The organism is Aestuariivita boseongensis, from assembly GCF_001262635.1.
Lineage (GTDB): Bacteria > Pseudomonadota > Alphaproteobacteria > Rhodobacterales > Rhodobacteraceae > Aestuariivita > Aestuariivita boseongensis.
The window spans coordinates 53,793-102,970 of sequence record NZ_JXYH01000008.1 but is presented as its reverse complement, the minus strand read 5'-3'; the positions used below and the strand labels follow the sequence as shown (position 1 = coordinate 102,970).

45 protein-coding genes (1 of these 45 only partly in view) are annotated in these 49,178 nt (G+C 61.4%); 16 read left to right on the top strand and 29 right to left on the bottom strand.

Going from position 1 to position 49,178, the window contains the following annotated elements; genetic code table 11:
• Positions 1 to 263 precede the first annotated feature (263 nt).
• From TR61_RS05360 to TR61_RS05330, 7 genes are read left to right on the top strand one after another with little or no spacing between them, the layout of a single operon-like run.
• The gene (locus tag TR61_RS05360) at positions 264 to 950 is read left to right on the top strand and encodes a peptidoglycan recognition protein family protein (protein ID WP_216595367.1); all 687 of its coding nucleotides are present in this window, start codon (positions 264 to 266) and stop codon (positions 948 to 950) included.
• 52 nt (positions 951 to 1,002) lie between these two features.
• Positions 1,003 to 3,816, top strand: coding sequence for a hypothetical protein (locus TR61_RS05355; RefSeq protein ID WP_172676939.1), 2,814 nt, complete (start codon positions 1,003 to 1,005; stop codon positions 3,814 to 3,816).
• Positions 3,817 to 3,819: 3 nt separating this feature from the next.
• On the top strand, positions 3,820 to 9,135 hold the full coding sequence (locus TR61_RS05350) for a hypothetical protein (protein ID WP_050928765.1): 5,316 nt from the start codon (positions 3,820 to 3,822) through the stop codon (positions 9,133 to 9,135).
• Complete coding sequence (locus TR61_RS05345; RefSeq protein WP_172676938.1) at positions 9,132 to 10,868, top strand: hypothetical protein; 1,737 nt, start codon at positions 9,132 to 9,134, stop codon at positions 10,866 to 10,868. Before TR61_RS05350 ends, TR61_RS05345 begins: the two co-directional genes overlap by 4 nt.
• Entirely contained in the window at positions 10,858 to 14,127 is a 3,270-nt protein-coding gene (locus TR61_RS05340) for a hypothetical protein (RefSeq protein ID WP_050928761.1), read from the top strand. Before TR61_RS05345 ends, TR61_RS05340 begins: the two co-directional genes overlap by 11 nt.
• 1 nt (position 14,128) lies before the next feature.
• Positions 14,129 to 16,411 (top strand): hypothetical protein, encoded by a 2,283-nt coding sequence (locus tag TR61_RS05335; protein ID WP_172676937.1) that lies wholly within the window; start codon positions 14,129 to 14,131, stop codon positions 16,409 to 16,411.
• A gap of 2 nt (positions 16,412 to 16,413) precedes the next feature.
• On the top strand, positions 16,414 to 19,782 hold the full coding sequence (locus tag TR61_RS05330; protein WP_050928757.1) for a DUF6603 domain-containing protein: 3,369 nt from the start codon (positions 16,414 to 16,416) through the stop codon (positions 19,780 to 19,782).
• Between the two features lie 15 nt (positions 19,783 to 19,797).
• Here TR61_RS05330 and TR61_RS05325 read toward each other — a convergent pair whose 3' ends face one another.
• Entirely contained in the window at positions 19,798 to 21,441 is a 1,644-nt protein-coding gene (locus TR61_RS05325; protein ID WP_050928755.1) for a thiamine pyrophosphate-binding protein, read from the bottom strand.
• 102 nt (positions 21,442 to 21,543) lie between these two features.
• Here TR61_RS05325 and TR61_RS05320 point away from each other — a divergent pair, with 102 nt between their 5' ends.
• Positions 21,544 to 22,017 (top strand): CIA30 family protein, encoded by a 474-nt coding sequence (locus TR61_RS05320; RefSeq protein WP_050928753.1) that lies wholly within the window; start codon positions 21,544 to 21,546, stop codon positions 22,015 to 22,017.
• Positions 22,018 to 22,021: 4 nt separating this feature from the next.
• Here TR61_RS05320 and TR61_RS05315 read toward each other — a convergent pair whose 3' ends face one another.
• The 5 genes from TR61_RS05315 to TR61_RS05295 form a co-directional block, all read right to left on the bottom strand.
• Positions 22,022 to 22,354, bottom strand: a complete 333-nt coding sequence (locus TR61_RS05315) for a DOPA 4,5-dioxygenase family protein (protein WP_050928750.1) — start codon at positions 22,352 to 22,354, stop codon at positions 22,022 to 22,024.
• Between the two features lie 87 nt (positions 22,355 to 22,441).
• Positions 22,442 to 23,395: an agmatinase gene (speB, locus tag TR61_RS05310; RefSeq protein WP_050928748.1), complete on the bottom strand. Its 954-nt coding sequence runs from the start codon at positions 23,393 to 23,395 to the stop codon at positions 22,442 to 22,444.
• A gap of 3 nt (positions 23,396 to 23,398) precedes the next feature.
• Positions 23,399 to 23,890, bottom strand: coding sequence for a DUF2165 family protein (locus TR61_RS05305; protein WP_050928747.1), 492 nt, complete (start codon positions 23,888 to 23,890; stop codon positions 23,399 to 23,401).
• A gap of 65 nt (positions 23,891 to 23,955) precedes the next feature.
• On the bottom strand, positions 23,956 to 25,614 hold the full coding sequence (locus tag TR61_RS05300) for an ABC transporter substrate-binding protein (protein ID WP_050928744.1): 1,659 nt from the start codon (positions 25,612 to 25,614) through the stop codon (positions 23,956 to 23,958).
• A 66-nt stretch (positions 25,615 to 25,680) separates the two neighbouring features.
• Positions 25,681 to 26,019: a TauD/TfdA family dioxygenase gene (locus TR61_RS05295; RefSeq protein ID WP_050928740.1), complete on the bottom strand. Its 339-nt coding sequence runs from the start codon at positions 26,017 to 26,019 to the stop codon at positions 25,681 to 25,683.
• Positions 26,020 to 26,304: 285 nt separating this feature from the next.
• Between TR61_RS05295 and TR61_RS05290 the strand changes: the two genes are divergently transcribed.
• Entirely contained in the window at positions 26,305 to 26,700 is a 396-nt protein-coding gene (locus TR61_RS05290; RefSeq protein ID WP_050928738.1) for a RidA family protein, read from the top strand.
• A gap of 79 nt (positions 26,701 to 26,779) precedes the next feature.
• Here TR61_RS05290 and maiA read toward each other — a convergent pair whose 3' ends face one another.
• The 7 genes from maiA to hmgA all read right to left on the bottom strand — a co-directional run bounded on the left by maiA (position 26,780) and on the right by hmgA (position 33,165).
• On the bottom strand, positions 26,780 to 27,412 hold the full coding sequence (maiA, locus tag TR61_RS05285; protein WP_050928785.1) for a maleylacetoacetate isomerase: 633 nt from the start codon (positions 27,410 to 27,412) through the stop codon (positions 26,780 to 26,782).
• The gene (locus TR61_RS05280; protein ID WP_050928736.1) at positions 27,405 to 27,602 is read right to left on the bottom strand and encodes a DUF2783 domain-containing protein; all 198 of its coding nucleotides are present in this window, start codon (positions 27,600 to 27,602) and stop codon (positions 27,405 to 27,407) included. Before TR61_RS05280 ends, maiA begins: the two co-directional genes overlap by 8 nt.
• Positions 27,599 to 29,215, bottom strand: coding sequence for an FAD-dependent oxidoreductase (locus TR61_RS05275; protein ID WP_050928734.1), 1,617 nt, complete (start codon positions 29,213 to 29,215; stop codon positions 27,599 to 27,601). Before TR61_RS05275 ends, TR61_RS05280 begins: the two co-directional genes overlap by 4 nt.
• Positions 29,205 to 29,417 carry a hypothetical protein gene (locus TR61_RS05270; RefSeq protein WP_050928732.1) on the bottom strand — a complete coding sequence of 71 codons (213 nt, stop codon included), beginning with the start codon at positions 29,415 to 29,417 and terminating at the stop codon, positions 29,205 to 29,207. The genes TR61_RS05275 and TR61_RS05270 overlap by 11 nt, the downstream gene beginning before the upstream one ends.
• A gap of 31 nt (positions 29,418 to 29,448) precedes the next feature.
• The gene (locus tag TR61_RS05265) at positions 29,449 to 30,399 is read right to left on the bottom strand and encodes an MBL fold metallo-hydrolase (RefSeq protein ID WP_050928730.1); all 951 of its coding nucleotides are present in this window, start codon (positions 30,397 to 30,399) and stop codon (positions 29,449 to 29,451) included.
• Between the two features lie 69 nt (positions 30,400 to 30,468).
• A complete protein-coding gene (fahA, locus tag TR61_RS05260; RefSeq protein ID WP_050928728.1) occupies positions 30,469 to 31,734 on the bottom strand; it encodes a fumarylacetoacetase in 1,266 nt (421 codons plus the stop codon).
• A 69-nt stretch (positions 31,735 to 31,803) separates the two neighbouring features.
• The gene (hmgA, locus tag TR61_RS05255) at positions 31,804 to 33,165 is read right to left on the bottom strand and encodes a homogentisate 1,2-dioxygenase (RefSeq protein WP_050928725.1); all 1,362 of its coding nucleotides are present in this window, start codon (positions 33,163 to 33,165) and stop codon (positions 31,804 to 31,806) included.
• Positions 33,166 to 33,235: 70 nt separating this feature from the next.
• Here hmgA and TR61_RS05250 point away from each other — a divergent pair, with 70 nt between their 5' ends.
• A complete protein-coding gene (locus tag TR61_RS05250; protein ID WP_050928722.1) occupies positions 33,236 to 33,688 on the top strand; it encodes a MarR family winged helix-turn-helix transcriptional regulator in 453 nt (150 codons plus the stop codon).
• A gap of 109 nt (positions 33,689 to 33,797) precedes the next feature.
• Here TR61_RS05250 and TR61_RS05245 read toward each other — a convergent pair whose 3' ends face one another.
• The gene (locus tag TR61_RS05245) at positions 33,798 to 34,607 is read right to left on the bottom strand and encodes a division plane positioning ATPase MipZ (protein ID WP_050928720.1); all 810 of its coding nucleotides are present in this window, start codon (positions 34,605 to 34,607) and stop codon (positions 33,798 to 33,800) included.
• A 275-nt stretch (positions 34,608 to 34,882) separates the two neighbouring features.
• Between TR61_RS05245 and TR61_RS05240 the strand changes: the two genes are divergently transcribed.
• Positions 34,883 to 35,806: an endonuclease/exonuclease/phosphatase family protein gene (locus tag TR61_RS05240; protein WP_050928718.1), complete on the top strand. Its 924-nt coding sequence runs from the start codon at positions 34,883 to 34,885 to the stop codon at positions 35,804 to 35,806.
• 167 nt (positions 35,807 to 35,973) lie between these two features.
• On the opposite strand, the gene rpmE is transcribed toward TR61_RS05240, so the two are convergent.
• The 13 genes from rpmE to TR61_RS05175 all read right to left on the bottom strand — a co-directional run bounded on the left by rpmE (position 35,974) and on the right by TR61_RS05175 (position 45,327).
• On the bottom strand, positions 35,974 to 36,195 hold the full coding sequence (rpmE, locus tag TR61_RS05235) for a 50S ribosomal protein L31 (RefSeq protein WP_050928715.1): 222 nt from the start codon (positions 36,193 to 36,195) through the stop codon (positions 35,974 to 35,976).
• An 11-nt stretch (positions 36,196 to 36,206) separates the two neighbouring features.
• A complete protein-coding gene (gene rplS / locus TR61_RS05230; protein WP_050928712.1) occupies positions 36,207 to 36,590 on the bottom strand; it encodes a 50S ribosomal protein L19 in 384 nt (127 codons plus the stop codon).
• Positions 36,591 to 36,914: 324 nt separating this feature from the next.
• Positions 36,915 to 37,916, bottom strand: coding sequence for a carbon-nitrogen hydrolase family protein (locus TR61_RS05225; RefSeq protein ID WP_050928710.1), 1,002 nt, complete (start codon positions 37,914 to 37,916; stop codon positions 36,915 to 36,917).
• Between the two features lie 87 nt (positions 37,917 to 38,003).
• On the bottom strand, positions 38,004 to 38,666 hold the full coding sequence (locus TR61_RS05220) for a helix-turn-helix transcriptional regulator (protein WP_157440826.1): 663 nt from the start codon (positions 38,664 to 38,666) through the stop codon (positions 38,004 to 38,006).
• Between the two features lie 57 nt (positions 38,667 to 38,723).
• Positions 38,724 to 39,524 (bottom strand): tRNA (guanosine(37)-N1)-methyltransferase TrmD, encoded by an 801-nt coding sequence (gene trmD / locus TR61_RS05215; RefSeq protein ID WP_050928708.1) that lies wholly within the window; start codon positions 39,522 to 39,524, stop codon positions 38,724 to 38,726.
• Complete coding sequence (locus TR61_RS05210; RefSeq protein WP_050928706.1) at positions 39,524 to 40,312, bottom strand: sulfotransferase family protein; 789 nt, start codon at positions 40,310 to 40,312, stop codon at positions 39,524 to 39,526. Before TR61_RS05210 ends, trmD begins: the two co-directional genes overlap by 1 nt.
• A 2-nt stretch (positions 40,313 to 40,314) precedes the next feature.
• Entirely contained in the window at positions 40,315 to 40,824 is a 510-nt protein-coding gene (gene rimM / locus TR61_RS05205; RefSeq protein WP_050928704.1) for a ribosome maturation factor RimM, read from the bottom strand.
• Positions 40,825 to 40,962: 138 nt separating this feature from the next.
• A complete protein-coding gene (gene rpsP / locus TR61_RS05200; protein WP_050928702.1) occupies positions 40,963 to 41,391 on the bottom strand; it encodes a 30S ribosomal protein S16 in 429 nt (142 codons plus the stop codon).
• 48 nt (positions 41,392 to 41,439) lie between these two features.
• On the bottom strand, positions 41,440 to 41,736 hold the full coding sequence (locus TR61_RS05195) for a chorismate mutase (RefSeq protein WP_050928700.1): 297 nt from the start codon (positions 41,734 to 41,736) through the stop codon (positions 41,440 to 41,442).
• Positions 41,729 to 42,331, bottom strand: coding sequence for a GNAT family N-acetyltransferase (locus tag TR61_RS05190; RefSeq protein WP_050928698.1), 603 nt, complete (start codon positions 42,329 to 42,331; stop codon positions 41,729 to 41,731). Before TR61_RS05190 ends, TR61_RS05195 begins: the two co-directional genes overlap by 8 nt.
• The gene (locus TR61_RS05185) at positions 42,328 to 42,873 is read right to left on the bottom strand and encodes a GNAT family N-acetyltransferase (RefSeq protein WP_050928695.1); all 546 of its coding nucleotides are present in this window, start codon (positions 42,871 to 42,873) and stop codon (positions 42,328 to 42,330) included. The genes TR61_RS05190 and TR61_RS05185 overlap by 4 nt, the downstream gene beginning before the upstream one ends.
• 136 nt (positions 42,874 to 43,009) lie before the next feature.
• Complete coding sequence (gene ffh / locus TR61_RS05180; protein WP_050928692.1) at positions 43,010 to 44,506, bottom strand: signal recognition particle protein; 1,497 nt, start codon at positions 44,504 to 44,506, stop codon at positions 43,010 to 43,012.
• A gap of 239 nt (positions 44,507 to 44,745) precedes the next feature.
• On the bottom strand, positions 44,746 to 45,327 hold the full coding sequence (locus TR61_RS05175; protein WP_050928689.1) for an FMN-dependent NADH-azoreductase: 582 nt from the start codon (positions 45,325 to 45,327) through the stop codon (positions 44,746 to 44,748).
• Positions 45,328 to 45,451: 124 nt separating this feature from the next.
• Between TR61_RS05175 and TR61_RS05170 the strand changes: the two genes are divergently transcribed.
• On the top strand, positions 45,452 to 46,330 hold the full coding sequence (locus TR61_RS05170; protein ID WP_050928687.1) for a LysR family transcriptional regulator: 879 nt from the start codon (positions 45,452 to 45,454) through the stop codon (positions 46,328 to 46,330).
• Positions 46,327 to 47,217 carry a DMT family transporter gene (locus TR61_RS05165; RefSeq protein WP_050928685.1) on the top strand — a complete coding sequence of 297 codons (891 nt, stop codon included), beginning with the start codon at positions 46,327 to 46,329 and terminating at the stop codon, positions 47,215 to 47,217. The genes TR61_RS05170 and TR61_RS05165 overlap by 4 nt, the downstream gene beginning before the upstream one ends.
• 79 nt (positions 47,218 to 47,296) lie before the next feature.
• On the opposite strand, the gene TR61_RS05160 is transcribed toward TR61_RS05165, so the two are convergent.
• Both TR61_RS05160 and TR61_RS05155 read right to left on the bottom strand, forming a co-directional pair.
• Entirely contained in the window at positions 47,297 to 47,632 is a 336-nt protein-coding gene (locus TR61_RS05160) for an ArsR/SmtB family transcription factor (protein WP_050928682.1), read from the bottom strand.
• A gap of 24 nt (positions 47,633 to 47,656) precedes the next feature.
• On the bottom strand, positions 47,657 to 47,836 hold the full coding sequence (locus tag TR61_RS05155) for a hypothetical protein (protein ID WP_050928680.1): 180 nt from the start codon (positions 47,834 to 47,836) through the stop codon (positions 47,657 to 47,659).
• Positions 47,837 to 47,865: 29 nt separating this feature from the next.
• On the opposite strand from TR61_RS05155, the gene TR61_RS05150 reads away from it, so the two are divergent.
• From TR61_RS05150 to TR61_RS05140, 3 genes are all read left to right on the top strand, one after another.
• On the top strand, positions 47,866 to 48,204 hold the full coding sequence (locus TR61_RS05150; protein WP_050928678.1) for an AtpZ/AtpI family protein: 339 nt from the start codon (positions 47,866 to 47,868) through the stop codon (positions 48,202 to 48,204).
• A 45-nt stretch (positions 48,205 to 48,249) separates the two neighbouring features.
• On the top strand, positions 48,250 to 48,957 hold the full coding sequence (locus TR61_RS05145; RefSeq protein ID WP_172676940.1) for a F0F1 ATP synthase subunit A: 708 nt from the start codon (positions 48,250 to 48,252) through the stop codon (positions 48,955 to 48,957).
• A gap of 64 nt (positions 48,958 to 49,021) precedes the next feature.
• On the top strand, positions 49,022 to 49,178 hold the 5' portion of the coding sequence (locus TR61_RS05140; RefSeq protein ID WP_050928673.1) for a F0F1 ATP synthase subunit C. The gene runs 80 nt beyond the window's last position; the window shows 157 of its 237 coding nt (coding positions 1-157); its start codon is at positions 49,022 to 49,024; the stop codon falls past the right edge of the window.

The following is a 49,178-nucleotide window of genomic DNA, read 5'->3' as shown; positions in this document are numbered from 1 at the left end:
CGCCTGCCGTGACTGGCTGGCGGCTTTTACCGTTGTAAGGTGTCCAGAGACATAGGGCATCGTCTGCCCAGAAAACGCCGCAGAAAGTGCAGGTTTTGCGGGTAAACCGTCATATGACCGGCGGCTCTGATGCACACAAAAATTTTGACAAAACCCAAGAATCGGACAACGCTCGGACGCACGTATTTTTAGAAAACAATTTTTTTACTCTCGTCACAATTGCTTCAAAGAGGTTCTAAATGTTTGAAAAACCAAGCAGATTCGTGGATCGTGTATTCTTGCACTGCTCTGCGTCGGACAATCCCTCCCATGACAATGTGGCCACGATCAAACGCTGGCACACTGATCCGAAACCCCAAGGCCGAGGGTGGAGCGATACGGGATATCACTATTTCATCCGCAAGAATGGCATACTTGAAAACGGTCGCCCGCTGAGCCGGACACCGGCTGCGCAGGCGGGCCATAACACCGGCACCATCGCGATCTGCCTGCATGGGCTGGATGAAGACAAGTTTACCGAAAGCCAGTTCGCCACTCTGAAAAACCTGTGTGTCGAAATCAATGACAGCTATGACGGCACGCTGACCTTCCATGGCCATCGCGAAGTGGCGTCCAAAGCCTGCCCGGTCTTCGACTATAAGGCCGTATTGAAGCTGGATCAGTTCGGGCGCCTGGGTCTGGACGGCACTGTGGCGCAACCGCTGTTCGAGGTCGACGACAAAACGCCCGACAGCCTCCCCACGATCCGCCGCGGCGACCGCGGCCCGGCGGTGGCGCTCTTGCAGCGGCTTCTGATGATCAAGGATGACGGGATTTTTGGGCCAAAGACAGATGCAGAAGTGCGCAGCTTCCAGACATCCAAGGGTCTGGTGCGTGACGGGATTTGTGGCCCAATGACCTGGGCGGCCGTGCTGAACAACGACCGCATCGTTCACGCCAGCGACGAGTAAGCTGCACATTGGCGGGCGTATCCCGCCTTTGCAGTCTTGGGAGGGAAAGAGCGTGGGCGATCCGCTGACGTTTCAATCATGGATGACATCCGGCTTGTCTTCGGCGCTGCCTGCGCGCGCTGATGACAGCGGGTTGCCGCCATCCGCCGAGGCCATGATCGAAGCCGGTCTGCGTTTGTCGAACATTCCCGATCCGATCATGCAAACCATCGCCCTGCGCGGACCGGGCGATGTTTTGCGGTTAGAGGCGGGAACGATCACAAAATGCGTTCCGGCGCCCGGCGCGCGGGATTGCGCGCCGAATTTCTTTCCTTATGTGGAGTTCTCAGAACCGGAGCTACCCTGGCTTTATACGCCGGCCAGGCCAGGCCCGTCTGACCGGCTGATCCCCTGGCTGAGCCTGATCGCGGTGGAGGAGGGGCCGGGCATCGTCCTGTCGCCGCTGTCCGATCCGCCCGTCATGCGCCTGTCGATCGCTGACGGGGCCGGGGCCATTTTGCACCCGCTTGACCAGGCCTATGCCTGGGCGCATCTGCAGGATGTGCCGGGGCCATATGGAACGCGCCGTGTGGCGCGTCTGCTGTGTCCGGCCAAGCTGAAGCCCAATGCGCAATACACCATCTGTCTGGTGCCCAGCTTCGAAGCCGGCCGCCTTGCAGGGCTGGGGCGTGCGCCCGAAACAGACGGGCGGCTTCTGTCCTGGGAGGATGGCACAGGCGCGTTGGATTTGCCGGTCTATCACCATTGGCGGTTCAGCACAGGCTCCGCCGATTTCGAGGCGTTGGTGCGCCGCCTCTTCCCTTTTGAGGCGGATGCCAGCTTGGGTCTGAACGACCTCGATCTACGTTATCCGCGCGGGGGGCTTAACCTGAAGGATCTTGATCTGGGGCACCGTGCTGAAAAGGCGGCGCGGGTCAGTTTTGCGGGGGCGCTGACCTCACCCGTCGCAAAGCGCCGGGATTGGGACGAACAGCACCAGAGGCCCTTCAAAACCGCACTGCACAATATGCTGAACGCTAAGGTGCAAAAGCCCGGAAACCGGAACAGTTACTCTGCGCTTGAGCATGACCCGGTGATCACGCCACCTACATACGGATCCTGGCAGGCCGGTCCCCAGCCTGTGGAAAAGCCTCAGCCGAAATGGATGGACAGCGCCAACACGGATCCTGCGCAGCGGGCGGTTTCGGGCCTTGGCACGCGCGTTGTCCGCAAGCATCAGGAAGAATTCATGGGCCGCGCCTGGGCGATGCTGGCCAAACATGATCAGATCGACGCGACCCTGCGCCATGCCCGCGTCGCGATGAGCGTGGGGACGCGCGTGCATTCCCGGCTGGGTGATCTGGAACAGGCTGACCTGATCCAAATCACCACGCCCATTCACAAGGCGGTCAAGGCAAGGCCCGACAAACCGGCCAGCGTGGCCGAGGCGCTGTTATCGAACGCGGCGATCCCGGATGCGGTGTTTTCAGCCACCTTCCGCAAGGTATCCGTGCGCGCAGCCAAGGCTGTCACGCCCAAACGCGCGAAACCCGCCCCAAACCCGGTCGAGTTGACCGCAGCGGTCACGTCGCTGTGCCTGTCGGGTCAGTCGCAGGTTCTGGGCGATCACTATTTCAGCCTGACGGCGAATGTGATGGCGCCCCCGGATGTGACCGTCGGGGGGACCACACTGAGAAGCGGTGCGTCGATCGAGATGCTGGCCGGCCAGGCCAAGTTGCCGCTGGACAAAGGGGCGCTGGCGGCTGTTCCCGGCATGACCGTGCCGCGCATCACCGAACGTGTCCGGCCCAAGACACATATCGCGCGGTCGGTTGCTGCACCCAACCTGGGCGATCTGAAGGGGCGACTGCTGGTCGAAACCGAACCGGCAAGACTGCAGCAGGATCGCGTGTTTGACCGTATCGGCGGGCTGACCCCTGACATGGCACCGGGCTTTGCCATCCCGCGCAGGGTTCGGGCGCAGATCCGGTTTGACGAAGCAAGCTATGCCCGGCTGATGCGCCATGACGAACGGATGATCCTGCCCGGGGCCGAGACGATCCCCGAGGACGCCGTGTCGGTCGTGGAAACGAACCCGGCTTTTGTCGAAAGCTATCTTCTTGGTCTCAATCACGAAATGAGCAGGGAGTTTGCCTGGCGCGGCTTTCCAACCCGGCTGGATGCGACGTGGTTTGACACGTTCTGGGATTACGTTGACGACCCGGACGCCCGCGATATCGACCCGATCGCAACCTGGCGCCGCGACAGGCCCCTGGGGGGCGGAAAGGCAGGGCCGGGGCGCGATGCGGTTGTCCTGCTGAAAAGCGAGCTGTTTCGGAGGTATCCCGATACGCAGGTCTATCTGGCCCCGGCTGAATGGCGCGCGCCAACCAAGGACGAGGCGCGAGCGATGGATGCTGTCAACCGCCGCCAGGGGCAGCCCGAGGGCGAGGCAATCCGCACGGCAATCCTCTCCAAACCACTCTATCCGCTGTTTCAGGGTAAGATCGGGCCACAGATCAGCTTCTTCGGCTTTGACATCGACACCGATGAGCTGCAGGGCGATCCGAGACCTAGCAAGGATGCGGGCTGGTTCGTTGTATTCGAACAGACGGTGAAAGAACCTCAGTTCGGTCTTGACCTGCCGGATGGGTTCAGCCCCGACAGTGCCCCTCGCCGCGCCGACAATCTGCATTGGGGGCATTTCAGCGCTTCACTGGCGGAGTTCGAAGCGATGACCTTTGCAAGTACTGCGCCGCTTTGGAAAGACACGCCAATCCAGGGCGCGCGCTGGGGCAAAACCGCAGCTGAAACCGCGCGGCTGGCCTATCAATCGCCGGTGCGGATCTTGTTCCATGCCAGCGCCCTGATCGCACGGAGGGGCTGACGGATGGCCAAGACCCCCAAAGACCGCAGAGAGCGCAAGCGAAAGCTTGACCGCAAGCGGGACGACAAAACGATCGCGGATAGGAAAGCCCAGGACAAGAAGGCCGAGATCAAGAAGGCGGAAGATAAAAAGGCCGAGATCAAAAGAGCTGACGACAAGAAAACGATCATCGGCCAGCGCGACAAACCCAAGAAAGTGGATCGGGTTCAACCGGGCCCTGCCGTGACCCAGGCCAAACTGGACCCCAAACGCCCCATCACCGAACAGATGCCCCTTGTTCTGAAAGAGCTGAACAAGGGCCCTAAAGGCAAGGCCCCGAAGATAGAGGTCAGGGAATTCGAAGCTGCGCGCCCGGAAGTCGACTTCGCCCCGCGGATCCAGAAATACCCCAAGGCTTTCATGGATGCGAAACGGCCCTTTGGCCAGTTGCGTGAAGATCTGCCAGTGCTGATGCTTCCCGTGCGGATCGAAACGCGGTTCGTCGGTGCTGGGGACGGGCGGAAACTGCGGGTTCGGATCTATCCCGACAAGATCGGCATTGATGCCTTCGATCCGACGATTTCGCAATCAGAGCTGCAATCGGCGCGCGCATTCATCCGCACCCATGACAAAGCGCCGGAGGCAGACCGGCGCGGCCATTGGGACGGTTTCGTCGCGGTTCATGGTGCACGCAGGGCAGGGTATCTGGCGCGGCTGATTCGAAGGGGTCTTGGGGCCAAGCGGCTGCGCGATCCGTCCAAGCCTTATCGCTCTATCGCGCCTCTGATGCCGGATCGCTGGTTTGTCACGGGCTATACCGATGGGCAGCAGGTGATTGATAGCTACTCCTCGATGATTGCGCGCGATCTGGCTTTCAGCCCGGATTTCGGCAAATCCGGATCCACGGATGGCGGGCTGGAAATTGATCCGGCGATTGCCTGGATGTTCGACTTTCAGAAAGCAATCCAAAAGGGCATGGCGCTTGAGATCCCGGTCTCTGGCGCGGCCAAAACGCGAATAGACGAGCTTTATGTCACGGGCGTCAAAAGCCGTGATGCCAATGGCCAACCGCTGACGCCCGCTGCAGCCGCCACGCTGCTGGACGAGCTTCTGGAAAGCCAGATACATGATCGCGGCGCCGGTTTCGTGCCCACGGGAAGCGCGACGAATAACACCAGCGATGTGGAGGCCGGGTGGTCTCAATACGATGTCGACCCCGAGGCGATCTATCAGCGCAATGTGGTTGAACGCGACAGCGATCCAGCCTTGGCGGCAGGCATCGCCGCACATGCAGATGACGCTTTGTTGCCGCGCAATACGCTGGTGGGTAAATCCGAAGACAAGAAAGCCTATCGCCGTCTTGGCAGCGCGCTGGGCCTTCGGGATGCGTCGGCCCTCAAGCGGTATGATCACCGCACGCTGGACGAGGCCAGCGCATTCGAGGCGATGAATACAGCGCTTTGGCCAGTGACCTGGGGCGAGACCTTCAACACCATGATGAGCGGTCCCAACGGCAATCATCTGTCGACGGGAACGCGCGACTGGGTGCAGGGATGGTTCCGGGATCACGTAAAAGGCGGACCGCATTTGCCCTCCATCCGCGTTGGTAATACGCCATACGGGGTTTTACCCGTGCAAAGCGTGACGGCGGGATACACGACCTCGATCCCGGCGGGGGGTGCGGGCGATACTCGGCGCGAAGCGGTGCTGAAATGGACGACGGAACAGGCTTACCGCGAATGGTATGCAGCCGCGCCGCGTGTTTTGCGGCTGGCGGAACGCCCCGTCGGCTTGCAGGGTTTTGACGAGCCCGGAGGGCGTCTGCTGGAAATCCTCCGACAGGATCCGAACCCGGCACATTTTGCGCTGGAAAAGGCCACAGACAGTACCGGGCTTATGGAACTGCGATACGAGATCCGCAACCGCATCGTGCAGCCTGCCATTCGGACAGAGGCGTATCGCGGGCTTTATATCAGCAAAAGCGGCGGCGATATTCGTGTGTTGCTGGAATCGCTCTGGCGCAAGGCCGGGCGCGAGACCTTTGACGACTGGCCGCAGGCATTCACCTCAGCGACCCATCAGAAAGGCGTGCTTCTGCAGAAAAAACGCCTGTTGGAAGACACCATCAACGGCCATCCGTCCGTCTGGGGCCACCTGCCAACAGCGCTGCATCCTTTCCTGAGGGTTCAACATTTGCGGCCACATGATTACGCGACCTGCATTAAATATCTGGGCGAAATGATCGAGTTGTTGGACGGGCACCTGGAAAACAATGCCCTGTTCAGGTCGCTTTTTGGCACTGCCGCAGGCGCGTTCAAAGGCGTGATCGGAGAGACAACGACCGACGCCGCCCAGGTTTTCCTGGCCTATGAAGACAAGGCCGAGGCCTGGCATCCCGACCATTTCATCCGCATAGAAGAGGGTGAGCAAACCGTGGAACCCGCGGCCTATCTGGCCGAGCTGAAGGGCTATGCCCTCAGTTTCCGAAGCAACGCTCAGCCGCCTGAGCGGAGCGTTTTTCCGAATGGGCGCGAGCCGCTTCTGTACCAATTGCTGCGGGAGGCGATTTTCCGCACCGGAACCGAAGAAGACCCAAACGCCATTGCCGTGCGTGATTGGGGAGAGGTGACGCGGCGCGATCCCGGCGGCACCGCGATTTTTGAGGCGACGCCACCGGAACCCGCTTTGATCGATGCGTTGATCCGTGATGTGAGCGCGCTCAACAAGATGGCCCCGAATGCCAAGGCGACCCGCAAGCAGGAACCTGTGGCCCGTGCCTTGAGCGAAATGAAGAAGGCGGATCTGGACCGGCTGTCTGTCTCGCTTGAGGCTGAGGGACGGCGGTTGACGACAGCCGACGAAGCGGACCGTGGTCGCAAGATCTCGACCCTGTCGCGGGAGATCAAGAATTTCAGCGCGACCCGATCCGCCGGTGCCCAACCCATGCGTTTTCAGGCCGCCAAGAGCGTCCGCGCCGCCCGCCTTCGGGAGATCGAGGCGGCGCTTGATCTGTTCAAAGGGCTGAACCCGGCGCAGTTGGAATTGCTGATGACCCAGACCCTCGGTCTGGCATCCTGGCGGCTGGACGCCTGGCTGGCGGCCTTGCCTGCCAAGCGGCTGGTGGAGTTGCGCGATCAGCGCGGCAGCAAAACCGGTCTGCAGATCGGTGCCTATGGCTGGGTCGAGAACCTTCAGGCCAATGAAGTGCATGCCAACAAGGCCCATGGCCAACGCAGTCAGGGCTTTGTCCACACGCCCTCGCTCAATCATGCCAAGACAGCCGCGATCCTGCGCAGCGGGTATTCCGTTTATGGCGGCGGGGCCGAAGCACCGCTCGCAACGGATCTGAGCTCGGACCGGATGCGGGCGGCTGAATGGATTTTCGATGCCGTAAGGCGGGGACAGGACCTGGGTGATGTGCTGGGCGCGCGGTTCGAAAGGGATTTGAAAGACACCGCCGGGCTTGCCCACTGGATATATCCGCTGCGCATGGCGGTGTCAGAACGGGCGGGGCTCGACCCCGATCCGGCAAACCCGGTTGTGGATGCGTTGGAGCTTAAGCGGCTTTGGGATGATCGTAATCTGCGCAAGAAGTTGAAATCCTCGGCTCTCAGTCAGCTCGAGGCACTGGGCGGAGGGGCCGATGACTTTGACAAGCTGGATCAGCCGATGTTGCGGCTGTCATCGTTGATCGACGCTCTGGCTGACGCGGCGCTGGCCGATGGTGTTCATGCGCTGGTGCAGGGCAATTACGCACGGGCCGGGGCCGCTCTGTCGGCCATTGGCGACGGTGAAACGCCGCCGCCCGAATTGGATATGCTGCGCACCCGGCCGACCGCAGTCAGCCAGACACATCGTGTCGTGCTTCTGGCTGCAGCCGGGAAAGGGTGGGTCCAGCCTGAGCTAGAGGTCTGCCCCCTGGCCTTTGCCGACCCAGCGCTTGAGGCGATGGCGTCCGCAAGGCTGGGTCCTCCGGATCAGTTGATCTTCCACTTTTCGCATGTGGACAAAGACGGTGCGACCGTGACCCAGGGCAAGATCGGCTGGCACGAAGTGATCCGGGCCCAATCGGGCATGGCGGGCGGTGCGCTGCATATGCTGCGCCTTGTGCAGCATGAGGGCGACAGTGACGAGATCGCCGGGCGTGTGCGCCGTGCAGTGGCAGAAATGCACGATCTGGACGCTGCGGCGGTGGTTGTCCTGACCGATGATGATGCCGCGCAGGAACGTGCGGAAATACTTGACCGGTGGCGCGCCTGGGCGCGGGTGATCCTGCGGGCAAGGCCGGTGTCGCCGGCCGACCTGAGTTGGTCAGGCGAGGGGCCGGAAGGGGCGCAGGTGGATCTCAAAGGGTTCGAGGCGCGGGCGGAAGCCCTGGCGAAACATGTGCGGGTTGCCTGCGAACGCATCCTGAAATCCCTGCCGCCGCGCGAGGATGGGGGGCCGGAGTTTCCTGTTGGCCAAACCTCTGCTGCGGTTCTGGGCCGTCAGCTGAACCAACTGGTGCGCGCGGGGCTGGATCAGGCTCGCCTGCCCGACGGGGCGTCTGGCAGTAAAGACGGGGTCTACACCCTTTGCCATAAGCTGGCACCACGGCTGAAAAAGCGTGTCGCCGCGTTGCGGGACGCGGCACTTGACCGCTCGGGCGATACGATGGCCCGGATCGCTGCTGCGCGCGCGCTGATCCGTGTGGCCATTGGTGACAAGGCACATGCCGCGCCGTCCTTTATCCCGAAAGAGATGAAGGCGTTGCGCTTGGGTTTTGAAGCTTCTGGTCAGCGGCTTGATATGACAGAAGGCGGAGCCGTGGCCCCGATGATCTGGCTTGAGAAGATGGGCTATGTGCGCCCTTTCCTGCGTGATCTGGGTGAGGCGCTGATGCTGGACGATTGCGCCACGGTTCTGCCCGAGGCCGCCCAGATGCGTGTCGGTCAATGGCCCGAGGAAAAGACAGCCCCCTGGATCGCTCTGGCCCCGCCCAAGCGCGAGGATGGCGCGACCCTGTCTTGCCTTGCGCTGGGCGACGGGGCGGCGCTGACAGGCGATCAGATCTGCGGCGTGGTCGTGGACGAGGTGATTGACCGCGTGCCCGCAACAACCACCGATGCCGGTGTTGCCCTGCATTTCGATGCGCCCAACACCGCCGCGCCGCAAGCGCTGCTTCTGGCGCTGCCACCTGCGGGGAAAACCTGGGATTATGATCTGATGGTAGACACGGTGCGCGACACCTTCCGCCTGGCCAAGACGCGCATGGTTGATGCCTCGATCATGTCGGATTACAACCAGTTGCTGCCTGCTATCTTCGCCTCCAGCCAGATGCGCACGGGGGGGGCTGCATGACCCGCCGGATGACATGGACCCATTTGCGCTGCAGCTATCGGAGGGAAGACCCCCGGCGCGGGTTGGAAGCGCGACTGGCCGATCCGCTATTCACCCTGGCGCGTCAGTGGCAATTCGGAGAGTTCCAGGGCGATGACGCCGCCACACCCACCGAAATCGCTGTGGAAAGCAGCCATGCGCCGGTAACCGGTCTTGTGCCTGCCAAAGCGGCCAAAGGTGCCACTCCGTCACGCGCTCTTGGCCCATCTGATCTGCTTGAGCCGCTTGTGGAATCCACACATGGGGATGACGATCCCACCGCCTTGCGTCAGGCCGGGGAGGCGGGTCTGCAATTTCTGCGCATGCTTCCCAGCGCGAAACGCGCCAAGGTCAGATCGCGTTTGCAAAAGGCTTATCCGCTGCGTTCGAATGGCCCCGGACATGGCCGCAATCAGACTGTACTGACAGCGCTTGCGCGGGGCAGTTTCGATGGCCGCCAGCTTTATGAAAGCCTGCAGAAGGGCGATCTGTCCTTTCTGGATCAGGCTGGTCTGTCGCAGGGCGCGGCGGTCAAGCTTTCAAAAACCTGGCGGGCCTATTACGAGGCGCGTTTTGTCCCCGGCGCGCCCGCCGCGCTATGGCAGCAAGAGCGGCTGGAACAGGATTTCGGCCTGACCGCGCAGGGCGCTAACAAAACCAACATTCGCCTGAAGGCCGAAGGCTATCCCGGTGGCCATCTGGATTGGCATGCCTTTGACGTGGATGCGCGCCGGTCCGAAGGGATCGACCGGCCTTTGCCCGAAACCCGCAAGGCGGTGATGATCCCCACGCCGGTCCGGTATTCCGGGATGCCGGCAGACAGGTTCTGGGACTTTGAGGATGGCAAGGTCTTCTTCGGTGGTCTGGCGCTGGAACGCACCGATCTGGCGCAGCTGGTCCTGACGGAATTCGCCACCGTCTACAGCAATGACTGGTTCCTTGTGCCGGTGGAAACCGAGACCGGCACGCTCAGCCGGGTGGATCGCATCACCGTGCGGGACAATTTCGGCGAGGTGATCGAAGTGAAACCCGCCGCCCTCGACGAGCCCAAGGGCCGGCCCTGGCGCTTCTTCGAGCTGTCGGGCGACCCGTCGGTGTCCAAGGGTCTGGCGCCGCTGATGTATCTGCCCCGCAGCCTGGATGAAGGCGAAGAAAGCCGCCCCGTGGAAAAGGTCACTCTGGTCCGGGATGAAATGGCGAACCTGGCCTGGGGTATTGAACGCGTGATCGAAGGGCAGGCGGGTCATCCCATCGACCGCGATCAGGACTGGGCGCGCGTGCGCGACGGCTTCCAGACCTATACCGGCGAGGATCCGGACGAGGAGCCGCCCGAAGACGGTGCCTGGCGGTACCGACTGTTGAGTACCGCACCGCCGCACTGGGTGCCTTTCGCGCCTGAGGTGATCAAAGGGTACCCAACCCACCGGCTGATCCGGTCGCGGATGCAGGAATGGCAGCTTCTGGGCGATGCGATGAAAACCTATGCCGGACCGCAGGGCTGCTTCATGGATCCCAGCGCGCCCATGGCCGTGGCCGAAGAGGAACTGCCCCGCGGTGGGCTGAGCCTGACCCGCAGCTGGCAAACCGCGCGCAGCCCCGATGGGCGGCTGCTGCTGTGGCCCGCGCGCCGCAAGGCGCCGGCGTCGGGTGATGCATCCAGCGGACGGCAGGTCGACATGATCGAGATACCGAAGGAGGCACCCAATGCCGAGTAACGGTTTTGCCCCGCTTGACCCGCAGGTCTGGATTCCTTCGGTCTTCCCTCTGGACGCGCCTGTTTTCCGGCAAATGACATCGCTGATTTCCGATCGCGGCTTTGATTTGCAAACGACTGGTAAATCCTGGTCCACCTATCTGTCCGTCACGGATCAGGAGGTACAGGATATCCTGCTTCCACTGTCCCCAGCGCTGACAGCCCTTTTTCTGGCCGGGTACCGGGTGCCTCATATCGACATCGGGTTTCGACGACTGCCGGATGCGGTAGAACCGAACGGCACTTATTTTCACCCGACCAACGGCCACTGGTTGCGCTTTGACCTGGCCGGGCGGCAGGTGGATCGTCTTGTCAAATCGGACGACAGGCATAAGGGAAAAAACCTTGTCCGAATGCAGCTTCTCCCGATCACTCGGCCAGAGGGACAATCGCTGGCAGTCCCTTTGACAGGTGCCGTTTGGGACGAACTGGTCGCGGCCCAGGACGTCAATGATGGCGGCACCGCCATGCGTGATGAGGCGATGCAATCCTATATGAACCGCGTCTTTCAGCGCTATCCGATGGTGATGGGCAACAGCACCGAAAGCATCGCGGCTTATCGCAAGCGCTTGCTGACCCCGCTGCTGGAAGATCAGGGAACAGGCGCCGAGCTGATATTCGATCTGGATTTCGGTTTCATGTCTGATCCGGCGGGCAACGTGCCGCCTGGCACCAGTTTTGTGGATGCCGGTGACAGCGCCAAGGACCAATTGTTCGCGGCAATCCGGCTGACCCTTTTCGACACGATCACCTGGTTTGCAGGACAGGCCCTGATCCGTGCCGCCAATGAGCTGAACACCAGGAATTGCCTGTATCAGTCGGATCCTGATGGCGATGGCGACTCAGATACCAATGACCAGCCGGCCATGGTCGAGGATGAGGGCCTATATGATGAACAAACCGGCCCCACTGTTTCAGAGCCCTATCCCGGAATGCTATGGGTTCTTGATCCGGACCACTGGCAAACCATGGCCACCGGCGCGGAAATCGGCAGTTCTTCTGAAACCGCCTTCGGGCTTTTGGAGGGATACTGCCGGCAGTATTCCGAATTCCTGAACGCCTGTGGGGAGTTCGTTTATTCCGATCTATTGGTCCCAACGTCAGATGACCTAGACCGCGCCGCCGATCCGCCAGCCGCATCCCGACCGGTTGAAGAGTTCTTTTCGGTCAAGACAACGGGTCTGCTGGACGCGAAATTCTACGCCCCGGACGATGCGCTTGTCCGGCCTGAAATCGGGTGCACCCGCAACTGGCAAACCGGGATCGCGCGCTTTCTGGACGTGCAGCTTGGCGTTTCGACCCCGGCAGGCCGATCGCGGATCAAACGGATCAAACGACGCCAGGCGCGCGCCTACCGGAAAGAGGATGATGGCCGCGCCTATTGCAATCCAACGTTTCAGGGCATGCTGGCGGATAGTTTTCTGGCGACCCACGACAGTGACTATGAGGCGCATCGGATCGCCCATCTGCGAACGGACATGCGCGCGCTGGACCGGATGCTGGACGAACTGGCCCAGGCCTCGAAAGGACGGGGAAAGGAGTCGATGGCGCCGCCGCCAAAGACCAAGCTTGCGGAGGATCTTGGTGGTGCGGATCTGCTGCAGCAGGTGGGGCTGGCGCGATATGTCGACGTGCTTCTGGCGCTGTTCAACTTTGGTTATTTCTCGATCGCGCATGTTGTCGGCGATCTGAATGCCGGGGTGGAACCGCGCACCGTCCGGGCCGAGCTTGAAACCGAACGCTCGATGCGGCTGGTGCACAGCCACGATCCGGGCAATTCTATCCTGATCGCGGCTCATGGGATCCCTGAGGGCACGTCTCTGGCCAATTGTGTGGCCTGGCAATTCATGCCCAAACCCGATCCGATCACAGACGAAACCATTCTGGCAGAAATCCGCATGGTCGACGCCGCGCTTGCCCAGATGCTTGAACACCCCGAAGAGCGGCTGGTCATCGTCGCAGCCCCGGGCGTCAAGATCGACGGGCTGGACAGTTTCCTTGTCTCGTGCACGGTCGAAATTCACCGGGTGCAAAGCGTGGCCCTGGTTCCCGATCCCGGCGACCCGATCAATGCGGCAGCCTTGCTGGCCCCGCGCGCGCTGTCGGTTCTCAGCGATATGGAGGCCTATGCCGCGCCGGAACCTTTTGATGAGAACCGCGACCCGCCCGGCCTTCGCGCGATTATCGATGGATGGAAAGAGAAACCGCAGACCATCCCATTAATCCACGTTGCGCCGCTGAAAAAGCCAGGGTGGTCGGGTGTGGTGCTGACCGCGCCTGGCATGCCGCCCTTGCCTAATCCGGATAAGGATTCGAATGCACAGGACAATCCGCAGGCAAAACTTCATCCCTATCGCGGCAAGGACGGGCAGGCGCGCGTCACCATATCCGTTCCCAATGATGGCCGATATTCGCACATGGCGAAATTCGCCTTTGGGTTCAGGTACCGTTTGAAACAGGAATTCCGAAGGAATGGTGAGCGGCACGCGAAGATGGCGATGTACGATTCACCTGCGCCCGAAGGTGCCAATCCGGATGCTGACTCGAACTACGTCTGGGCGTTGTCGGGAGATGTCTATGACATCGTTCAATATGAACTGATCATCTTCAAGACACCTTCGGTGAATGTCTCGGTCGCGGATTCGAATTATTCCTACATCGCCAATCGGATCGAAGCGTGGGACAACCTGCTTGAAGTCGTCACCGGAAGGGATCCTTACGCCGATCTGTTCGATGCAAGCGACGGCAAGAAGGTCTATTTGGGGCGCGAGATGACGTGGCATTACCACGTCTATGACATGCCCATGGATCAGGTGCCCGAACAGGGCACGCCCCTGACCCCGCCGGATCTGATCGCGGCCAATGCCGGGCATCAAAACAGCCCCATCGTCGGGCCCAATGAACGCTGGCTTGAGGCATTGGACCAGGCCGCCATGGTTTCTGCCGCGCAAATGACCTTTGATGTGGCTGTGGGCTTCATCCCGCTTGTGGGCGAGGCGGCGGACCTGCTTGATATCATGCTGTACATGAGCATGGGCACCGACCGCTGGGGCAACAAGATGACCCGCGGGCAGTTCTATCTGACGGTGGGTGGACTGATGTTGCCAGTGGTATCGTCAGCCGCGCTGCGGGGGATGCGGGGTGGCGGCGATGCGATTGGACTGGTCGACGAGGCCGACGAGTGGCTGAAACTTGATCTGCGTCCGGGGGTGATTGAATAACATGGCCCTTCCGACCCCACCGACACCCAGACAAATGGTTGTGAACGCAACCGACGGCTTCAGTGCGGCTCCTTTCTCTCAGGCTACTGCAGAGGTGCTGGAGGCCCGGCGTTATCTGACGCATTTCCACGCGCAATATGGCGGCGCGCTCAGCCAGGCCGACATGGCTGATCTTGTGAAAACGATAAAAGCCGCCGAGGAGGCGGGCCAACCCGAAATGCTCACGCAGTACCTGCGCGGTCGTATGGTCGAGTTTAATGATGCGTTTCGACAAATGGTGGATGGTGCCACACATGTTCGCCGCGCTGACGGCACCGCCGACATGGCATTCGAGGCGGTGTCGAACGTGATGAAAATCGGCAATGACGGACAGATTCTCGGCATCAAATGCAATGCCGAACTGCAAGAGGCCTTTACCGCGTTTCGCGCCCGCCATGCCGCTGATGCGGGCGGTCTGACCGGCAAGGCTTTGGCCGATCACCTGGATCAGGTGGCCGGGATCGACAAATTCATCGCGTTTCTCAAGACCCGCCATGTGACGGTTACGGCAAGCGTCGGGACCGCAGGCAGTGTGCGCACCTTTCCATCGAACATCGATGGTGGGAACCTCAAACGCAATTACGAACAATGGGTCAGGCGTCAGGCTGGCGTTGGCAGTCTGAGCGACGTGAAGGCGCAGCATTTCGCGGATTTCAAGCCCGAGGCTTACGTGGTGTGTGTACAACGCGGCGGACGCCCACGCGCTGCGCTTGATGCGATTGTGGGGCCAAAGGTTATGGACGCGATCACCCGGACCGCCCCGAGGCAAAGTTCTGGTGCGCGGGGCTTCCAGGTCTTCATCCGGGCCGAGAAGGGGCTGGACGAGGTCCTGGGGCCTGGGTGGCGCGGGATTCATGGCGGTCTTGAAAATGCCCGCAAGGCCTTGCAGGTGCAGCACGGCACCAAGATTGCCGACGGCGCCGCGGAATGGACCAATGCGCTGGATAACGCGTGGACGGCGCGCTTTCCCTGGGATTCGGAAATCCCGGTTGAGGTGAAGGAATGGATCGAACGGGGCCTGTGCCACCTGACCGACCCGACCGCCCATGCTCAGACCCTTGGACAAAGCCAACGCGCGTCCCTTTTTCAGCGTACGCTGAAAGGAGAGCATGCCGACATCGCGATGGGCCGCCTGATGGGGCACCAGATCATTGACTTGGACGAGCTGGCGCATCGGATGCTGGACGCCCGTGATTTGCTTGAAAACGCTATGGCGCATACCCCGAACGGGCGGATGGCGAACGGGGTCTTTCCCTATGTCAGCCAGGCGCAGTTCGATGTGATGGGTAAATTCATTACCAGGTCTGGCTCAGGTCCGCAGGAATACCTGTTCGAGGCCGTGCGCGCCATGGAGCGCAACGCCGAACTGGCCCAGACCGGAGCCAGCGGCACCAAGCTGTCTTTCGGGGCGGACCTGCCGCGCATCGACGCGCCCGATCGCTTTGCCGAAGGCTGGGACGAGGTCGAATTCCGGCCCCGCAAGGCTCAGGATCCGACCCCGGTCGGAGAGAACTTCGTGGCCACGCGTGAACGGAAATCGGTGAAATACGTGCTGGCCTATTCGGGGCGGGCCGATGACAGCGGCGCGCTGACGTCGATGGGCAAAGCGCAGCACCAGTTTGGCCAGCAGCTGCGGCGGACGATCATGGGGTCAGGCGAAGACATCCCGCAAGGGGGCTTCCCTAAACTGTCGGCGCGCGACCAGGCCACCGACTTGCTGGAGGAGGGACGCCACGGCCTGGGCCATGTGGTTGAATTTGACGGTCTGCGTATCGACCGTCGGTTCGAGGATGCCGGCGGCGTTCCCGAAGAAGCGCTGGGCACAGGTGCTGTGGCACCTACCGATGCGATGAAAACCGACCTGATCGCCCGGGCCGAAGCCGCCTTTGACGCAACAAACGCGCTTCTCAGCGACACACGCCGCTTGCCTGACGCGCCGGGAATGCTGGATCAGATCGCCGATATGGCCGGTGCCGGGTCGGGCAAGGGGGATGCGCTGCGCGCTGCGGCCAGCACGGCCGATCCGCCGCTTATGGTGAAAGAACTGTTCTTGCTGCGCAGCATGCTCCATTCCTCGGAAACGACCGTTCCCGACAGCCTTCTGGCGCAGGTTCGGGCCATCGCCAATGCCCCTGTGCATCCGCGTGTCACGCCTGAATTCATCGACAAGAAACTGATTCTGTTGTCCGAAAAGCCCCTGCCGGAGCAGATCGACTTTGGATCCCTTGGACCGGACGGAGGCTGACCATGCAGATCCTCTCAGACCTATTCGCCCCTCTCCATGTTGCGCTGCGCGACCGCCACAGCCTGGCGGCCTTTCTCAAGGACCTGAACTGGACAGTCACCTTCAACGACAGGCAGGTCGGGTTTTTCCGCAGCGCCATGGCGGTCGTCGATCTGGTGGAAGAGATCGCGGACCTTGCTGCCCAACTGGTGCGCGACGGTCTGGATGGTGGCGTGGTGGAGCAACTTATCACCAAGGGCGAACAGGTTTTCGATCTGCTGTCGAACCTCGATCCTGACGAAGACGATCTGCTGGAGCTGCCGCATCCCTTCAACGATGCCGCCGCATGGCAGGAAATGGCGCTGCGTCTGCCCGAATATCTGGTCGTCACCTATCTTGAGACGCACCAACCCCTGGCCTTTGAAACCCTCGCTATCACCGGGCTGGTGATCGAAACCGAACGCGATGAAGGCGACCGCACCATCCGGGATCGCAGCATCGACTGGGCAGGCTTCGGAGAGCTGTTCACCGACCCGGTCGCGCGCATGCAATCCATCTATGGCTGGGGCGCGGATTTCGATTTCGACACCGTTGCACTGCGGCTTTTGCGGCTGATCCACGCCATTGGCTTTGTCCCCCGCATCGCCAATCTGCGCCCCGAGCTTCTGGATCTGGCAGCGGCCGCGTCTGATCCGGCCAGCCTGCCAGAGATCGAAATTCCCATATTGGAAAAGATGGCCGCTGATTATTCTGCGCGGCTGAAAGCGTCGCTTCTGGTGGCCCCCGCCGCCGGTCCGGGCGGTGGGATCAGTGGGATCGCGGTAACCAATCTGCTGAATGCCGGGCTGACCGAAGATATCGAATTTGCCGAGGATTGGGTTCTGACCGCCGAAGCCAGCGGCGATCTGGACCGCGCGTTCGAGGCGGTCATCCTCCCCTCGGGTATTGAGCTGCAGGTGCGCTCCGGAACGGTCGCGGCTTCACTTGATCTGGTGGGTCAACCGAAAGAGCCGTGGATCCTGATCGGCGAAAAGAACAAGGCCCGGCTTGAGCTGGGACAGTTCCGCGCCGGTATTGCCATGGACGCGACCGCGAATGAGCAGGAACTGGCGGTGACCTTCTCGACCCGGGGTGCCGAAGGGCAGGGGATCAAGCTGGTGATCTCACCGGGCGATGGCGACGGGTTCATCGCAGATTTGCTGGGCGATCAGGAGATTGCGGTCACTGCAGACTTGGGTGGGATCTGGTCGTCGAAAGACGGGTTCAAATTCGACGGCGGCGTGGGGTTCGAAATCGAGGTGCCTCTGTCCGTCACCTGGGGTCCGCTGAAACTGTCGGGTCTCAGGCTGGGACTTGCCGGCGGCAGCGATGGCGCAACGCTGGAGGCTGCGATCAGCGGCGGCGTCGATTTGGAAGTGCTGGCGGTGGCTGTGGAAGACATCGGCATCCGCGCGCGCGCCTTTCCCACCCCACAGGGCGAAAAGGGGCTTCTGGGGCCGGTCGACATGTCCCTTGGGTTCAAGCCGCCCAAGGGTCTGGGGCTGGTGGTGGACGCGGCTGGCGTGGTCACGGGCGGCGGGTATCTTTATCACGACGAGGCGCTCGCCGAATATGGTGGTGTGGCCGAGTTGGGCTTTATCGCGCTAAAACTCTCGGCCATCGGCATTCTGACCACCCGCATGCCCGATGGCAGTGACGGCTGGTCGCTGTTCCTGTCGGTCTTCAGCGAATTTCCCCCGATCCAGCTGGGCTTTGGCTTCACGCTGAACGGAGTTGGCGGTCTGGTCGGGTTGCACCGCACCTTTGACGACGAAGCCCTGCGCGAGCGCTTCTTTGACGGGGCGATGGACAGTATAATGTTCCCGGCCGATCCGGTCGCCAATGCGCCGCAGATCCTGTCGGATATCCGCGCCGTCTTTCCACCCTGTCAGGGCCAGTTCCTGTTTGGGGCGATGATGAAACTGGGTTGGGGCACGCCATCGATCCTGACGCTTGAGTTGGGTGTGATCGTCGAATTGCCGGACCCCATCAAGATCGTCCTGCTGGGACAATTGGGTATCGTTTTGCCCAGACCCGAAGCGGCAATAATCGAAATCAACATGGACGTGCTGGGCGTTGCCAATATCACCGAAGGCACGCTGGCGCTGGACGCCACCATCCGTGACAGCCACATCCTGCATCTGTTCACCCTGTCCGGTGACATGGCCTTCCGCGCGCGGTTTGGCGATGCGCCCACGATGCTGATGTCCATTGGCGGCTGGCACCCCAAGTTCACCCCGCCACCAGAGGTGCCCAAGCTTAAACGGATGAAAGCCTCGCTCCCGCTGGGCAATCTCGCGGCTGTGGATCTGTCCTGCTATGTGGCGATCACGTCGAACACGTTCCAGACAGGCGGGCGGCTGGATATCTGGGTCAAGGCGTCAGGCTTCACGGCCGAGGGGTATTTCGCCTTTGACGCACTGATCCAGTTCTCTCCCTTCGGGTTCGAATTTGCTGTGGGTTTTGGTGTCAGTGTCCGCGCGGGCAAGGTCAAGCTGATGGGCGTGGATGTTCACGCCACGATTGTCGGGCCGGGCCCGTGGGTCATCACCGGCTATGCCGAGTTCGAAATCCTCAAGATGGACAAGCGGCTGGACCTTGATTTCGAGGTGGGCGAGCGCAAGCAGGTCACCGTCGAAAGCTATGATGTCAGCGCCCTGCTGATCGACGCCCTGGGATTGGCCGATGCCTGGAGTGTTGATGAAAGCCGTCTTGGTGCGCTGAATGTCGTTCTGCGCGATCGCGGTGATGGTGAAGCGCCGGCCGCGCATCCCGCCGGTGATATCGTGGTGCGCCAGACGGTTGTGCCGCTGGGGCTGAAGATCGACAAATTCGGCAATGGCACGGTGACCGGCCCGCGTGAATTTGCCGTGATCAATGCGCTTGTTGGAGGCCAGCCGGAAACGCCACAGGACGACGATGCGGTCACTGAATGGTTCGCGCCGGCCAATTACTTTGTCATGTCGGACGCGGAAAAGCTGAAAGCACCGTCCTATGAGCCACTGCAGTCCGGCATCCGCATGGGTGGAGGGGAAACGCTGACCGGTGGCGCCTTCTCGGCCACGCCGGATGTGGAAGAGATCATCGTGGACCCCGAGTTGAACCAATACATCGGACGCCAGACGCGAAAGCCCGAGAAAACACAAACCACCCGGCGCCGGTCCGACCAGCGCAAGAGCGAGAAGGCAGAGGCGGTCGAAACCGACAGAAAGCGCGGAGCAGCGCAGTTCGATTTTCGCGCGCCCCGCTTTGAAATCGCGGGCAAAACAGGCGATCTGGCAGGCGGGCGCATGACAAGGTCGCACACCGCCGCGCGCGTCGCGTCCCGGCGGCGCGAACCTGAAGTGGCGTAAGACAGGGGTTTTGCCCTAGTCCTCCAGCAGCAATTTGGGTGACAGCGCCTTTGGTGCGGTTTTCATGTGAATGATCGCCGGCGCATTGGCCGCGCGCGCTTCGGCCAATGCGCTCTCAAATGCCTCATTCGTCTCGACCAGCGCACCAAAGCTGCCATAGGCCCGGGCGATGGCCGCGAAATCCGGGTTCACAAGCTGCGTGCCGGACGGCCGCTTGGGATAGTGTTTCTGCTGATGCATGCGAATTGTGCCATACATCCCGTTATCGGCGATCAGGACGATCACATTGGCCCCATATTGCGCGGCGGTGCCGAATTCCTGCATCACCATCTGGAAACAGCCGTCACCGGCCAGGCAGATAACCTCTTTTTCTGGAGCTTGCAGCTTGGCGGCGATGGCGGCGGGCAGGCCGTATCCCATCGACCCGCTGGTAGGGGCCAGCTGCGTGCGCCAGTTGCGATAGCGGAAATACCGGTGCAGCCAGGCCGAATAATTGCCCGCGCCGTTGGTCAGGATCGCGTCTTCGGGCAGAACTGCGGCCAGATGTTTGACCACCCGCTCCATCTTCAGATCGCCGGGGGTTTCTTCGGGTTCCTGCCAGGCCTCATATTCCGCGCGGACCTGACGGACCAGATCGACGCGGTCTGCCTGCGCATCCTGCGCGGCGTCACGCAGTTGCAGCGCCACAGCATTCGGGCGTGCGCAAACCGCCAGTTCCGGGCGATAGACGCGGCCCAGCTCATCCGGGTCGGGATAGATATGGATGAGCGACTGCGTAGGCTGGGGCACCGAAACCAGTTTATAGCCGCTGGTCGTCATCTCGCCCAGCCGGGGGCCCAGTACGCACAGCACATCGGCGTTGCGCACCCTTTCGGCCAGTTTGGGATTGATCCCGATGCCGACGTCACCGGCATAGTTCGGGTGATCGTTTGACATGAAATCCTGGCAGCGGAAGGACGCGGCCACGGGGATCTGCGCAATCCGGGCAAATTCGGCAATGGCCTGTGCGGCCTCGCCCGTCCAGCCGCCACCACCGATCAGAACCAGCGGCCGCTCTGCCGCTTTCAGGCGCGCGGTGATCTGCGCGATATCGTCCGATGAAGCCTGACCTGAGGCCAATGTCGCCCTTCCCACCGGCATGGCCACACCGCGTCCAGACAGCATGTCTTCCGGCAAAGCCAGCACGACGGGACCGGGCCGCCCGTTCTGGGCGACGTGAAAAGCGTGGCTGACATATTCCGGGATCCGGTCCAGGCGGTCGATTTCAGCCACCCATTTGGCAAGGGGGCCGTACATCGCGCGGTAATCGACCTCCTGAAAGGCTTCGCGATCCTTCTGGTCGCTGGCTACCTGACCGATGAACAGGATCATCGGCGTGCTGTCCTGAAACGCCACATGCACGCCCGAGGCCGCGTTGGTCGCGCCCGGCCCGCGGGTGACAAAGGCCACGCCGGGCCGGCCTGTCAGCTTGCCATGCGCCTCGGCCATCATAGACGCGCCGCCTTCCTGCCGGGCCACCACGGTGTCGATGCCCGATTGATACAGTCCATCCAGCGCTGAAAGAAAGCTTTCGCCCGGCACGCAGAACACCCGGTTCACCCCTTGCGCCTTCAGCGCATCGACAAGGATCTGGCCGCCATGTGTTTCGGGTTTGTCCATCTGATGTGCTTCCTTTTGGTCGGATCAGTCGTTGTGCTTGATCTAACGGGAAGCGGGCTTAGGTGCTAGGGCCTGCGCGCAAGCAACCGTTGGGAGGGCGCAATGAAGCTGGATCTGAACTGGGAATTCGTGGCCGACACGGTGATGGGCGGAGTATCCACCGGACATGTGACGTGGGACGACGCTCATCAGGTTGCGCGCCTGACCGGAGAGGTGTCTCTTGAAAATGACGGCGGCTTTGTCCAGATGGCGGCTGACCTGAGCCCAGAACGCGGTCTGTTTGACGCCAGCGGCTTCGACGGGATCGCGCTTGAGCTGCGCGGTAACGGAGAGGTTTATGACCTGCGTCTGCGCACCGATGCACTGTCGCGGCCATGGCAATCGTTCCGAACTGAAGTCACGGCGCCAGAAACCTGGGCCTGCCTGCACATCCCGTTTGACCGGTTTGAACCGCACCGAACTGACGCCGCTTTTGATCCTGCGCGCCTCAGACGGGTGGGGATACTGGCCATTGGGCGCGTGTTCACCGCCGATGTGTCGGTGAGGTCTTTCGGGTTCTATGCTAAGGAAGGCTGACCTATCAGCCCTCGAACATCTCAAGCTTCAGCTTGGGCATCGACCCCATCCAGATCGCCCGGTCGCGATGGTCTTTCAACTCATTCCCGGTTTCCGGGTGGATGAAGACGGTCAACCCGTCCCGGTTCAGCGCCAGCCAGGGCACGATGTGCTGAAACTGGTCCGGTGCAAAAGCCAGCTGGCATGACCACATCGGATGCGGCCCGACGCAGCGTTCATGCACGCGCCCCATATCGGCCTTGAAGGTACGGGCGACCGTCTCGCACAGGCTGCGGGCCTGATCGACGGTGTTCTCATCGAAGTAGACATGCGCATGATAGCTGTGGATCTGGTCCATGATGGTATTCCTTCCGTTCCCAGCATCACGCTAGACCCCAAAACGCCGGCACGCCATGCACATGGGCGAACAGGAACTGTGCGCGGCTCAGCGGTGATGCATGATCCGGCCGATCGTGTTCATCAGAACCTGCGCTGCCAGGATCGAAGTGCTGCCGGTCGGGTCGTAATCCGGCGCAACCTCGACCAGGTCGAGCCCCACGATATCCCCGCGCTGGGCGATGCCGTCGATGAGCTCCAGCACTTCGTAATACAGAAACCCGCCATGGCTGGGCGTGCCGGTGCCCGGTGCGATGGAGGGATCGAAAGCATCAATGTCGATGGTCAGGTAATACCGCTGCCCGGCGGGAATGCGGCGCAGCATCGCCTCGGTTCCCATGGTGCGGACATGGCGCACCGACTGGATGTCCGACCCCATCCTGCGCGCGTCGTCATAGCCTTCCCTGGCCGTGGACGACACATTTCGGATCCCGATTTGCGTCAGCCCGGTGACATAAGGTTTCTCTGCCGCGCGCCGCATCGGGTTGCCGTGGCCAAAGCGCACACCGTGGCGTTCGTCGACGAAATCCAGATGGGCGTCAATCTGGATCACGTGGATCGGATCCTGATCGTCAAAGGCATTTATGCAGGGAATATTGATGGAATGATCGCCGCCAATCACCACGGGCATCGCGTTCGCGGCAAGGATCTTGCGCACGCCTGTTTCGATATTGGCGTGGCTGCGCATCGTATCGGTATGGATGATATCCGCGTCACCAATATCGACAATGCTGACCTTGGCGGGATCCAGATAGGTGACATCATCCTCGAAATCATAGGCACCGGCATGACCAAAGGAAAACAACGTTGAGGCCTCGCGCACCGCGCGCGGCCCCATGCGCGCGCCCGATCGCCATTGTGTACCGCCATCAAATGGCGCGCCCATTACGGCGACATCGGCGTCTATTGCGTTCCAATCGTCCACATAAGGGTATTTGCCAAAGGTGCAGATCCCCACGAAGGGCAGGTTCAGCCGCCCGCCCTCATATCCATGCCCTGCCATTGTCTATGCCACCGCCAAGAAAATCATGTTCGCCGTGCCCCAAAGGGTCATCTGGTAATGGGTATTCTGCCCGCCTTCGTGGCAAAACCAATAACAAAAGTAATTGCCGATGATCAGAAAGCCGGCCCATACGGCGGTGAAAAGCATTGCTCCGATCAGGGCAAGGCTGCGCCCCATTTCGACACTGCCGGTCCCTGCCAGCGCCATGAGAAGCGCCACAACACCGGCGATCAGCATGATGGTCGCGATCAGCTCGGCCAGCACGACGACCCGAAAGGCCAGCCTTTGCAGGTTTCGGTTGGTCACAGCGCGATGAGCCACGCGGGAGAATTCGGCCGGGTATTCAAGCTGCATCCGCTCCATCGACATGACCTGCGCGGTGTAGAGCGCGTTGTTCTCGGGATAGCGGATGTTGTCGTAAAGGCCTGTGGCCAGCCAGGCGGCGATCGCAGCGACAGAAACGGTTTGGGCGATCAGAACAACGGTTTCGAACATAAAAACAACTTTGCGTCAGACAGAAAAAGGGCCGCTGTTTCCAGCGGCCCCTGTGGTGTCTTGGATCAGGTCCAGGCCAGTTCGGCCGGCCGGATCTCGAACGAGATGTGGTGACCACCACCGACAAGGTTGTCCTTGGTGTGGTTGTAAAGCGACCGCCAGTAAGGCTGGATCGTCACACCATCATCCTGCAGGATCTTTTCGCCCACGGCCATCAGCTCGCGGCGTTTGTCCACATCGGCCACAGCCAGCGCCTGCTCAAGCACGGCGTCGAAATCGGGGTTGGAATAGCCGAATTCGTTCCACGCCTCGCCCGTGCGATAGGCCAGCGCCCAGATCTGAACGCCCAGCGGGCGGTGGTTCCAGTTGGTCGAGCTGAAGGGGTACTTGGCCCAATCGTTCCAGAAGGTCGAGCCAGGCAGAACTGTCCGTGTCACGTTGAAGCCTGCGTCGCGCAGCTGGGCCGCCACCGCGTCGGTGGTGTCCTTGCGCCAGGCATCGTCGATCGACAGCAGCTCGAATTCGAAATCGGCCATGCCGGCTTCTTCCAGCAGCGCCTTGGCGGCTGCGGGATCATGCTCCAGCGGGGGCAGTTCGGCATACTCGGGGTGCACCGGCGCGACATGGTGGTTTTCGGCAGTGATGCCGCGACCGCCATAGCCCAGTTCAAGCAGCACTTCGTTGTCGACCGCCAGCTGGATCGCCTTGCGGACGCGCGCGTCGGCATAAGGCTTCATGCCGTTCACTTCGGCCAGCTGGTTTGGACGGATCACGATGGTGGCTGCCGTCACGATCTCGTGCTGGGTCCAGCCATCCTGTGCGCCCATGATGTCGATGAAATCGCCATCGACGGAATAAAGCATGTCGACCTCGTCAGCCTCAGCCGCGGCAACCCAGGCCGACGGATCGGTGCCGAAGTCGATGAACTCGATCCGGTCCAGATAGGCGCCATTGCCTGCGTTCCACCAGGTGTGGCCTTCGTTGCGCACCAGAACGCCGCGCACGCCAACCTCCAGCGACTCCGGCAGGTAGGGGCCGGTGCCGATCGGGTTGTCTAGCATCGTGTCGGGGTCGAACGAGCTGTGAACGATCGCCGCCGGATAATCCGCCATGCCGGGGATCAGCGAGATGTCTGGCTTGGGCAGCATCAGCTTCACGGTGTGGCTGTCGACCACCTGGATCGCGCCGTCGATCGCCTTGCCGGTGTTTTCGTCGATCAGCGTTGCCATCCGGCCCGCCATCGAGTTGCCCTCGACATCCTTTTCGCACCAGCCGGCAATGTTGCGTGCAACATCCTCGGCGGTGAAGTCGTCGCCGTTGTTCCACTTCACGCCCTGACGGACTTTCAGCGTGTATTCGGTCGCGTTGTCGTTGATCTCCCAGCTTTCCAGAAGCGAGGGCTGGAAGGTGCCGTCATTTTCATAGCTGACCAGATATTCCAGCCAGCCGCGGCTGAAGTTCGCGATCTGCGACCAGTCATAGGTGCGCGGGTCTTTCAGCGCGCGCACTTCCTGCTGGATGCGCACGGTGCCGCCCATCTTGTGCGCCGCCGCTTTTGCGGGCGCCGCCATGCCGATCATCGAATAGGCCGTTGCCGCCGTCGCGCCGAAGGCGCTGGCCAGGGCCAGGAACTCCCGGCGGTTGACCGGGTCATTGCCGACCTTTGCGGCGCTGTCGACGATCTCTTTCGGCAGGGGTTTGCCGGTGCGTGTGGTAAAGGTCATTGTCTTCCTCTCTGTTGGATATGTGGCGGGCTGAACGCCCGGCTTCTTATGGTGTGTTATCGTTTTTCACCGATCACGGCGCAGGCCATGTTCAGGCGCTGAGAACTCCCCCATTCGCATGCTATCCAGCCCGTCTGACGATAGTGCAGTCACGCATAAGCTGGTCAGCTTCCGGGGTTCATCGTAATTCCAAGGGGTTGCACGATGCAAGACGGCGCGTTGGTCCCATAGTAGCACGTCACCGACATTCCATGTGTGAGAAAAGACATATTCGTCCTGAGGGAGCGTATACTGCTTGGACAGATCGCGTTTCGCGGGGCAGGAGATGTCTTCGATGCGGGCCAGGCCAAAGCCGTCGACCTCGGCGCTGAAACGTGGATGAATGGAGCGGATGGTGATCGTCATGGCCGGGATGCCTTACCATCCGATTGAGTATCAAGTCTGAGGACGCGATAGTTCATAATGGTCTGACGTCTTGGACGGAACCGTCCGGCGTCCTGCCCCGTAGCTGGACTCTTGCTTTTGCCGGCGGCTCATCAAAACCACACACGGTGTCATCACGTTTCCCGTCGGGAAGCGGTCATTGCATGGTCTTGAGAAATCAATCTGCGCCAGAGATTTGCCCGAACCCTTCCAATGATTGGCGATTGGGGCAAGACTGCGCCCAGTCCAAAATCCGGAGCCTTCCCAATGCAGCCCTTGAACCCTCCCAGCATCGCCGCACCTTTCGCTCGTTATTCCCACGGGGTGGAGGTGCCCCAGGGCGCGCGCTGGGTGCGCACATCGGGTCAGCTGGGTCTAGCCGTGGACGGGACGGTGCCGGATGATCCTTTTGATCAGGCGCAGATCTGCTTTGGCAATATCATGGCCATACTGGCAGAGGCCGGGATGGGCGCTGCGGATGTGGTGCATGTGTCGGCCTATGTCACCGACCGCGCGCATATGCAGGGATATATGCGTGCACGTGATGCGTTTCTGGCTGAGGTGCCGGATGATCGGCTGCCCTCGTCCACGCTGGTGATCGTGTCGGGCTTTACCCGCCCCGAGTTCAAGGTCGAGGTGGAGGTCTGGGCCGCTGCCAAATAGCGCGCCTGCGGCGCATTCTTTTTGTGATGCTGGGGGCTCTGCCCCCAGACCCCCGCCGGTATTTGGAAAGAGAAGAAGATCAGGGCTGGTGCTGATCCGGGTGTGCCGCCTGGAAGGCCGGGTGCGCCTCGCAGGCGGTGACGGCGGCCATGGTATGCGGAAGATCTGCGATTTCCGCGCCCCAGCGGCGGGCGTTATAGACTTGGGGCATGAGGCAGATATCGACGAGGCTTGGCGCATCCCCACATGCAAAAGGCGTTTGGGCATAGGCGCTGAGCAGGTCTTCGAAAGCCACCATGCCGGGGCGGATGAACCGGCGCATCCATTCTGCGCGCACCTCTTCCCGCCCGGTGATTTCAACCGCATAGGCTGCGACCTGCAGATTGCAGACAGGGTGGATATCGACCGCGATGGAATGGGCCAGCGCCTGCATTTTCGCGCGTGCGGCGGGGTCTTTGGGCAGAAGACCCAGATCGCGGGTCTGGTCGAGATAATCGAGGATCGCCAGCGATTGGGTCAGGCGCAACCCGTCGATATCCAGAACGGGGACAAAGCCTTGCGGGTTGCGCGCCAGATGTTCCGGCGTCTTGTGCTGTTTCGTGGGCAGATCGACGGGGATTTGTGTGTAGGTCAGGCCCGCGAGGTTCAGTGCGATGCGGAGCCGGTAGCTGGCCGAAGAGCGCCAGAAATCATAAAGCGTGATCTCAGACATGCGCATAGCCTCGTGCGGTGTCGATCAGGTCTTTCAGGATGCCGGGATCGCCGATCTGGTTGGCCATAATCAGCACCAGCCGCGCGTTGAGCGCGTGGCTTTCGGCCTCGGTCAGGCCGTCATGGGCGTCCATCAGCTGGTTATAGAAATCGTCCTGATTGGGGCTGAGGCGGTCGGGGTAGATGGTCATGCGGCATCCTCTGAGCTTTGAGCCATGGCGCGGTCCATGGCGTTTTGCACCTCGGCCTGGCTGGGTTTCTTGAAGACTGCGCAGACATGGCCATCGGGGCGGAAGAGATAGGCGATATCAGCGCCATAGCGGCGCATCGCGTGGTTAGCCTTGGCGGTGAAGCAGGGATAATCGGCACGCTGGTTGATGCCGATGCGTTTCAGGCCCGCAATCTGGGGCAGAGTTACATCGCCGAAGCCCACCAGGGTGAACTGGCCCTGCACCTCTTCGATCAGCCAGGTGTCGCCATCGGGACCCGACAGGGGTGCGTCGACCGCTGGCCGGCCCGGCGCGATTTGCGCGGTGCCTGGGGTTTGCAGATCGAACCCTTCCAGCGAACAGGGCACGGACAGCCTGCCGGAATTCAGCAGCTTCTGTGCAAAGGGCTGGTCATGGGCAAGGCGCAGCGCCTCGGAGCGGAATAGTGCCTCGATCGGGGTTTTCGGGGTCATGAAGTTGGTGGCGCGGGAGGAATTCAGGATGTTCTCTGCCGAGCCGTGGCTGCGTTCGTCGTGATAGGTGCCGATCAGCCCTTCATCCGCTTCGCCCTGCAGAACTGCAGCCAGTTTCCAGCCCAGATTGTCCACATCCTGAATGCCGCCATTGCCGCCGCGCGCCCCGAATGGAGAGACCACATGGGCACTGTCACCCACAAAGATCACGCGGCCATGCACGAATTGATCGAGCTTGATGCAGCGGAATTTGTAGACGCTCATCCAGTCCAGGCGGAAGGGCTTGTCGCCGACGATGGCCTTGATCCGCGGCAGGACCTTTTCTTCGGTGGCTTCCTCCTTGGCGTCGGCATCCACGTCCAGCTGCAAATCGATGCGGTAGATATTGTCGGGCTGCATATGCAGAAGCGCCGATTTGCCCGGGTGGAAGGGCGGGTCGAACCAGAACCAGCGTTCCGGCACAGCCTCATCTCCGAAGGGGCTGTCTTCCATCTCGATATCGGCGATGAGGAATTGTTCCTGGAAGGTCTGACCTTCGAAACTCAGCCCCATGCGTTCGCGCGTGGCCGATCCGGCACCGTCGCAGGCGATGTACCAGTCAGCTTCAAGCGTGTATTCCCCATCGGGCGTGTCGACTGTCAGCAGGACGTGATCGCCTTTGTCCTCATGTGCGATCACGTTGTTCTTGAAGCGCAGGTCGATTATGTCGGGGAAGTCGCGGGCGCGGTCGATCAGGTATTCTTCGACATAATATTGCTGCAGGTTGATGAAGGCGGGGTATTTGTGTCCGTCTTCCGGGAGCAGGTCGAAAGCATAGACCTCGTCATGTCCGTGAAACTGGCGGCCGATCTTCCAGGTGACGCCTTTTTCCAGCATCCGTTCGCCCACGCCGAGGCGATCAAAGATTTCCAGCGTCCGCTTGGCCCAGCAGATCGCCCGGGAACCGACAGAGACCACGTTGTTGTCATCCATCACAACCGATTTCACACCGCGCTGGGCCAAGTCGATTGCCATGGCCAGACCGATCGGCCCCGCGCCGATGATGGCCACGGGGTGGCGCGGTTCGGCTTCGGTCAGGCCCTTTGGCGGGACATAGGGGTAGGGGGCGTAGTCATAGGCCATCGGAATACTCTTTCCTGATCAGTTTGCGGATCGTCCAGATCGCGGTGCCGCCGAAAAAGACGGTGGAAATGCCGAGGATCTCGAACATCGCGGGGCCGACGGGCATGCCGCGATAAAGGATCGCCCCCACCATCATCGCCAGCCCCGCGATGGAGAAGGCGAGGCGGAATTTCAGATCGGCTTTGGTGGGGGCGTGTTTCATGGTGCTCCGGGGTGGCGGGACAAGTCCCGCCCTACGCTTGCAGGGCCTCCCACATGTCCAGATCGCGCTGGGCGGTCCAGATGCGGGGGGTGTCGATGCCGCGCGCTTCGTCATAGGCGCGGGCGACGTTGAAGGGCAGGCAGTGTTCATAGATCGCATAATCGGCGAATTTCGGGTCGCATTCGGCGCGCACAGCTTCCCATGCCTCTTTCAGCGTACCATTGCGGGCGGCGACGCGGGCGGCGGGGCGGAAGGTGCTTTCAACGAAATCGCGGGTGTTTTCGATGGCCTTGTTGACCATCTCTTGACCCACAAGGGCGTCGCCGCGGCCGGGTGCGATGGCGTCGACCTCGAACGCCTTGATTTCGTCCAGCGTGTCGCCCCAGTCCGAGAAATGCCCATCCCCGCAATAGCAGGCCGAGTGGTATTCGACGATGTCGCCGGTGAACATCACGTTCTGATCGGGTACATGGATCACGATGTCGCCTGCTGTATGGGCGCGGCCGAGATGCATCAGATCGACCCGGCGGTTGCCGAGGTAAACCGTCATCGTGTCGCTGAAGGTCGTTGTTGGCCAGGTCAGGCCGGGGATGCTTTCGTGGCCTTGGAACAGGCGCGGGAAGCGTTGGAACTCGCTGTCCCAGTCCTCTTGCCCGCGCTCCACGACCATGGCGCGGGCCATGTCCGACATGATGATCTGCTGTGCGCCGAAGGCCGATGCGCCCAGAACGCGCACCGCGTGGTAATGGGTCAGCGCCACATGGGTGATCGGCTTGTCGGTGACCTGCCGGACGCAGTCGATGACCTTTTGCGCAAGCCGCGGGGTGGCCTGGGCCTCGACGATCATGACGCTGTCATCGCCGATGATCACGCCTGAATTGGGATCCCCTTCGGCAGTGAAGGCGTAAAGCCCCTCGCCCACTTCGGTGAAGGAGATGGTCTTTTCGGTCATGTCGCCTTGGGAGGCGAAGGCTTTGGCCATGGTTTTTGTCCTTTGATCTTGCGCCTTTTGGCGGGCGTCGGATGCCGTGTTTGGAAAGAGAAGAAGGGCCTAACGAGCGTAAGGATCCTCGAGCGCGGGCAGAACGGTTCCGGTGCAGGTGCCAAAGCCGATGGTGTATCCGTCGCCTTCGCAATGGCCCTTGAGGGTGAGCGTGTCGCCGTCTTCGATAAAGCTGCGCTCCTCTCCGGTGTCCAGCGTTAGCGGTTCCTTCCCGCCCCAGCTGAGTTCCAGGAGCGAGCCGCGTTCAGGCTTGGTCGCGCCTGAGATGGTGCCGGAGCCCAGAAGGTCGCCTGTGCGCATCGGGCAACCCGATGTGGAATGATGCGCCAGTTGCTGAGCCGAGGAATAATACATCTCGCGGTAATTGGTGCGCGCGATGGTGGTTGCCGGTTGGCCTGCGGGCGCCATGTCCACCGCCAGCTTGATGTCATAGAGCATCGGCCCAGTGTCTTTGAGGTGATCCAGCAGTTCGTATTCCCGCTCGGGCGTGTCGACGCGGAAGGGCTCAAGCGCGGCCTTGGTCACGATCCAGGGGGAGATCGAGGTCGCGGTGGCTTTGGCCTGGAACGGTCCAAGCGGCTGGTATTCCCAGGCCTGGATGTCGCGGGCCGACCAGTCGTTCAGAAGGACATAGCCGAAAATCATCTCGTCCGCCTCGTCGACCGTGACGGGGCCGTTCGACGGGGTGCCAACGATCGCGCCCATCTCAAGTTCGATGTCGAAGCGGCGGCAGGGCAGGAAGGCCGGCGTGTCGTGATCGGGGCTTTTCAGCTGGCCCCAAGGCCGGCGGATATCGGTGCCGGAGACCACGACGGATGACGCGCGACCGTTATAGCCGATGGGGATGTGCAGCCAGTTCGGCGGCAGCGCGTTTTCCGCCCCGCGGAACATGGTGCCCACATTGGTGGCGTGGTGACGACCGGCGTAGAAGTCGGTGTATTCGGCCACGCGGAAGGGCATGTGCATCGTGGCCTCGGCCATCGGCACGGAATAGGTGGTGAGCTGGTCCTGGATCTCGTCGGAGGCATCTTCGGCCAGCAACTCTTGCAGTTTTGTACGGTAGTCGGCCCAGACCTTGGGGCCCAGCTCCATGAAGTCGTTCCAGTAAGGCGCGTCCAGCACATCGGCATCCGGATCGGCCCGCAGGATGCCTGCGGCCTCTAGCCCGGTAGCGTCGATGATGCGGTCGCCGATGGCGATGCCGCAGCGCAGATCGCCGTCATCCACAGAGAAAACGCCGTAAGGCAGGTTGTTCAGCGGAAAGGGGTTTTTGGCGTCATTGGCGCTCTCCACCCAGCTTTTCAGAAGTGGCATGTATCCTCCCAAGGGTTGCCGCCGGGCGGAAGATTTTTCGAAAAATCTTCCGCGCCGAACCAGCGGAACTTATTTCTTGCCCGGCGTGCCGTCGAACTTCTTGTCGATATCGGCCCAGCAGTCGATGTAGTCGTCCTGCAGCGGTGCCTCATTCGCGGCAAAGGCGGTGAGGTGCTGCGGGAAGCGTGTTTCGAACATGAAGGACATAGTGTTGTCCAGCTTTTCGGGCTTGAGATCCGCGTTGGAAGCGCCTTCGAAGGCGTTTTTGTCCGGCCCGTGGGGCAGCATCATGTTATGCAGGCTCATTCCGCCGGGCACAAAGCCTTGGGGCTTGGCGTCATACTGGCCATAGATGTTGCCCATCAGCTCGGACATGATGTTCTTGTGATACCAGGGCGGGCGGAACGTATCCTCCATCACCATCCACCGTTCGCGGAACAGCACGAAGTCGATATTTGCCGTACCCGGCACGCCAGAGGGTGCCGTCAGGACGGTGAAAATTGATGGATCAGGGTGGTCGAACAGGATCGAACCCACCGGGCAATAGGTGCGCAGGTCGTATTTGACGGGTGCGTAATTGCCGTGCCAGGCGACCACGTCCAGGGGCGAGTGGCCGATATGGGTTTTGTGGAACTGGCCGCACCATTTGACCACCATGGTCGAGGGCGTTTCGCGATCCTCAAACGCGGCGACAGGTGTCTTGAAATCGCGGCGGTTGGCCATGCAGTTCGCACCGATCGGGCCGCGGCCGGGGAGTTCGAATTTCTGGCCGTAGTTTTCGCAGACAAAACCACGCGCGGGGCCTTCTAGAACCTCGACACGGTAGACGAGGCCGCGCGGGATGATCGCGATTTCCTTGGGCTCAAGATCGATGATTCCAAGCTCGGTTGCAAAGCGCAGGCGGCCTTCCTGGGGGACGATCAGCAGTTCGGAATCGGCGGAGAAGAAGTATTCATCCTCCATCGACGCGGTCGCCAGATAGATATGGCTGGCCATGCCCACTTGCGTGTTCACGTCGCCGGCGGTGGTCATGGTGCGCATGCCCGTGAGCCATGTCAGCGGTGCGTCCGTATGGGGCACGGGATCCCAGCGGTATTGACCCAGAGAGATCACATCCGGGTCCACGTTGGGTGCGGATTTCCAGTAAGGAAGATCAATCTTTTCAAAGCGATGGGTGTGTTTCACCGAGGGACGGATGCGATAGCACCAGGTGCGTTCGTTCTGGTGGCTGGGCGCGGTAAAGGCGGTGCCGGACAGCTGCTCTCCATAAAGGCCATAGTTGCACTTCTGGGGCGAGTTCATGCCCTGGGGCAAGGCACCGGGGAGGGCCTCGGTCTCAAAATCATTGCCGAAGCCGGGCATATAGCCTTCGGTCGTCCCGGTGGGCGATGCGGCCTGGGTGAATGTGTGCGGATGGGTCGGGCGGTTCATGTCGATTCCTCCAAAACTGGTTGCGTTGGTAATAGTTGATTTTGTAACTAACAAGCGGGAGGCGCCCGATATGAGCGAAAAAGATGACTTCGATCTGCGGATTTTTCTGCCCTATCTGCTGAACCAGGCAGCGGAGGAGGCGTCGCTGAGTTTTCAGCAGGTTTACAAAAGCCGTTATGGCATGTTGCGCACGGAATGGCGGGTGCTGTTTCACCTTGGAATCTATGGGGAATTGACCGCCAAGGAAATCGGGACGCGGGCCAAGATGCACAAGACCAAGATCAGCCGCGCGGTGCAGAAGCTGGCCGAGCGGCGGTTCCTGATGCGGGTGCGCGATGCGACGGACCGGCGGTCGGAGAAGCTGTCGCTGACGCCGCAGGGGCGCGCGGCATACGAAGATCTGAGGACGGTCGCTGCGCGCCATGATGCGGCGCTGACCGGGCGGTTCAGCGCGGCGGATGTTGAGCGGCTTCGCGAGATGCTGGTCGCCCTTGCGGAACCGTCACAGGCGTCAAAAGGTTAACGTCCTTGTTTTGCTGGGTTTTGCGGTATGATTTGTGTGCACAACCCATACACCGGCGCGTCATACCGCGGCGGTTGCGGTCAAAGCTTACCACGCCGTGCGGTAGGGGTCAGAAATCGACTTCGACCCCCGGCAGTCTGAGACCTTTCATCATGTCGCGCAACTCCTGCCGCGCGGCCACGTTCGAGATGTTCATCTGCTTGACGCCGATATCGCGCAGATCAAGCAGGGTCAGGCCACGCGGGAACAATTCGCGGAAAATCACGCGTTCGGAAAAGCCCGGCACCACGCGGAAGCCGATGCGGGTCGACAGCATGTTGATGGCGCGTTCCATCTTTTCCTTGTTTACCATTCGCTGGGTTCCAAGGCGGTTGCGGATCACGATCCAGTCGATGGGTTTCAGCCCGGCCTGCGCGCGCAGCTGGCGCGCATTCCAGACCATTTCGGAATAGACCGAGGGGCCGAGGATCTTCTCCCCGCGTGAATCGATGCGCGCCAGCAGATCGAAGTCAATGAAGCTGTCGTTCAGCGGCGTGATCAACGTGTCGGCCAGCGAATGGGCCACCTGGCTGAGCCGGGTGTGGGAGCCGGGGCAGTCGATCAGGATGAAATCGCTGTCAGGTTCCAGCCGGGCAATGGCGGCCGACAGGCGATGGTCATAGATGTTCTCACCGGGTTTCAGGCTGGCCGCATCAATCTCGGGCAGGTCGTGGAATTCCAGGCGGGGCAGATCAAGGCCGGATTTCTGGATGAAGCTGCGCCGGTTTTCGATATAGCGGCTGAGCGTGCGTTGCCGCAGGTCCAGATCCAGACAGCTGACCTTGTGGCCCAACCGCGCCAGCGCTGTGGCCACGTGCATCGACACGGTCGATTTGCCCGCGCCGCCCTTTTCATTCCCAACAACGATGATATGCGCCATGCCCGATCCCTTTTGACCGCCTCTTGAGGGGCGGTGACTGAGGTTGCGCACACTATATGTTGTGTCGCCCGGCATGGGAAGCGGTGTTAGGCGTTTGGCTTGGCTTTGTGGTGGTTAGAGGCGCCGGGGAGTTGGAGCGTAAGGTCTGCTTGGCGGCACGAAGCTGCCATCGGCAGCGGAGTGCCGACTGAACCACTGCTTTTCGGACATAGCTGCCCTTCAAAAAAGGACGGACTTGCGCGTATCCTAAGCTCAAGAGGAAGTTTAGCATCGTCATGCGCATCGCAACGTTCAATCTGCAGAATCTTAGGCTGCGCAAGCGGCAGGATCAGCTCGTTTTGGATGGTGCTGTTGATCATGATCTTGATGACCGCCCACGATCAATTGAGCAGGATATCTTAGATCGGGAACTGACCGCCAAAGTGATTGCCGGGGTTCAAGCCGACATCGTCGCGCTGCAAGAGGTTTTTGACGAGATTACGCTTGATTTCTTTTGTGACCGCTTTCTTGTTCCAGCCGGAGCGCCAGATTACCCGACTCGCATATGTCTGCCCGGGAATGACGGGCGTGGTCTCGACGTGGCGGTGCTTGCCACAATCAAACCTCTGAGCGTCAAGAGCCACGCGCATCTCACCGGAGCAGACTTCGGTCTTGATGAGTTGCCCGATGACCTTCGAGATCACCCGCTGTTCCGACGCGATTGTCTTCAAGTGGACTTCGAGACTTTCACGCTTTTTGTGTGTCACTTCAAAGCACCCTACCCAGACGCCGAAAAGGCATACCTGATAAGGCAGGCAGAAGCACAGGCTGTACGCAAAATTGTCGAGGCACGCTTTCCTGAACCTGAAAAAGCGCGATGGATCATACTTGGAGACTTCAATGAACCTGAAATGACCACCGTGGATCAACCGTCCGCGCTTGCGCAATTGCGGCAAGGGTTTGCGGTTGGACTATTGGACCGCATGAAGCCAGGAAGTGACTGGACTTTTGAAGTGCCGGATACGCATGTTCGGTCGCGGCCAGACAGGATTTTGGTGTCGCCAAAACTTGCAATGGAGTACTCAGAAGCCATGCCGCAGATTGTGCGAACCGGGATGAGCCGTTCACTTTCAGATACGACCGAAGCCGGCTACGCAGTGCAATCGAATAGCCACGCTAGCGATCACGCTCTCGTCTACGTGGTCTTACCAGGCCTCTAGCCTGGCCAGCTAATGCACTACATTCGCATAACGGATGTGGGCTCAACCCGACCTTCGCGGCAAGCATCACCGAAGTGCGGTTCGCGCGCCAGACCGATCGCATCTCGCAAAAGAAAAACGCCGCGCTAAAAGGCGCGGCGTTTTCAATTGGTACCGAAAGGGTGGGTTTAGAAGCCCAGGCCTTCGTATTTCTTCTTGAACTTCGACACGCGGCCGCCGGTGTCCATCAGGCGGGACGAACCGCCGGTCCAGGCCGGGTGAACCGAGGGGTCGATGTCCAGCGACAGCTGGTCGCCTTCGGAACCCCAGGTGGATTTCATCTGAACCACGGTGCCGTCGGTCATCTTGACGTCGATCAGGTGGTAATCGGGATGGATGTCTTTTTTCATCGCTCAGATCCTTACGCGTCAGCGCCCGAAAGCGGCTTGTAGTTGCTGTCTTCTGCGATCCGGGCCGATTTGCCGCGACGCGAGCGCAGGTAGTAAAGTTTCGCGCGGCGCACACGGCCACGGCGGACAACTTCGATGCTGTCGATATTGGTCGAGTAGAGCGGGAACACACGTTCCACGCCTTCACCGAAGGAAATTTTGCGCACGGTGAACGAACCGGCAATGCCCTTGCCGTTGTTGCGCGCGATGCAGACGCCTTCGTAATTCTGGACGCGCGAGCGCGTGCCTTCGGTCACTTTATAGCCGACGCGGACAGTGTCGCCGGGCTTGAAGTCGGGGATGGTCTTCCCCAGTTCGGCGATTTGTTCCGCCTCGAGTTGTGCGATCAGGTCCATCTGATCATCTCCTATATGGCTCGTGGTTGGTCCACGAAGATTTGCGCGCCTCAGAGCTCTGTGCCTTCACCGGGTCCGGGCCAGTGCCCGCCCGCCAGAGATGCGGTCAACATTCCTTGTTCATTCCCCCTTGGTGGAAGCGGTTCAGAAGAATGAACCATATCCAAAGGGAACAGAGCCGCTACGGGAGCGACTCTGAACGTGGTGCGTATAGGCGGGTTGGGCGTATGGATCAAGGCCTAACTCGACCGAATTTGCCATGCCCCGTGGTTCACGCGAGCGGACCGGGGAGGCCCCGGATCAGGTCCGGGGCGCGCTTTGCGGCTACTCGGCCGCTTCGATCTTATCGTCGACCACGCTCAGCGTTGGTTCGGCGGGCGGGTTGGCCGAGGCGGGGCCCGCGTAGCCCTCCAGCACATGGCGGGCGAGGTCGGGGCGGTAGTAGTGGCCCGCCGGGTCGGCAAAGACTTTCGCACCTTCGATCATCATCAGGTCGATTTCGGCAATGGCCAGGCCATCGGTGTTTTCGTCAATCGGATCGGTCAGGCGGAAGCCGTCAGGGGCAAAGACTGCCGCCGCACCACCTCCGGGCTGGACCATGCCGCGCAGCTCTTCATTGCCCATGCAGATGTCATCGATGCTTTCCGGTGTGATGATCGAATTGGCGGCCAGAACGAAGCACCCGCCTTGCAGGGCATAGGACTGGCTTTCGTTGATATTGGCTTCGGCCGACAGGGCATAGGCGGGGCGGTGGCCCTTGAACATGGCGAAGGAGGGCCAGCAGGCCACGTGGATCTGTTCGCCCAACTGGTACATGCCCTGGCGGTTGATCGGCTGGATATTCTCCCAGCAGCAGAGGCCACCCAGCTTGCCGATGGGGGTATCGACGACCTTGATGTCGGTCACGGGGCCTTCGCCCCAGACGGTGCGTTCCATATGGGTGGGGCGCAGTTTGCGGCGGGTCATCAGCAGCTCTCCCCGATCGGAGATCAGGGCCTGGGAGCAATAGATCGACCCGCGGTCGCGTTCGGCAAAGCCCATCATCACATAGGTGTCGGCGCGTGCGGCGGCGTCCTGAATGGCCCGCATTTCCGGCCCGTCTACGGTGATCGCGCTCATGCGGTGGCGCATGACGATATCCATGGCGACCATCGGTGGCTGCAGCCAGATGGTGAAGGGATAGCCGGGCAGCCAGACCTCGCCAAACCCGATCAGCTTGACGTCTTTCCGGCCCGCTTCCTCGATCAGGGCAATGGTCTTGTCCAGCGTGCCCTGAGCATCCATCCAGACGGGGGCGGCCTGTACGGCGGCGACTTTGATGGTCATGTTGACGGTCCTCTCCTGTAAGATCGTGATGGCGGAGAGGGTAGGAAAACGTGAAAGCGCCGCGAAGTCCCCGAACGGGTACCCCTGTCAGCGCAGGGTCTGACGCCATGCGGCGGCCATCGCGGTGCGGTTGGCGGTGCCGAAATGGCGGTTGAGCGCCTTGAGATGTTTGCGCACCGCAGCCTCGCCCGTGCCAAGGGCGTCGGCGATGTCGCGGTTGGACAGCCCCTCGGCAGCCAGCCGCGCCACGTCGTTTTGCCGGTCGGTCAGATCCGGGTGGCGGTCGGGCAGGCGCAGAAGCCGGGTCGAGATGCGCGTGGCATGGGGCGACATGGTGCACACCCCTTCGAGTGAGAGGCGGCGGGCATTCTCGTCGGTCGTCGCGCCCAGATAGAGAATACCGGCCAGATCATCCTCGCGGTAAAGCGGCAGGGCGGCGAACCCGGTCAGCCCGAACCGGCCCGAGACACGCCGGTACAGTTCCGAGCGCGTCCAGCGATCGCCCAGCTGGGTGACGGTGGAACAGGGCGCGCCGGTGTCGCGCAGGTGGCGCAGGACCGGGTCGATGCGCATGCCCGTCACTTCATAGGCGCGGGAGAACGCCTCGGGCATGCCAAGTATGACGCCCTCAGCAGGGTTGCGGTTGTCGTCAAAGACATACAAGCCGATGCTGTCCATCTGGGACGCGCGCAGGGCCCGTTCGGCGACGAGGGCAAGATCCTTCTCACGCTGGGGGTTCCGCTGCAGCATTCCGAGACCGTATCACGGAATGGTCGCCGCTCAAAACGCCAATGCAGGCTGTGGCGGTCAATCGCCCTTGTTTTTATAGGCCTGCCAAAGATCCGGGCGGCGGGCCTTGGTGATTTCTTCCGATTGCTGCTGGCGCCATTCGGCGATTTTCTCGTGATGGCCCGACATCAGGATCTCGGGGATCGCGCGGCCCTGCCATTCGGCGGGGCGGGTATACTGCGGATGTTCCAGCAGGCCCGACGAAAAGCTTTCCTCCTGCGCCGAGGCGGCGTTTCCCAGAACGCCGGGGATCAAGCGCACAGTGGCGTCGATCAGGGCCTGCGCCGCGATTTCGCCGCCGGTCATGACGAAATCGCCCAGCGACACCTCCTGCACGCCGTAATGGTCGATCACCCGTTCATCGAGGCCTTCGAACCGGCCACAGATCAGGGTCACCCCGTCGCAGCGCGCGAGGTTTTGCATCATGGTTTGATCCATGCGCCGCCCGCGCGGGCTGAGATAGATCAGCGGGCGGTTGCCAGGCGCGCGGGCCTGCGCCTCGTCAATGGCGGGGCCCATCACATCGGCGCGCAGGACCATCCCCGCCCCGCCGCCTGCGGGCGTGTCATCGACATTGCGATGCTTGCCGATGCCGTGCTTGCGCAAATCGATCGTATCGAGCTGCCAAAGCCCGTCTTTCAACGCCTTGCCGGTGAGGCTGAGGCCCAGAGTGCCGGGGAACGCCTCGGGAAAGAGGGTGATCACCGTGGCCTTCCATACGCCATGCAGGTCCGGCGTACCGGTCATCAGCTCGCGCGGCTGCGCGCTGATGCGGATGGTCTTGCGCCCTTTGGCGCGGGAGGGGGTTGTGTCACTCATCACGGGCCTTTCGCCGCGGCCAGGATCTGTTCCTTGGCGGTTTTAAGGGCTGCCTTGTCCCGGATGGTGCGGTTGGCGTCAAGCAAGGCTGCCATGATATCCTGATCGGGCCTGCGGTTGGCCGGTTCGGGGCGGGTCATCTGATCGCGCACGTCCTGAGGTACCTCGCAGATATCCAGAAGCCGGGTGGCCGGGCCGAAGGTATCCCCGGTGGTTTCTTCCAGCCGGGAATGGACGACCTTGGCCGAGACGGCGGCGGCCACCTCGCTGACCACGCCTTCCAGATCGGCGGCGGCACGGTACTTCGTGGCAAATTCGTCAAGGCTCATCGTCATGGAGGAGGATTTGACATGCTCCGACCAGGCGCTTTGCAGCCAGTCATCGGGATTGCGGGTGGTGAAGAAAAACACCAGCACGGCATAGGGAAAGACCAGATGCGCGCCGGCGGCCATGTCCTGTGCCAGTTTGATCGCCGCGCGGTAATCCGGCACTTTGGGGCGGCCCGGCAGGTGGCCGGAGAGCTCTTCGGCCGACAGGCACAGCACGCGCCGCCGCATGGGGGGCTGTTCATAGAGAAACGAACCAAAGCGATTGTGGAACTTTGCGCGCGACAGCGCGTCGCCGTCGGTGGAAAACCCGCGTGCCGCCACAACCAGATCCTTCATGCCCGGACGCATGACCGAGCGCAGCACGGGTTTCAGAACCGGGCGGTTCAGCTTGAGGGTCTGTTGGATCGTGGTGGTGCCGGTCTTGTGAAACCCGGCATGGATGACAAGGCGGCGGGGCATCTTCAGAACAGCCCGTCGGGCGGGTCGGCTACGATGCGCCCTGCCTCGAGATCGACGGTGGGCACGATTTGCCGGGTAAAGGGCAGAAGGACCGTGGCAGGCAGGTTTGGGCCGTGAAGTTCCAGCAGATCACCCGCGCCGTGGTTCTGCACGGATTTCACGCGACCCAGTGTCGTGCCGCCGGTATCGACCACCTCAAGCCCGATCAGATCGGCATGGTAGAATTCGTCATCGGGCAGGGAAGGCAGCTGGTCGCGCCGCGCATAAAGCTGCAGACCCTTGATTGCATCGGCCTGTTCCTTGGTGGCAATGCCGCTGAGACGGCCTGCGAAACCGTTCTTGATGGGGCGCGTCAGGGTCAAGGTGAAGCTTTGACTGCCATCTTCAGAGCTGAGGGGATTGTAATCGGCAATATCCGAGGGCACTGCGCAAAAGCTTTTCAGGCGCACTTCGCCATGTACGCCAAAAGCGCCTCCGATGGCGCCCACGCAGATCAGGTCAGTGGAGGGCATGTTGTTGTCCGGTCCCCTCGTCGCATCGGCCGTTTTGCAGGAGCAGGTACCCATTCCCCTGCGAAATTCAAGACGCGCTGTCAAAATGAAAAGGGACAGCGCCGGGGCGCTGTCCCTGAAGCCGGGAACGAGGCGGGCTTATTCCGTGGTTTCTTCTGCGGCTGCTTCTTCTGCCGGTGCCTCGTCAGCGGGGGCTTCTTCGGCAGGAGCTGCGGCTGCTTCTGCAGCAGCGGCGGCCTTGGCGGCTTTTTCTTCGGCGCGGTCCTTGGCTTTCTTGCCGGGCTCGCCTTTTTGCGGGTTCGAACGCTCTTTCTTCTCGATGGTGCCTGCGGCTTCAAGGAAGCGCGAAACGCGGTCGGTGGGTTGTGCGCCCTGGTCCAGCCAGTACTGCACACGCTCCATATCCATTTTCACGCGCTCTTCGCTGTCTTTGGGCAGGAGCGGGTTATAGGTGCCCAGCTTTTCGATGAAGCGGCCATCGCGGGGCATACGGCTGTCTGCCGCAACGATGCGATAGAAGGGGCGTTTTTTCGACCCACCGCGGGCCAGTCGGATTTTCATAGCCATTGTTTGATCTCCTTTGAAATGGCGTGGGTTGCCGGGCTGAAGCCCGGCCTACGATTGGTGTTGTTCGTGGTGACGGATCACTTCGTCGATGACGAAGCGAAGGAACTTTTTGGCAAACTCAGGGTCCAGATTGGCCTTGGTCGCCAGGTCTTCGAGCCGCGCGATCTGTTGCGCTTCGCGCGCGGGATCGGACGGGGGAAGGTCGTGTTCGGCTTTGAGTTTGCCGACGGACTGGGTGTGCTTGAAGCGTTCGCCCAGCGTATAGATCAGGATCGCGTCCAGCCGGTCGATGCTTTCGCGGTGTTCGGCCAGAATTTGGGCTGCGCGAGTGGTTGTATCAGTCAAGAGCGTAGCCTTTCGGTTTGAAGAGCGGGTCGGCGTAATGGGCGATTTCCATGTCGATGCCATGGGCCAATTGCGTGCCATCCAGTTGCGCGGGCGAGGGGTGGCGGTAGACCACGTCATTGCCGTCGATAGAGGGGGCTTCCGCGTCTTTCTTTGCGCCCAGCCGTTCGGCCAGCCGGATGCTGTCGAGGTTCTTCGGGTCGATATAGCTGACCGCGCCCTCCCAGCCGTTCTGGTAGTAGTATTTGCGCGCCGCGTGGGTCGCTTCCAGCGCATAGCCTTTGCCTTGCGCGCCGGGCCAGATGACCCAGGCCAGTTCCGCCTCGGGCCATTTGGCGGGTTTCCAGCCGCCGGCCATGCCGTAGGTTTCGTCACTGTCCTTGTCGTGGATCATCCACATGCCAAAGCCGCGGATCGCCCAATGGCCGATTTCGGCGGCATAGAGCATCCAGGACTCATACGCGTTGAGCGGGCCGCCCATGAAGCGCGCACGGTAGCTGGTGAAGGTGGCTTTGAAATCCGGATAATCCTCGGGCTCGGGGCCGCGGAGGATCAGGCGACGGGTTTCCAAGGTAGGGATGGCGAGGGTGGTCATGCGTAGGCCTCGACCGAGCCGTCGCTGTCATCGAGATCGCCCGGGCCGGGATGGCGATAGACATTCATCGGGCCGAAACGTTCATGGGTGAAGGGCCCGTCAAGCCGGGCGCCGAGCTTGGTGGCGACAGCGGCGGAGGCGTCATTGCCGTCGGCCACCAGCGAAATTACCGTGTCCCAGCCCAGCGTGTCATAGGCATAGGCGCGTGCTGCGCGGCCTGCCTCGGAGGCATAGCCTTTGCGCGTATGTGCTTCGGCAATATCCCAGCCCAGTTCGTGTTCGGGGAAGCCCTCTGGATACCACAGGCCCGCGATGCCGATCCATTCATTGCTGTCTTTCAGCGCCACCGCCCAGCGGCCGAAGCCGCGCAGCGCCCAATGGCCCATCTCCTGTGCCATGCTGCGCCAGGCGAGTTCCCGGGTCAGCGGGCCGCCGACGAAGCGCGAATGGTCGCTGGCATAAAAAGCCGCGAAAGCGTCCATGTCGTTCAGCGTATGGGCGCGCAGGATCAGGCGGTCGGTTTCAAGCGTGGGGATCTGCATCAGGCCCCCGCAATCCGAAGGCCGCGCTGCCGCGCGATATTTGATGCCACGGGAGGGCAGGCGCGACGCAATACGTCCGAAGACGTGCCTGTGGCCTGTGGTGTCTGCCGTACTTGGAAAGAGAAGAAGGGCAGGGTCATTTCTTTTTCCCGAAACCGGAAAGACCTGGAGGCAGGGACATGCCGCCGCCAAGGCCAGGCAGGCCTTTGCCGCCCATTTGTTTGGCCGCCGCTTCCAGCGCCTTGGGGTCCATGCCTTGTGCCATGGCCGCCGGGTCCATGCCGCCTTTGCCCATCATCGCTTTCATCGCCTGTTTCATCAGGCCGCCTTTGCCCTTGCCGAGCTTTTTCATCATGTCGGCCATCTGGCGGTGCATTTTCAGGAGCTTGTTGAGGTCGGAGACCTCCATGCCGGAGCCCTTGGCGATGCGTTTCTTGCGGCTGGCCTGCAAAAGCTGCGGGTTGGCGCGTTCTTTCTTGGTCATGGATTGGATCATGGCGATCTGCTGGCGCAGGATCTTGTCGTCAAAGCCTGCGTCCTGCACCTGTTTGGCCATTTTACCCATGCCGGGCATCATGCCCATCATGCCTTCCATGCCGCCCATCTTGATCATCTGTTCAAGCTGCATCTTCAGGTCGTTCATGTTGAACTGACCCTTGGCCATGCGCTTCATCATCTTTTCGGCCTGTTCGGCCTCGATGGTTTGCTGGGCTTTTTCGACAAGCGCCACGATGTCGCCCATGCCGAGGATACGGCCTGCGATGCGGTCGGGCTCGAAGGTTTCAAGCGCGTCCATCTTCTCGCCAAGGCCGACAAAGCGGATGGGCTGGCCTGTGATGGCGCGCATCGACAGCGCCGCGCCACCGCGGCCGTCGCCGTCCATTCGGGTGAGAACCACGCCGGAGATGCCGATGCGGTCGTCGAAGTTTTCGGCTGTATGCACCGCGTCTTGGCCGGTGAGGCCGTCGACGACCAGCAGCGTTTCGCGCGGGTTGGCGACGTCGCGGACGGCTTCGACCTGTTGCATCAGCTCTTCGTCGATCGACAGACGCCCTGCGGTGTCGAGCATATAGATGTCGTAGCCACCCAAGGACGCCTGCGTCTTGGCGCGCTTGGCGATGGCGACGGGGTCTTCGCCTTTGACGATGGGGAGCGTGTCGACGCCGATCTGGGTGCCGAGGATCGCCAACTGCTCCATCGCCGCCGGGCGGTTGGTGTCGAGCGAGGCCATGAGGACCTTCTTGCCCTCACGCTCCTTCAGGCGTTTGGCGAGTTTCGCGGTGGTCGTGGTTTTACCGGAGCCCTGCAGGCCCACCATCAGGATGGGCGCGGGCGGGTTGTCGATTTTCAAGGCGCCGGGATCTTCGTCGCCTTTCAGGACGTGGACCAGCTCGTCATGGACGATCTTGACAACCTGCTGGCCCGGGGTGACGGATTTGGTGACCGCCTGGCCGGTGGCCTTTTCCTGCACCGCTTTGACGAAATCGCGCGCCACTGGCAGCGACACGTCGGCCTCAAGCAGGGCCACGCGGACCTCGCGCAGGGCGGTTTTGACGTCGTCTTCGGAGAGCGCGCCTTGTTTCGTCAGCCGGTCAAAGACGCCGGAGAGACGTTCGGATAGATTTTCAAACATGTCTCGGCCTCCTTTGCCGGTTGCGTTTGTTGGGGCTTAGATATGCACCAACGGTTCAATGCACAAACGCCCCCACGGGCGTAACACGCTGGTGGAGGGCGATCCCCTGAAAGACGGGGACCGGAAGGACAAGGCTTCCGGGTGTGAGGGCGCTGATAGGGGGCGGGCGGCGGTGAGTCAAGCCTGACTTGGGATTGGCAGGCGGGCCGGGCGCGCGGATCAGGCGCGCCCGGCATGTCTCAGGCGGCGAGGGCCTCCAGCGCGTCATTGGCGGCGGCGAGGGAGGCTTCGGCATCGATCATCAGCTGATCGGCCGCCACGATTTCAACATCGGTGATGCCCATGAAGCCCAGGATGTACTTGAGATAGCCAGAGGCGAAGTCATTCTCGGATCCCAGTTTGGTGCCGCCGGACGCCACGGCAAGGATCGCGCGCTTGCCGTCCAACAGGCCTTGCGGGCCGGCTTCGGTGTACTTGAAGGTCACGCCCGCGCGGGCGACGAGGTCGACCCAGGCTTTGAGGCTGGCGGGGATCGAGAAATTGTAGACCGGCGCGCCGATGACGATGGTGTCGGCCTCCCTGAGCTCTTCGACCAGTTGATCCGACAGGGCAAGACGGTCGTTCTGTTCCGCCGTGCGCTGGTCGGCGGGGGTGAAGTTGGCGTCGATCCACGTTTCGTCAATTTGCGGCAGGGCATGGGCAAGATCGCGGCGCACAACCTGATCGGCGTTCAGCTTATTCACCACTCGGGCGGAAAGATCGCGGGATGTGGAGCCGGTCAGACGGGCAGAACTGTCGATATGGAGAACTGTATGGGGCATGCGGGTGTCCTGTGTTGGATGGATGAAAAGCTACGTGACGGAAAATGGTTCTTGCCAATACGAACACAACGGCGGATTAATCACAGGGTGTGTGGGATTTTGCACAGATCACGCAGGAGCTGTCATGGAAAACTGGGACGAGGTCAAAACCGCCTTTCAGGTTGCGCGCATGGGCACCGTGAGCGGTGCGGCAGAGGTTCTGGGCGTGCATCACGCCACGGTGATCCGTCATATCGACGCGATCGAGGCGCGGTTGGGCGTAAAGCTGTTTCAGCGCCATGCGCGCGGGTACACGCCCACGGAAGCAGGCGAGGATCTGCTGCGCGTGGCGCAGGCGACGGAGGATCAGTTCAACCAGCTGGCCGGGCGGATCAAGGGCCAGGGCAATGACGTGACGGGGGAACTGGTCGTGACATCCCTGTCAGCGCTGGGGGGATTGCTCACTCCGGTTCTGGCGGATTTTCAGCGGCTCAATGACGGGTTGGTGGTGCGCTATCTGACCGGCGCGCGGCTCTTCCGCCTGGAATATGGCGAGGCGCATGTCGCCATCCGGGCGGGCACCGCGCCGGATCAGCCGGACAATGTGGTGCAGCCGTTCCTGCGTCAGCGGACCGGGCTTTATGCCAGCAAAGACTATGTGGAACGGTTCGGCATTCCGGCCTCGGTCGCCGAATTTTCCAAACATCGGTTCGTGGACAATGACATTGCCAATGCCCGCGCGCCCTTCAGCCGGTGGCTGCGAGCCAATGTGGGGCCAGAGGCGATTACCTTTCGCGCAACCGATGATCAGAACCTGGTTCATGCGGTCCGCAGCGGCGCCGGGATCGGCTTTGTGCCGGTCTGGCAGGCGCAGGGTGACGACAACCTGGTGGAAGTGCATGAGCCGCTTGACGAATGGTCGGCGCCCCTGTGGCTGGTCACCCATGTGGATCTGCACCGCACGACCAAGGTGCAGGCTTTCCTGACCTTCCTTAAGGAACAGGCAAAGGCGTGGGATATATGAGCCCCGCTTTGCAAGGCCATGCGGCGATGCTGTTGTTCTCGGCCCTGGTGGCGGGGTCGTTTTCGCTTGGGTCGATGGCCGCCAATGAGATTGCGCCTTCGGCCATCAATGCGGCGCGTTTTGCGATTGCGGCGGTGGTGATCGGGGTTGCGGCCTTCGCACTGGGCAAGGTGGACCGAAAAGCCTTCGAAGCCCCCTGGCGGTATCTGGTGCTGGGCGGGCTGTTTGCCATTTACTTCGTGCTGATGTTCGAGGGGTTGAAAACCGCGCCGCCTGTCAGCGCGGCGGCGGTGTTCACGCTGACGCCGCTGATGGCGGCGGGGTTCGGTTATCTTCTGATGCGGCAGATCATGACCGCGCGCATGGCGCTGGCGCTGGCGATTGGTGCGGTGGGCGCGCTGTGGGTGATCTTTCGCGCCGATCTTGCGGCGTTGAAGCAGTTTCAAATCGGCACCGGGGAGATCATCTATTTCTGGGGCTGCGTGGCGCACGCTGCCTATACGCCCATGGTGCGCAAGCTGAACCGGGGGGAGCCTGCGGTGGTGTTCACCTTCGGGATGCTGCTGGCCGGCTGCGTGGTTCTGGTGGGCTGGGGATGGGGCGATATTCGCGCCACCGATTGGGCCGCCTTGCCGCCGATCGTGTGGATCACGCTGATCTATATTGCGATCTTCGCCTCGGCCGCGACCTTTGTCCTGCTGCAATTCGCGTCGCTGCGTCTGCCGTCTGCGAAGGTGATGGCCTATACCTATCTCACACCAAGCTGGGTGATTTTGTGGGAGCTGGCGCTGGGCAATGGCGCGCCCGCGGGGCTGGTTCTGGGGGGCGTTGTGCTGACAATCGTGGCGTTGCTGTTGTTGCTGAAAGACAGCGAGGCCGTTTCCTGACACAGGAAACGGCTGAGAAACTGACGCAGTTTCTAGGCGCTGAATTGGAAACTGTGTCAGTTTCCAGCCGGACTATGCGTCATAGTCCGGCATCGTCCTTCAACTCGGTTTCAAGAAACTTCTCGAACGCGTCCAGATTGACCGCTTCGAACTGGCCAAAGCTTTGCATCCAGATCGACGCGTCCCGCATCGCATCCGGTTCCAGCTTGCACCATTTGACCCGGCCGCGTTTCTCCTGACTGATAAGGCCTGCGCGGGTCAGGATCGTCAGATGTTTCGAGATCGCGGCCAAAGACATCTCGAACGGGTCGGCCACGTCGGTCACCGCCATGTCATCTTCCAGCAGCATGACCAGAATCTGCCGGCGCGTGGGATCGGCAAGGGCTGCAAAGACGGTGTCCAGATCGGGTTTCATGGATCCTGCCTGACCACAGCGCTGTTAAATCGTCAACCATTTGGTTGAATATGCGTTTGCGGCAATTCCGGCGGTTTCGGGGCCTGCGGCGGAATGGCGCTTTGCGGAGTATCCATAATTTTCAGAATAAAAATCAATGGTTTGCGGGCGGTTCGATGTACCGCTGTGGCTGATTGACTCACGCGCCTTGCCGTCGTAGCTCATGCCCAAACCATCCAAGGGATGAAACCTGCGTGACGGACCCGGATCAGAACAGGAAATTGTCTGAACTCGAGGCCAAGATCGCCGCGGCGAAAGCCGCGCAGACGCCCAAACCGCGGATGGACGAGCATTATTCCCAGGCGCAGCTGGCCTGGCGGATGGTGATCGAGCTTGTGGCCGGTTTGGCCATCGGGTTCGGCATGGGTTACGGGTTGGATTGGGTGTTCGGCACCTCTCCGTGGTTCATGATCGTGTTCATATTCTTTGGCCTTGCCGCCGGCATCCAGACGATGATGCGGTCGGCGCGCGAGGTTCAGGCGAAACAGATGGCCCAGGCGGAAGCCGAAGCCGACGAGGACGAGAGGACGTAGAGCGTGGCAACTCCGGCAGAAGGTGGTGGTCTTGCGTTTGACCCGATGAAGCAGTTCGAGGTGAAACCGCTTTTCGGTGGTGACGTCATCAACTGGTACACCCCCACGAACGTGACGCTTTGGCTGTTCCTGGCCATTCTGGCGGTTACCGCGCTGATGGTTCTGACCACGTCCAAGCGCGCCATGGTGCCCACACGCGGCCAGTCCATGGCCGAACTGGCCTATGGCTTTGTCTACAAGATGGTGGAGGACGTCACCGGCAAGGACGGCATCAAGTACTTCCCCTATATCATGACGCTGTTCCTGTTCATCCTGATGGCGAACTTCCTGGGCCTGATCCCGATGTCGTTCACCACGACCTCGCATATCGCTGTGACCGCCGTTATGGGCTTTGGCGTCTTCATCGCCGTGACCATTCTGGGCTTCGTCAAGAACGGCGCCTCGTTCCTGAGCCTGTTCTGGGTATCCAGCGCGCCTTTGGCCCTGCGCCCGATCCTCGCGATCATCGAGCTGATCTCGTATTTCGTGCGCCCGGTCAGCCACTCGATTCGTCTGGCAGGCAACATGATGGCCGGCCACGCGGTGCTGAAAGTGTTCGCAGGCTTTGCACAGGTCGCGGCCATCGCGCCGATCGCCATTTTCGGCGTGATCGCGATCTATGGCCTTGAGGTGCTGGTGTCCGCGATCCAGGCCTATGTCTTTACCATTCTGACATGCGTGTACCTGAAGGACGCGCTGCACCCGCATCACTAACACCGGTGCGTGAGATCACGCGCCCTACGAACTTCAACCTATTCCATCGTAAGGAGACGACATCATGGAAGGTAATATCGCAGAACTCGGTCAATTCATCGGCGCAGGCCTGGCAGCCATCGGTTCGGGTGCCGCTGCTATCGGTGTGGGCCACGTGGCAGGCAACTTCCTGGCAGGCGCGCTGCGCAACCCGTCGGCTGCAGCCGGTCAGACTGCAACGC

Coding starts and splice junctions, on each gene's coding strand:
- TR61_RS05175 (WP_050928689.1), bottom strand. CDS start 45,327: ATGCCCCATACAGTTCTCCATATCGACAGTTCTGCCCGTCTGACCGGC.
- maiA (WP_050928785.1), bottom strand. CDS start 27,412: ATGTCTGAGATCACGCTTTATGATTTCTGGCGCTCTTCGGCCAGCTAC.
- TR61_RS05280 (WP_050928736.1), bottom strand. CDS start 27,602: ATGACCATCTACCCCGACCGCCTCAGCCCCAATCAGGACGATTTCTAT.
- TR61_RS05160 (WP_050928682.1), bottom strand. CDS start 47,632: ATGAAACCCGATCTGGACACCGTCTTTGCAGCCCTTGCCGATCCCACG.
- TR61_RS05145 (WP_172676940.1), top strand. CDS start 48,250: ATGAAGCAGTTCGAGGTGAAACCGCTTTTCGGTGGTGACGTCATCAAC.
- TR61_RS05155 (WP_050928680.1), bottom strand. CDS start 47,836: ATGAGCTACGACGGCAAGGCGCGTGAGTCAATCAGCCACAGCGGTACA.
- ffh (WP_050928692.1), bottom strand. CDS start 44,506: ATGTTTGAAAATCTATCCGAACGTCTCTCCGGCGTCTTTGACCGGCTG.
- TR61_RS05245 (WP_050928720.1), bottom strand. CDS start 34,607: ATGGCGCATATCATCGTTGTTGGGAATGAAAAGGGCGGCGCGGGCAAA.
- TR61_RS05270 (WP_050928732.1), bottom strand. CDS start 29,417: ATGAAACACGCCCCCACCAAAGCCGATCTGAAATTCCGCCTCGCCTTC.
- TR61_RS05275 (WP_050928734.1), bottom strand. CDS start 29,215: ATGGCCTATGACTACGCCCCCTACCCCTATGTCCCGCCAAAGGGCCTG.
- TR61_RS05290 (WP_050928738.1), top strand. CDS start 26,305: ATGCAGCCCTTGAACCCTCCCAGCATCGCCGCACCTTTCGCTCGTTAT.
- TR61_RS05240 (WP_050928718.1), top strand. CDS start 34,883: ATGCGCATCGCAACGTTCAATCTGCAGAATCTTAGGCTGCGCAAGCGG.
- hmgA (WP_050928725.1), bottom strand. CDS start 33,165: ATGAACCGCCCGACCCATCCGCACACATTCACCCAGGCCGCATCGCCC.
- TR61_RS05185 (WP_050928695.1), bottom strand. CDS start 42,873: ATGCAGATCCCCACGCTTGAAACCGACCGCCTGATCCTGCGCGCCCAT.
- rplS (WP_050928712.1), bottom strand. CDS start 36,590: ATGGACCTGATCGCACAACTCGAGGCGGAACAAATCGCCGAACTGGGG.
- TR61_RS05265 (WP_050928730.1), bottom strand. CDS start 30,399: ATGGCCAAAGCCTTCGCCTCCCAAGGCGACATGACCGAAAAGACCATC.
- TR61_RS05330 (WP_050928757.1), top strand. CDS start 16,414: ATGCAGATCCTCTCAGACCTATTCGCCCCTCTCCATGTTGCGCTGCGC.
- trmD (WP_050928708.1), bottom strand. CDS start 39,524: ATGAGTGACACAACCCCCTCCCGCGCCAAAGGGCGCAAGACCATCCGC.
- rpmE (WP_050928715.1), bottom strand. CDS start 36,195: ATGAAAAAAGACATCCATCCCGATTACCACCTGATCGACGTCAAGATG.
- TR61_RS05220 (WP_157440826.1), bottom strand. CDS start 38,666: ATGCTGCAGCGGAACCCCCAGCGTGAGAAGGATCTTGCCCTCGTCGCC.
- TR61_RS05210 (WP_050928706.1), bottom strand. CDS start 40,312: ATGCCCCGCCGCCTTGTCATCCATGCCGGGTTTCACAAGACCGGCACC.
- rpsP (WP_050928702.1), bottom strand. CDS start 41,391: ATGGCTATGAAAATCCGACTGGCCCGCGGTGGGTCGAAAAAACGCCCC.
- TR61_RS05320 (WP_050928753.1), top strand. CDS start 21,544: ATGAAGCTGGATCTGAACTGGGAATTCGTGGCCGACACGGTGATGGGC.
- TR61_RS05170 (WP_050928687.1), top strand. CDS start 45,452: ATGGAAAACTGGGACGAGGTCAAAACCGCCTTTCAGGTTGCGCGCATG.
- TR61_RS05335 (WP_172676937.1), top strand. CDS start 14,129: ATGGCCCTTCCGACCCCACCGACACCCAGACAAATGGTTGTGAACGCA.
- TR61_RS05315 (WP_050928750.1), bottom strand. CDS start 22,354: ATGGACCAGATCCACAGCTATCATGCGCATGTCTACTTCGATGAGAAC.
- TR61_RS05340 (WP_050928761.1), top strand. CDS start 10,858: ATGCCGAGTAACGGTTTTGCCCCGCTTGACCCGCAGGTCTGGATTCCT.
- TR61_RS05325 (WP_050928755.1), bottom strand. CDS start 21,441: ATGGACAAACCCGAAACACATGGCGGCCAGATCCTTGTCGATGCGCTG.
- TR61_RS05305 (WP_050928747.1), bottom strand. CDS start 23,890: ATGTTCGAAACCGTTGTTCTGATCGCCCAAACCGTTTCTGTCGCTGCG.
- fahA (WP_050928728.1), bottom strand. CDS start 31,734: ATGCCACTTCTGAAAAGCTGGGTGGAGAGCGCCAATGACGCCAAAAAC.
- TR61_RS05295 (WP_050928740.1), bottom strand. CDS start 26,019: ATGACGATCACCATCCGCTCCATTCATCCACGTTTCAGCGCCGAGGTC.
- TR61_RS05345 (WP_172676938.1), top strand. CDS start 9,132: ATGACCCGCCGGATGACATGGACCCATTTGCGCTGCAGCTATCGGAGG.
- TR61_RS05250 (WP_050928722.1), top strand. CDS start 33,236: ATGAGCGAAAAAGATGACTTCGATCTGCGGATTTTTCTGCCCTATCTG.
- TR61_RS05190 (WP_050928698.1), bottom strand. CDS start 42,331: ATGACCACCCTCGCCATCCCTACCTTGGAAACCCGTCGCCTGATCCTC.
- TR61_RS05165 (WP_050928685.1), top strand. CDS start 46,327: ATGAGCCCCGCTTTGCAAGGCCATGCGGCGATGCTGTTGTTCTCGGCC.
- TR61_RS05225 (WP_050928710.1), bottom strand. CDS start 37,916: ATGACCATCAAAGTCGCCGCCGTACAGGCCGCCCCCGTCTGGATGGAT.
- rimM (WP_050928704.1), bottom strand. CDS start 40,824: ATGCCCTCCACTGACCTGATCTGCGTGGGCGCCATCGGAGGCGCTTTT.
- TR61_RS05300 (WP_050928744.1), bottom strand. CDS start 25,614: ATGACCTTTACCACACGCACCGGCAAACCCCTGCCGAAAGAGATCGTC.
- speB (WP_050928748.1), bottom strand. CDS start 23,395: ATGGCAGGGCATGGATATGAGGGCGGGCGGCTGAACCTGCCCTTCGTG.
- TR61_RS05350 (WP_050928765.1), top strand. CDS start 3,820: ATGGCCAAGACCCCCAAAGACCGCAGAGAGCGCAAGCGAAAGCTTGAC.